This is a genomic window from Vallitalea pronyensis (genome assembly GCF_018141445.1).
Classification (GTDB): Bacteria; Bacillota; Clostridia; order Lachnospirales; family Vallitaleaceae; genus Vallitalea; species Vallitalea pronyensis.
In genome coordinates this window covers 4126658-4184328 of sequence record NZ_CP058649.1, presented here as the reverse complement: position 1 = coordinate 4184328, position 57671 = coordinate 4126658, and the positions used below count along the sequence as shown (strand labels likewise).

Genomic DNA, 57671 nt, shown 5'->3' with positions numbered 1-57671 from the left:
CTGCGCTTTACGCTTAACCTCTTATAGTTGCCTACGATATTGACGTTATTTTGCTTTTTTGAGACCCCATTCCATAAAAGGAGGTTCTATGAACGTCAACGGAACACTTATATGGTATTATCATATCTGTAAACGAGAAGTTTGGCTTATGTATAACCATATTGTACCTGATCAAAATGATGAAAACATTGCATTAGGTCGTTTTATGCACGAGATAACCTATCAACGACAAGAGAAAGAGATCAGCTTTGGCCATGTGAAGTTTGACATCATGATGCAGACAAAAGATCATATTGTCATAGGAGAAACCAAAAAAAGTGATCGCTATGAAGAAGCTTCTCGCTATCAACTGCTCTATTATCTTAGCGTATTAAAAGAAGCAGGTATAAGTGCATCAGGTTTGTTGCTATATCCTAGTCAAAAGAAAAGGGTGAAGGTAGAACTTGCATTAAATGAAGAGAAAAAGCTAAAAGAGATAATCCGTAATATCGACATAATATGTAGCCAAACAGAACCACCAGAAGTAGAAAAAAATAGATTTTGCAAAAGGTGCGGCTATAGAGAATACTGCTATGCATAGAGGTGATGTATGAAAAAGGATATTTTTATATTCAAGGATGGGGAACTTAAGCGTAAAGATAACACAATATTATTTTTAGGAGAAGAACAACAGAAGTACCTACCAATTGAACAGGTAGATGCTATATGGGTGTTTGGCGAAGTAACCCTTAATAAACGGTTTCTAGAAATCATTTCAACAAAGGAGATATGTATACACTTCTTTAATCACTATGGTTATTATCTTGGCACTTATTATCCAAGAGAACATCTTAATTCAGGGTTGGTTATTCTTAAACAAGTAAATCTTTATAGTCAAGACAGCATGCGTATGCCGGTAGCAAAAGAAATCATTAAAACGGCTGTAAAAAATATCTTAATTGTTCTTAAATATTATCGTTCAAGAAGTAAGCTTGTCTCTTCAGGTATAGAAACAATTGAAAGTATGGCAACACAAATAGAAAAATGTCAAGATATTAATGAGCTCATGGCATATGAAGGAAATATTAGAGGTGTATATTATCAAAATTTTAATGATATCATTGACAATGATAACTTCCAATTTATCAAGCGCTCCAAACGTCCACCCTTAGATGGAATAAATGCACTTATAAGTTTTGGGAATTCACTCATGTATACATCTGTATTAAGTGAAATATATAAGACACACCTTGATCCAAGAATAGGTATCTTACACGCTACTAATGGACGCAAGTTTTCACTGAATCTTGATATAGCCGAAGTTTTTAAGCCTATCGTTGTTGATAGGATTATATTTAATCTTATTAATCGAAAAGTGATTACAGAAAAAGATTTCAAAAAGCAAACACATGGTACCATGCTTACTGAGAAAGGAAAGAAAAAGTTTCTTAAAGAATATACAGATAAAATGATGAGTACCATTAAACACCCAAGACTTAATCAGTATGTTACATATAAACGTCTTATACGACTAGAACTGTATAAGATACAGCGACATATTGTAGAGGGTGACAATTATAAGGGTTTTGTCGCAAGGTGGTGATAGGATGTTTGTTATATTGGTTTATGACTTTGGTGAAAGAAGAGTAGCCAAAGCACTTAAAATATGCAGAAAATACCTGACATGGATACAAAATTCCGTATTTGAAGGTGATATAACAGAAGGAAAGTTCAAGATGTTAACGTTGGAACTAGAAAGAGTAATGGACAAGGATAATGATTCACTTATTATTTTTCAATTTCGCAGCAAACGTTATTCAGATAGACTGGTTATCGGTTTAGAAAAGAACTCACTTAATCACATTATTTAGTAAAAAGAATATTAGATATCTATTATTAGAATACCTATAAGGAATAGTATTATATGGAGAAGTCATACACAAATCAATGGATTAGATTATTGTTTATCATTAAGAGTATTGGATTACTATAATTAAAAAAAGGTGTTTAAGAATCAACACTTGTGCTATTAAGCAAAGGGTTAATTCTTGCTACAAAATTATGTGTATGATTCTGTGACATGTATAATAAAGTCAGGTACAATATATTATGCATGTTACATGATTATAGGATCAGACGATATGATTATAATGGAGGTGAGGACGTGGAAGATACCATTTGTTTTCTTGAGTACTATGCATCTCAATTAATGGACAATGCTAAGGAGAGATATGCAAGAACAAATTTAGAATATCAAGAAGTAGAATGCTTCCTCTTACAACATAAGAAACGATTAGACTATATTATTAGTGATTTAAATCTATCAGATAAAGATTTTGTAAAAGAGTATATGCAACAACATTATTATCAAGAAACTTGTATGAATGAATATCTATATATACAAGGTTATAAAGATTGTATTAGATTATTAAAAGAAATTGAAATCATAGCATAATGTAAGTCATCGACCCCCAATAACGCTCAAAACCTAGGGGGTCGATTGCATAAGTTAGATACATATAGAGTACTAAATATCTAGATTTACTGGTATATTATCTTATATGGTGGTATAATTAACTTAATGTTGAGGTTTTTATGGGTTTATAGAATACCTAAGAGGAATTGAAACTCTAATAATACAAATCATTTAGCACGTGGTAGCGATAGTTTATAGAATACCTAAGAGGAATTGAAACTTAATTTTCTTGAGGGTTTCTTGTTGAGTTTCCTCGTTTATAGAATACCTAAGAGGAATTGAAACAGGTCCGGTGATTGTTGGACCATTTTATAACATTCGGTTTATAGAATACCTAAGAGGAATTGAAACGGGCTATCCAGAGAAGGTTTTCAAGAGTGGGATTTGTTTATAGAATACCTAAGAGGAATTGAAACTATATTGACCAAGGGTTAATTGTCAACACCTTTTTTGTTTATAGAATACCTAAGAGGAATTGAAACTAACAAAATGTCCCTACGCCTTTGGCTTTAGTTTGCGTTTATAGAATACCTAAGAGGAATTGAAACATGAATCCTTTTGAAAATCTTCTACGGATACTGTAAAGTTTATAGAATACCTAAGAGGAATTGAAACTCGCTATCCAACTCATGTAATCACTCCTTATATTCTAGTTTATAGAATACCTAAGAGGAATTGAAACTTACGATCATCCAGCAAGCGCATAAAGCATGTCTTGTTTATAGAATACCTAAGAGGAATTGAAACTCATATTGTGGTAGAAGATGGGGAAATAACACAAGTTTATAGAATACCTAAGAGGAATTGAAACTGATATAGCGATAGAAAACTATGATAAGATCGAAAGTTTATAGAATACCTAAGAGGAATTGAAACGCAAGGAAGCCAATTATGAGTACATGGGAAGTTCCCAGGTTTATAGAATACCTAAGAGGAATTGAAACTTCATCATTCACCGTCCTTTACTAAACCGAACTTTTGTTTATAGAATACCTAAGAGGAATTGAAACCTCTATATCAAGAGCACCTTTTAATTGTTCAGTTAAGTTTATAGAATACCTAAGAGGAATTGAAACTTAGTACCGTTCACATTAACAAACAAAGCTTCGTTGTTTATAGAATACCTAAGAGGAATTGAAACAATCGTATCCCGTTCCACCTTTTACTATCTTCTTGGTTTATAGAATACCTAAGAGGAATTGAAACCATCTACTCGGCTTATTGCTGATAATAGCTTGCTTGTTTATAGAATACCTAAGAGGAATTGAAACCGGAACTATAACACCTGTTTGCGTGGAGTAAACTCTCGTTTATAGAATACCTAAGAGGAATTGAAACTCATTAATAATCTTCATCACGCCTGCAAGCAAGACGGTTTATAGAATACCTAAGAGGAATTGAAACTGGGAAGCAAGTATAATAGGTCTTATTTAGAATACCTGTTTATAGAATACCTAAGAGGAATTGAAACTCCAGCCACTTATAATCAGTCTCAGACGCCCCACTAGTTTATAGAATACCTAAGAGGAATTGAAACACAGTACTTGGTAGTATTATGGACTTGCCATCTGCCGGTTTATAGAATACCTAAGAGGAATTGAAACCTAACTCCTGACACTTTTCTATGGTAACATGATTATGTTTATAGAATACCTAAGAGGAATTGAAACAAAGAACAAGAGTGTCCCCCTTTTGGACGTAGATTAACGTTTATAGAATACCTAAGAGGAATTGAAACCACAACAACAGCAACAAAAAATACTTTCTCTCGCAAAGTTTATAGAATACCTAAGAGGAATTGAAACTATCTATAATAGTTACTATAGCAATCAGCATAATGAGTTTATAGAATACCTAAGAGGAATTGAAACGTGTAATTGGGTATGGGATGCTTTTACCCATTCGTAGTTTATAGAATACCTAAGAGGAATTGAAACTTGTTTAATGCAACCGGAACAAAGAAACTGGTGCCTGGTTTATAGAATACCTAAGAGGAATTGAAACAGGCATGGTGAACAATTATATATTGTGGCTTGTTAGTTTATAGAATACCTAAGAGGAATTGAAACTCAGCCGAAAACCTTACTTCCCTAATCTCTCGGATGGTTTATAGAATACCTAAGAGGAATTGAAACCCAGAAAGGAACGAGGGTTTGGCAACAAAATTATTTGTTTATAGAATACCTAAGAGGAATTGAAACGATAAATCAAAGCTTGGTTCTGATCCACTAGCAGATAGTTTATAGAATACCTAAGAGGAATTGAAACTAGGCAAGGTGAGCTGGCTTAATGCCTTCAATGGCATCGTTTATAGAATACCTAAGAGGAATTGAAACCCGTTCCCGCACCATTGGCCAATGGAAATGGTCTAGGTTTATAGAATACCTAAGAGGAATTGAAACTTATTACAGCACTCGTAAAGACAGATACAGAAATACAGTTTATAGAATACCTAAGAGGAATTGAAACAGTATTTAACCTAGAAACTTGGATAACTGCTAGTAGGTTTATAGAATACCTAAGAGGAATTGAAACCGGAAGAATCCATTATGTATAAGGTGTCTAGACAAAGTTTATAGAATACCTAAGAGGAATTGAAACATACATTATTTCCGCCATAGAATTTAACATAACTAGTTTATAGAATACCTAAGAGGAATTGAAACTCACCTCACTTATACAATGTCCTCTAACATGGTTTGGTTTATAGAATACCTAAGAGGAATTGAAACCCGATAAACATTCATCTTCGACAAACTCAATCACGTGTTTATAGAATACCTAAGAGGAATTGAAACAGGGAAGACAGGGGCGTTTATCAGCGCGACCTAGCAGTTTATAGAATACCTAAGAGGAATTGAAACTATGTCGGATTACTCGGTAATAATTGGTAAATCCCACGTTTATAGAATACCTAAGAGGAATTGAAACAATAATGTTCGGATTAAACTAAACAGTACATACTGGTTTATAGAATACCTAAGAGGAATTGAAACTCCCGATTGGTGAGTTGATTGCATCTTGATTGTCAACGTTTATAGAATACCTAAGAGGAATTGAAACTATGTTACGTTGGGTGGACTGTTTGGGAGCAGTCTAGTTTATAGAATACCTAAGAGGAATTGAAACTCTCTTTCAGGTAGCCATAACTTATATAAAGGCAAGGTTTATAGAATACCTAAGAGGAATTGAAACTGCGAAGCGCTGACCTTCAATATTCACCTAATATGCAGTTTATAGAATACCTAAGAGGAATTGAAACTCAACTCCTATTGATGTGTGCTGGTTAGTGGGTTACGTTTATAGAATACCTAAGAGGAATTGAAACTTATATATCCTACTTGAACACTGTCACCATGCGAAAAGTTTATAGAATACCTAAGAGGAATTGAAACCAGCGTGCATAATCTCTAAAAGCATTTCCTCATATTGTTTATAGAATACCTAAGAGGAATTGAAACCAGCTAAAGTTCTTGACAAATCACTGCAAATAATCTGTTTATAGAATACCTAAGAGGAATTGAAACAAGTATTTAAATCAGCTCTAGGTAAAAAGAAACACTGTTTATAGAATACCTAAGAGGAATTGAAACCGTTTACAGTAAATATTAATGGTCTATATGGTTTGAGTTTATAGAATACCTAAGAGGAATTGAAACATAATTTTACAATACCAAAAGCACAAAGTGCTAGTAGTTTATAGAATACCTAAGAGGAATTGAAACAGTATTGCCAGTCTAATCATTTCGCTAAGGACAATGGTTTATAGAATACCTAAGAGGAATTGAAACAGGAAAGATGCATGCATAATATACCCAAAATTGGTTGTTTATAGAATACCTAAGAGGAATTGAAACGCGGTCCTCATGACGTCACCTAGAGCATTGGTATTTGTTTATAGAATACCTAAGAGGAATTGAAACACGGGACAGCAGAAAGCGTTGAAGCATTGAAGAAAGTTTATAGAATACCTAAGAGGAATTGAAACTATTTTGTACAAACGCCACAAGCACGTGTTTAACTCATGTTTATAGAATACCTAAGAGGAATTGAAACTCACATACTTTTCATAGAGTTCATAAAACCATTTTGAGTTTATAGAATACCTAAGAGGAATTGAAACTGGTATTCAATGATGTATTACTCAATAGCGAGTTTAAGTTTATAGAATACCTAAGAGGAATTGAAACAAAGCAGAAAGTATTCTTTTAACTAGAACCCATCCAGTTTATAGAATACCTAAGAGGAATTGAAACCCCTTGCATGAACTTTGTTGATTCTTGGTGTATGGGTTTATAGAATACCTAAGAGGAATTGAAACTCATGCTAGCCGATGATAACGAAGCATTGGACATAAGTTTATAGAATACCTAAGAGGAATTGAAACACATATGTTCACAATGACGATGTGTACACCTTGATTGTTTATAGAATACCTAAGAGGAATTGAAACTTATTGAGGTCAAGACTCCACTCTAAAGCCTTTTTAGTTTATAGAATACCTAAGAGGAATTGAAACTTATTGAGGTCAAGACTCCACTCTAAAGCCTTTTTAGTTTATAGAATACCTAAGAGGAATTGAAACTCACTAGAAAGGATAAATAGTGGTTGAACAGGTTCGGGTTTATAGAATACCTAAGAGGAATTGAAACCTGGTATTTTCAACGCACCTGTAAAAGTGATCCCTACGTTTATAGAATACCTAAGAGGAATTGAAACACTCTAGTGCCTACAATGCAACTTCAATCTGCATGGTTTATAGAATACCTAAGAGGAATTGAAACACCGGATCTACTTCCCAAACACTTTCACAGTAGTGTGTTTATAGAATACCTAAGAGGAATTGAAACTACTTATTTAGGAATGTATCAACGCCTATCTTATGTGTTTATAGAATACCTAAGAGGAATTGAAACATGTATACATTAACGCTCTTAGGGTATGTTTGAGCGTTTATAGAATACCTAAGAGGAATTGAAACTTTTGTGTTGCTGTTGAGTCCATAATACAACATTGGGTTTATAGAATACCTAAGAGGAATTGAAACCTATTAGGCACATTATATGCTGGTCCCCAGCATACGGTTTATAGAATACCTAAGAGGAATTGAAACTATGCAGAGAATCATGAACTGAAAGAAAACATCAAAGTTTATAGAATACCTAAGAGGAATTGAAACCACCAATGATTTGATAAAAGACAAAATAGCAGAACGTTTATAGAATACCTAAGAGGAATTGAAACAAGGTATTGCAAAAAGTGTCGCAGGATTAGCAGGTGTTTATAGAATACCTAAGAGGAATTGAAACAAAGTTTTTCGTATTAAAAATGTAATTTGATCATTAGTTTATAGAATACCTAAGAGGAATTGAAACTTTCTTTAGTCAAGTGAAGTTTATAATCCACAAGGGTTTATAGAATACCTAAGAGGAATTGAAACAATGAAACTGCGCTGTGATTTCCAGATCCGCCTTGGTTTATAGAATACCTAAGAGGAATTGAAACGCCAGTGCATGATGTACAATGATGTGCTGGGGTTTATGTTTATAGAATACCTAAGAGGAATTGAAACAGGTCCCATACCTATATGCAAAACCAGACATTCCGCGTTTATAGAATACCTAAGAGGAATTGAAACTTCATTTAGTATCCTCCAATCTGGATTAAACCAAGCGTTTATAGAATACCTAAGAGGAATTGAAACGTTGTAGCATTTGTTCCATTCCATGGATAAGAGACTGTTTATAGAATACCTAAGAGGAATTGAAACTATTATAAAAGGTGTTAATGGAGAGATATATCCATGTTTATAGAATACCTAAGAGGAATTGAAACTATTGTCACTGTCGCACTTTGGACATTTCATGTATGTTTATAGAATACCTAAGAGGAATTGAAACTATGTTCCTCTCTCTGATACAGTCTATCTTCTGAGCAAGTTTATAGAATACCTAAGAGGAATTGAAACGTATTTATGGACAGGAGGGGAACAAGTGAACATAATAGTTTATAGAATACCTAAGAGGAATTGAAACTCAAGCAGTTCATCCGGTTCATACTTGAGATTGTTTGTTTATAGAATACCTAAGAGGAATTGAAACTCATCCTAATTTGATATAATATAGGAGTTCCATAAAGTTTATAGAATACCTAAGAGGAATTGAAACATGGGTTGTCTAGCTCTGTCCTGAGAACTGTTGGCTTGTTTATAGAATACCTAAGAGGAATTTAAACTTGCCTTGACCTACCATTTTTTGATACTTCTTCCATGTTTATAGAATACCTAAGAGGAATTGAAACCACTTTTCGCACTTAGTAGTCACAGTCTTCGTAACGTTTATAGAATACCTAAGAGGAATTGAAACTAGCCTAATGCTTTCATGAATTTCTCTGTCTCTGGGTTTATAGAATACCTAAGAGGAATTGAAACTCACCTACTCTTCAAAAGGCAATTTGCCATTGTTCCAGTTTATAGAATACCTAAGAGGAATTGAAACTCAAAAATGGAGAATGGGACTATATCATCTGATCTAGTTTATAGAATACCTAAGAGGAATTGAAACTTGTGACTATCCGTAGCAATGAAATAGACTGCTAACAGTTTATAGAATACCTAAGAGGAATTGAAACTTATTCGCTTTAGTAAGCCATACCCCGTTATCCCCGGTTTATAGAATACCTAAGAGGAATTGAAACTCATATTCATTTGGGTTACTTATATAACATCTTTCGTTTATAGAATACCTAAGAGGAATTGAAACTGGACTATGTTGTATTTCATAATCTTACATGCTTCGAGTTTATAGAATACCTAAGAGGAATTGAAACTCAAATACACTTTGATTTTTTAAGCTTTTCACATAGTTTATAGAATACCTAAGAGGAATTGAAACATGTAATCATATTGGTCTTGTGTTAAAGCTCCAGGGTTTATAGAATACCTAAGAGGAATTGAAACAAGATTGCAAATTCATTACATTCTTTTACATATATTGTTTATAGAATACCTAAGAGGAATTGAAACCGCAATGGTGAGATTGATTGGGATACATGGGAGGAGGGTTTATAGAATACCTAAGAGGAATTGAAACTCTGCTTCAACTTCTCCATATATTGTCGTAACCAAAGTTTATAGAATACCTAAGAGGAATTGAAACTGAAGTCCGGTTGTTTCAATATCAAAAACAATATGGTTTATAGAATACCTAAGAGGAATTGAAACTGTTAAAAGTGTTATTCTAGAAGGTATTGCACCTTAGTTTATAGAATACCTAAGAGGAATTGAAACCAGACATATAGGGAATGGTGTATCACCAATAGTCAGTTTATAGAATACCTAAGAGGAATTGAAACGCGGTGAATAAGATTCCTTTTTCACCTGTGAATTTGTTTATAGAATACCTAAGAGGAATTGAAACTAGTCCAGAGTTGAGCAAGAAACAGCAGATGAACAGGTTTATAGAATACCTAAGAGGAATTGAAACTACATATACTACTTGCATATGTACATGTATTAACAGTTTATAGAATACCTAAGAGGAATTGAAACAGGAAAGACAGATACGTTTCTTCAATATGCAGATCAGTTTATAGAATACCTAAGAGGAATTGAAACTCTGACTCACTCATGTCAATAGGAACTCTAAACTGGTTTATAGAATACCTAAGAGGAGTTGAAACGTTGATAAATCTCTGATAATCTACAACCCGATGAAAGTTTATAGAATACCTAAGAGGAATTGAAACTCAAGATGACGGTTACAGCTCTAGGTCATACAAACGTTTATAGAATACCTAAGAGGAATTGAAACTTATATAGGTGTATGTATGGGTCTAAAGGACACAAAAGTTTATAGAATACCTAAAAGGAATTGAAACTGAGATTATGCAATAGTTTGTAATCTATATTAGATTGGTTTATAGAGTACCTAAAAGGAATTGAAACGCTTGATCTATTGTAATATACCTGCTTACCCTTGCGTTTATAGAATACCTAAAAGGAATTGAAACGTATTTCTTCGTTGTCCATATAAGGTATATTAGATAGTTTATAGAATACCTAAAAGGAATTGAAACTATATCTGGTACATGGACATTTGCCCCCAAGAACAAGTTTATAGAATACCTAAAAGGAATTGAAACCTAAATTCTTCTTCATTTTCCAGTGTCCCACATCTAGTTTATAGAATACCTAAGAGGAATTGAAACATGTTACGCTCGGATTTGTATCATCGCAGGCTATTTGTTTATAGAATACCTAAGAGGAATTGAAACAAGCACGATTAGAAGCTATTGAGAAAGATGTGGAAGTTTATAGAATACCTAATAGGAATTGAAACTTTTTTTAAGCTTTGCTGAATGCTATTGCCGTAGCATGTTTATAGAATACCTAATAGGAATTGAAACCAAATAAAATTTGCACATAAATCACCAGCATTTACAGTTTATAGAATACCTAAGAGGAATTGAAACATACATTTCCTATACAATAATCAACAGGGCTTTCAAGCGCTTATAGATTACCTATGAGGATTGAAAGCAAAACTATAAATACTTTTGTTTAATCATCGTTAATATACATTGCATTCAGAACTTCATCCATAGCAATATTAATAACACAAACATGACATATAGTAGTCATGTTTGTTGTGTTATGATAAACTTATCAATAGTTTGGAGGTAAGTATATGAAATTACATGAATTACTAAAGAAGACAAACGATATATTATTAGCAAGTGAAATTGGTTATGTAGGCTACATGAAAAGTGATGGTTTTCCAAGTGTCGCACCACGGTCTTTTTGCACTGCTCCTAATATGATTCATAGTTATTTAAGTACAGGGAGTAATGGCAATCTAGCAAAAGCAATAGTGGAAAATAATAAAATGAGCATTTGTGTGCATAGCGAAGGTAACAATATCACAATGATAGGAACGGCTCATATCATAACAGATATGAAAATGAAAGAAACAATGTGGTTAGATTGGTTTATTGAACATTTTCCGCAAGGTGTTCAAGACCCAAATTATTGCCTAATTGAATTTAAAACACAACGCTTATCTTTATGGGTTGATGGAGAATCAGTAGAAGTACTGATGAACGATATAATGAAAGTACAGTCTAATTGTGGCTTATTGTGTGATACCTGTGAATATCAAGAGAGTCATCAATGTAAAGGTTGCATTGCAATTAAAGGACAACCTTTCTGGGGCACATGTCCAGTTTCATCTTGTTGCCAAGACAAAGGTTATGACCATTGTGGGCAATGTCCAGACATGCCATGTGATCTTCTTAGTGGTTTTTCATGTGGTGATGATGCAGAGTGTGACAAGCCAAAAGGTTCAAGGTTGGAAATCTTAAAAATGTGGAAGTAGTATTGTTTGTATGTTGCATCAGGTAATGTATCTATTGTATTTACAAGTTGGGAGATAGAATAAAGTAGCATATTAATTCATGTATTAATAAAAATTTTATAGAATAAAATATTGAAGGTTGCTATAACAGCTTATACGCTGTATATATGGGTAAAGCGATTACCTGTATGTGTCAAAAAAGTGATGGGACACTTTTGGATGATAGCAACCTTTTTATTTATAGTAAAACAGCCAGTAGAGTTCATATTTTACATAAAATAGTGCCAATATTTAATCATTATAATTATTCATAATAAAATTCAAAAATAAAGTAATATTACTCAAAAAACAGCAATAGACATATAAGGATAATCATTTTTAGTTATTCAAAAAGAATATCAGTAAAGGAGCTAATCTATTATGAAAAAATTATTGGCATTTTTATTGTCAGCATTGCTTGCCTTAACCGTTATTGGATGTGGTGCTAAGGAGACATTAAGTGAAGAAGAGAAGAAAGAACTAGGATATAAGAAGTATAATGACATGGGTGTTGAATTTAAAGTTGATGGCGTATGGAAAGATTACGATGATAATATCAGCAGAAGTTTAATAGGTGATTTAGAAAATGAAGATGAACCCATATTCAATGGTTTAGATTATAGTGTTTTATCCAACGAACTTCTTGAAGAGTACTATGACGTTAAAGATAATGTGAAAGATGAAAAGGAAAGAAGAAAAAGATATGAAGCGATATTTTCTAAAATAAAACCTTTATTTAGCTATGTTATATTTAGAGCGGACAAAATGCCAGAAGAAGATAAGATCGCGGAGCATACTGAGAAAAAACATAATGAAAAGCTTGCAGAATATGATAAGTATGTCATTTACTTCTGCTACGATGAATATGATGATAATGACTTATCCGATGAATCCAAGACCATGTACAAAGCTTTATATGATGATATTGAAAATGTTAAGAAATCAACGACTACTTTCGAACCCATTACACCACAAGAAGCTATTAGCAGCTTAAAAAAACTTAAGTTCACATTAAAGAATTTAGAGGATGAAGAGATCGATAGTAGTGAGGTTTTCAAAGAGAATAAAGTAACAATGGTCAATATATGGGCAACATTTTGTGGACCATGTATAAGGGAAATGCCTGATCTTCAAAAACTTCATGAAGAGCTTAATGAACAAGGATTTGGTGTTTTTGGCATAATAGGGGATACCCCTGATGAGGATAATGAAGCAGCAGCTAAAAAAATCATTGAAACCAAAGGTGTAAAGTTTATTAATGTTATTCCTGATGAAACAATAAAAAGCAGCTTGATTGGAAGCATAGCAGGATACCCTACATCATTATTTGTTGATAGTGAAGGTAAGATTGTTGGTAAGATTGTTACAGGTTCAAGAACCAAAGAAGAATATCAAGAGATCATAATGGAGCTTATGGAATCATTGGAATAAAGTACGGAGAGTTTAAAAGCTAGGCAAGAGGAGAGAAGAACATGAAAGAAAAAATAATGAGGTATGGAATTTTGGGTTTAAGCATTAGCTTCATAGTTCTAGGGTATATAAGGGGAGAAGTAAGAACAGTGCTTAAAAAGGCTATTAACATTTGTTTGGAGTGTATAGGTATTGGTTAGTCATCATAAATTAAGGCATTCGGTACAATTTATATGGGCTTTCGTTACAAATGCATATTTAAAAGGTTTTACTGGTGGCAAGATATATACAGGAAGTTTGAAGAAGTTGTGTGTACCAGGATTAAACTGTTATTCTTGTCCAGGAGCGTTAGGGTCGTGTCCCATAGGAGCCATGCAATCAGTCATAGGGAGCATCAGGTATAGTTTTTCAATGTATGTGATGGGATTCGTGCTTTTAATTGGTGTTGTATTTGGTCGGTTTATTTGTGGGTGGCTGTGTCCTTTCGGATTATTACAGGATTTACTATATAAAATACCAATCTTTAAAATATCAGTTAGTAAGCGGGTAAATAGCATTTTAAAATATCTTAAGTATGCTATACTCATTATTTTTGTATTATTACTACCCTTTATTTTTCAAGACGAACTGGGGATAAGTGATCCTTATTTTTGTAAATACATATGTCCGGCAGGAACGCTAGAAGGAGGAGTGCCTTTAGTCATTTTTAATGAAACTCTAAGAGAAGGATTAGGGTTTTTATTTGGGTGGAAATTAGCGATACTTATCATCTTTCTTATAGTTTCAGTGTTGATATTTAGGCCATTTTGCAGATATGTATGTCCATTAGGAGCACTTTATTCCTTATTTAACCCCATCAGTTTCTATAAGCTTAAAGTAAATCTCAGTAAGTGTACCCATTGTAATATTTGTACTAGAAGCTGTAAAATAAATATTGAAGTGCATAAAACACCAAATAACCCTGAATGCATAAGGTGTCAGGATTGTATTGAGGCATGTCCACAAAAAGCTATCAGTAAAGAATTGATTAAAATACAGTCAAAGAATAGAACGGAAGAACATTTAGCTTAACTATCATTTGAACTGGAATTATATTAAATGTATAAGCATGGAATTTTTATGTTAACGAGGTATCATATCCTATTGGATATGGTACCTTTTTTAGGATAGTTATTATAGATGTATAAACTATTTTAAAAAGAGAATAACTGATGAGATGACCTAGATTGAGTTCGTATTATGTTAAAAGATATTTTGGGAGACTTAATAAATGATAAAACCAAAAATACATTGACTTTTTGTCATGACAAATATATAATATTATTGTACTGGCATAAAGTGAGGTGAAATAATGTCGCCAAAGAAAATGGGTCGTCCTCCTTCAGAAAAACCTAAGAATATAAAACTACAAATTAGAGTAGATCAAGATACAATGGATATCCTTGACGAATGTGTTAAAAAACTTAAAAGTAACCGTTCGGATGTAGTTCGTAAAGGTATTAAGAAGATTGCTGATGACCTAAAGGCAAACTAAAAGAAGCAGTGCTCATTCGTTAAATATGATCACTGCTTTCTATAAGTTTTTACAAGAAGCAGTTGTAAATATATTATAGAATAGTTTTTAGAAAGGATTGCATACGGGTTAGGGACACATTTTCAAGTCTATAAAACACTTATATGTTCTACACACAAAGATACCAACGAACACCAAATTTATCGATAACATCAGCCATACATTTGCTCCAATCACTTGGACCTACTGGATAAAGGATTTGACCATCTTCTTTTAGAATATCATATGCTTTTTTTAAGGCGTCTTCATTATCATCACCAAATGTTAACCAAAACTGCATATTTTTTCCCGAAATAGCCCATTCATCTGACTCGCTTATGGATATAATAGTTTGTCCATCTAATGTAATCTCAGCATGCATATAGGTATTATCTTCATTTTTAACATGGTAACCAAGTGTTGCGCTAAAAGCCTTTTGATAATGTTCTACGGCTTCAATACTTCCTTTTAAATATGCTTGTAAATTTATTTTCATCATAGTCCTCCTCAAAATTATATCACTATTTGTTATTAATTGTGTATTACGTTTTATATTTGGAAAATAGCCTATAACACCCCTTTCATTTTAAGTCAATATTCTATTGCATCAGCTAATGTAAATATATTGTAACTCTATAATATAAAGATTTATATAAGTCGTCTTGCAAAAAATCGACATGAAAAGGATGGCTATTCAAACATTATTTTTTTAGCTTGATTAGGTGTAACACCATGATATTTTTTGAATGCGTTGAGTAAGTGAGATTGGTCTGTAAAGCTATATTTGTCTACAAAATCTAGTATATTATAATGTGGCGAAAATGCTATATCTTGCCAAAGGTTTTGATAACGTACTAAATTAGAAACTTTTTTCATTGAAATGCCGATATACTCCAAAAATAACCGCTCTAGTTGTCTTTGACTTATGGCAGTGTAGGCACATACTTCTTTTATATGTTTCGTACCTTTTGAATTTAAGATACAATATGTGGCATTTAAAACATGATCATTTTTCTTATGTATATTAAGTTTTGAAAGAAGAAATCTCTCAGCTATGGGTATTCTTTCTTCTATTAAACTTGTCTGGATAAGCAGATTTTTAAAAAAGCTGTCCCATCCATTAAAATAAACGTTTGAATCCTCAAATGTATTTAAGCTATCCCTCATATGGTAATCACTGAACACATGTATTCCCCAAAAATAAAATCGAATTGCAAAATAAGAAACACGTGTGGTCTCAACTACAGGGCTTGTCATAAACGGCCTATCGTTAATGCCGCTATAGTGACCACTAAAGCTATTCGTTCTATGATCCATGACAAAAATAATATCGACACAAGTATCAGGAATAACCAAAATAGGGGAGCCTTCATTTGGTATATCCGATTCTGGACATTCCGTACCCCAAAATGAAGCAATATAAGGCTTTAATGCATCACACGGCACATATTTATCACCTGGATTAGGGTATTGTGAAGTTATAGGACTGTATATGGAGCTTAAATTAAACATGCTATGTACCCTCCTACTAAATATGCATCATAACGCTATAAGGTATAAGATAGCCAAAAACACTTTAAAAATATTATAGCATAAAAATTATTGAATCAGAAAATAACACACATATTATTTAATAATTAGTAATTCTTTATTGTTGTATAGCCAACAAAGCATTTCGCTATTAACTCTAGCAAGTTCACCAAATTTATTATGGCTATTAAAATATGCTATACAAAGCAATTGAATAGAATAGATAATATAAGGTATTGCAAGTTTTTCTTCCTTAGATAACTTACATATACTATCATATCCCATTATGATATGTTTAAAGATTTTTAGCCATTTTCTAAGCTTTTCATCGTCATTTTCTATAAAACTTTCTGATAGTATTGATGTTGCTGCATAGCAAGGATCAAAAATCCTAATATTTCGTTCTGATAATTCAAAATCAATAAATCCTACCAGTCTACCATCTTTCATCATAATATTACTAGGATTAGGGTCACGATGAATAATATGTCTTGGCAAATAGGGATAGAATTTACTAAAATTTTCAAGATACTCTTCATAAAAGCTATTTGGGAGTCTCGTATATTTTTTTGCTTCTGGTATTGCCCAATTTTTAACGCTTTCATAGAGATTAGGTTCATTGCAAACAAATTCTTTATCATGCTTTTCTAGAATTACATGTAGTTGACCAATTATCTCTCCAATATATCTTGCTGTTAATCGACTATCTTCTTTATAGATTTCATCTGATTTTATACACTCTCCTTGTACTCGATACGTTAAGAAATAATATAAATCACCATCAACAACATACTCTTCATTATCTATTGTAGGTACTGGAATAGCACTTTCTAATCCTTCTTTTTTAAATGATTTTGACAAGGCTATATGCTGTTTTAAACCTATGATGTTAGTACCAACTTTCATAAAATAATCATGATTAACAACCCATGTATTCTCCAATTTATGTCCACTTGATTCATTATAAAAGCTGTGAATAGTTACAGGTTCTTTTATATCCCAATTTTTTAATATCTTTTTTATTTTTCTATGTGATATCATAATGCATTCCTCCCGAATTAAGTTGATTTTATACGGTTTAACCGCTTTATAAGTTTTAAGATATTCCGTTGGAGAACAGTTATACTCACGTTTAAAAGCTTTGAAAAAACCGGAATGCGTTTCAAATCCATAGCTGAGAGCAACATCAATCATTTTCTGACCAAGACTAATGTCATAAATGGCATGAGTAAGCTTTCTTTTTAATATATAATGCATAACAGGTATGCCTGTTACACTCTGAAACAAACGATAATAATGGAATAAAGAAAATCCAGTAGCCCGTGCTAACTCACTCGCTGATAATTCTGTTTTTAGATTAATCTCGATATAGTTAATGCTGTTCTGAATCATGTCTAAATAGTTCATAACTACACTCCTTCTGCAAAATCATCCATGGAAGCTTTTCTGCTAGTAATAGGATAGCATATAAATAAGAAAAAACATTTCCGATTTTGCTAAGTTGTTATGATGGGTGATTTAGTATGCCCCCAAAAGCCATCCGTTCACCTCTTATAAACAATTAAACCAATAATTTCTACCCCACACAAAACTAATATACATGTATAAAACCATTTATACACTCAAAATATACATCCATTATCCAGAAACAAACCATACCTTATTGTGCAAAAGAATCAATAATAGCTTGTCTAATTGGTGTATTATATAAATATTCACTAGATGGTATAAAAATACAAAAAAACATTTAAATTAACCTTGACATCTATGCTGTATCTTGATATAATACTATCAATTAAAAATTCAATTGTCTGACAAATGCAGTGATGGAGAGAAATGATAGGCATAAGTAGTTTTAGAGAGCTGATGGTTGGTGAAAATCAGTACTGCGGCTATATGATTGATCACTCCTGAGCAGTATCACTGAATAAAGTAAGTGATTATCGGGGAGTCCCGTTATAGGCTAGGGTTTAATAGAACCTGACTTTGAGAGGCCTTTCTTTAAGGCAATTAGGGTGGTAACGCGTGGTATCCTCGTCCCTACAGTTTTTATATCTGTAGGGGCGTTTTTATATATACATTTAAAAATTTAGGTGTTGTCATGAAACAGATACCCCCATAACTTTCATGGAGAAGTGAACTTCTCTAATCTGATAGTTTATCACGTTAATCAAATAAAAAATCAATGAAGTGTATTAGAAAATCGGAAGGAGGAATATTTATGAACAGACACGTATTATCAGTTTTGGTGACTAACCATTCGGGGGTTCTTAGCCGAGTCGCTGGATTGTTTAGTCGAAGAGGTTACAATATCGATAGTCTTTCCGTAGGTGTGACAGAGAATCCTCAGTATTCACGTATGACCATTGTGACAAGAGGTGATGACCTTATTATTGAACAGATAACAAAACAACTGAATAAACTAGTTGATGTCATACATATAAAGGAGTTGGCACCAGAATCTTCAGTATATCGTGAGTTGGCATTGGTTAAGATTAATACAGGTGATCAAAGGGCTTCCATCATTGAAATTGCAGATATATTTAGAGCTAAGATTATTGATGTATCCAGCGAAACATTAGGTGTAGAAATAACAGGCGATCAAACAAAAGTTGAAGCATTTTTAGATTTGGTGAAACCTTATGGGGTCAAAGAGATTGTTCGTACGGGGCTAACGGCTCTTGAACGAGGTAATGTAGAACTATAATCAGCATATTATAGGAAAATGAAATAGGTAATAAGCAGTTATGTATAGAATATGAAAAATAATAAGTTGTAGAAAATGAATTTAGGAGGATAATGAAATGGCAAAAATGTTTTATGAAAGTGATTGTAACTTAGCTTTATTAGAAGGAAAAACAGTAGCAGTAATTGGATACGGTAGTCAAGGTCATGCACATGCCCTTAATTTACATGAATCAGGTGTCAACGTTATCGTTGGTTTATATGAAGGAAGTAAATCATGGAAGTTAGCAGAAGATGCAGGCTTAAAAGTAGCAGTAGCAGCCGATGCAGCTAAAGCAGCAGATATCATCATGATTCTCGTTAATGATGAGAAGCAAGCTAATCTCTACAAAGAAAGTATTGAGCCAAACTTAGAAGCAGGTAATTCCCTTGTGTTTGCACATGGTTTTAACATACATTATGGACAGATTGTACCACCAGCAGATGTAAACGTGTTTATGGTAGCGCCAAAAGGACCAGGACATACCGTTAGAACACAGTATGAAGAAGGTAAAGGCGTGCCATGTCTAATTGCGGTATACCAAGATGCTACAGGTGCAGAAGCGTTAGCCCTTGCTTATGCGGCAGGTATTGGCGGTGCAAGAGCTGGTATTCTAGAAACTACTTTTAAAGAAGAAACAGAAACAGACTTATTTGGTGAGCAAGCGGTATTATGTGGTGGTGTATCCGAATTAATTAAAGCTGGTTTTGAAACCCTTGTTGAAGCAGGATATCAACCAGAAAGTGCATATTTTGAGTGTCTCCATGAGATGAAGTTAATCGTTGACTTAATCAACCAAGGTGGTTTGTCTTACATGCGTTATTCCATCAGTGATACAGCAGAGTACGGTGACTATTCTATCGGTAAGCGTATTATCACAGATGACACAAAAGCTGAAATGAAGAAAGTATTATCAGAGATTCAAGATGGAACCTTTGCAAGAAACTGGATCTTAGAGAATAAAGCTAATCGTCCAGCATTCGGTGCAAGAAGAAGAATGGAATCAGAGCATCAAATCGAGAAGGTTGGAAAAGAACTGCGTAAAATGATGAGCTGGATGAAGTAATTGGCATTTTAGTTCATGATGATGCTAGGATTATGGAGAATATAGTAGTTAGCTTAGCCTATTATATTCTCCTATTCAATAGATAGCCTAATCCAGATATGCCATGCATATAAATAAAGCATTAAGGATTGAATGAGGCTTAGCTAAGAGTAAGGTAAGGAGGGAACATCAGTGGGTAATAATGTGTATATATACGATTCCACTCTAAGGGATGGTGCTCAAGCTGAAGGTATTTCATTTTCCGTGGAGGATAAAATAAAGATTGTAAAAGCCTTAGATGAATTAGGGGTTTCTTATATAGAAGCAGGTAACCCTGGTTCCAATCCAAAGGACTTAGAATTTTTTGATCGTGTCCAAACATTAACGTTAAAACATGCCAAATTAACAGCATTTGGAAGTACAAGAAGACGTGACATCGCACCTGAAGACGATGCAAATGTGAAATCGCTGTTACTTGCTAGAACACCAGTTGTTGCAATCTTCGGTAAAAGCTGGGACTTTCATGTAACAGATATTATCCATACCAGTTTAGAAGAAAATCTTAAAATGATTGAGGAGACGATTCAGTTCTTCAAAAGTCATAACAAGGAAGTTGTATTCGATGCAGAGCATTTCTTTGATGGTTACAAGGCCAATCCAGACTATGCCCTAAAAAGCTTGCAAGCAGCAGTGGATGGCGGTGCAGATAGCTTGGTGCTATGTGATACCAATGGAGGCTGTATGCCAGGGGATATGGAAGAGATTACGAAAGTTGTTATGAGCGAATTTCAACAAGATATCGGTATCCATTGCCATAATGATGGTGGCATGGCGGTAGCCAATTCCATTATATCTGTCATAGCAGGTGTCAAACAAGTTCAAGGTACGTATATAGGTTTTGGAGAACGATGTGGTAATGCCAATCTAACAACCATTATTGCCAATCTGCAAATCAAAAACGACTATACATGTATTCCAGATGAGAATCTAGAGCTATTAACAAGTACGGCCAGACAAGTAGCCGAAATTGCCAATGTGCCTCTGGATGATAAAGAACCTTATGTAGGCAGGGCGGCATTTACCCATAAAGGCGGTATGCACATCGATGGCGTGAATAAGTCTTCCAAGTCTTTTGAACACATTGATCCTGAACGTGTAGGTAATGAAAGACGATTCCTTATGTCAGAGGTTGCTGGTCGAAGTACGATCTTAAAGAAAATACAGAAGGTAGCGCCTCATGTTCAGAAGGATTCACAAGAAACCATTCAGATCATGGATCGATTAAAAGAACTGGAACACGAAGGTTACCAATTCGAAGGTGCTGAGAGTACATTTGAGTTGATTATTCGTAAGAATCTTGGTAAGTATAAACCATTCTTTGAATTGGAGAATTTTAAAATTATAGGCGAAAAACCTAATTTAGATGAAGAGTTTAGTGCTTATGCCATGGTGAAGGTTAAAGTGGATGGTAATGTGAAGATGACAGCAGCAGAGGGAGACGGACCAGTCAATGCACTGGACAAAGCCCTTAGAGAGGCTTTGGAGATGTTTTACCCTGAACTGGCAGCAGTGCATCTTACAGATTATAAGGTCCGTGTATTAGATACGAAAGAAGCAACAGCAGCCAAGGTACGTGTGCTCATTACATCAACAGATGGTAAAGACCAGTGGAGTACCGTGGGTGTATCAACGGATATTATTGATGCAAGTCTCATTGCATTAATTGATGCTATAGAGGTTAAGTTAATAAGAGAGTTAGAGAAGAAAATAAAAGCATTTATTTAGGTAGTAAGAGTTAGGAGGACTTAGCATGGGAATGACGATGACCCAAAAGATATTAGCTGCACATGCAGGGCTTGAAGAAGTAAAGGCAGGGCAGTTAATTCAAGCGGATCTTGATTTAGTTTTAGGTAATGATATTACAACACCTGTTGCCATCAATGAGTTTAAGAAAATAGGTGTGGATAAAGTGTTTGATAAGAGTAAAGTGGCCATTGTTCCGGACCACTTTACACCTAATAAGGATATTAAAGCTGCGGAGCAGTGTAAGTGTGTAAGAGAGTTTGCCCTTGAAAAAGAAGTTGAAAATTATTTTGAAGTGGGCGAGATGGGTATTGAACATGCCCTCATTCCAGAAAAAGGATTGGTTGTACCAGGTCATGTGGTTATCGGTGCGGATTCCCACACCTGTACTTATGGGGCATTAGGAGCCTTTTCTACAGGTATTGGCAGTACAGATATGGCGGCTGGTATGGCTACTGGCAAATGCTGGTTCAAAGTACCATCAGCACTTAAATTCGTTTTAACAGGTAAACCGGCTAAATGGGTAAGTGGTAAGGATATTATCTTACATATTATCGGTTTAATAGGTGTAGACGGTGCATTGTATAAGTCCATGGAATTTGTTGGTGATGGTCTTGACCATCTATCCATGGATGATCGTTTCTCTATGGCAAACATGGCCATTGAGGCTGGTGGAAAAAACGGTATATTCCCTGTGGATGATAAGACACTTGCTTACGTAAAAGAACATTCAGAGAAGCCATATACCCTATATGAAGCAGGTGAAGATGCGGAATATGATCAGGTATATGAGATCAAATTAGATGAACTTCGACCAACAGTGGCATTCCCACATCTTCCAGATAACACACGTACCATTGATGAAGTGGGTGATGTGAAGATTGATCAAGTGGTTATTGGTTCATGTACCAATGGTCGAATTGAAGATTTACGTGCAGCAGCCGCTCTATTAAAAGGAAGAAAAGTTAAGAAGGGTATTCGAACCATCGTATTCCCAGCTACTCAAAAAATATATCTCCAAGCCATGGATGAAGGCTTACTGCGCATATTCATTGAAGCAGGTGCTCTTGTCAGTACACCAACGTGTGGACCATGTCTAGGAGGACATATGGGTATTCTTGCTGCTGGTGAAAGAGCCGTTGCTACAACAAATCGTAACTTTGTAGGTCGTATGGGCCATGTAGAATCGGAAGTGTATCTTGCAAGCCCAGTTGTTGCTGCTGCGTCAGCTATACTTGGACGCATTGCAGGACCTGAAGAATTATAGAATATTGGACGTGAGGTGATAGAATGAAAGCAAATGGTAAGGTTTTTAAATATGGCGATAACGTGGATACAGATGTTATCATTCCAGCAAGGTATCTCAATACATCTGACCCTAAGGAATTAGCGGCTCATTGTATGGAAGATATTGACGGAGATTTTGTGAAGAACGTAAAAGACGGTGATATTATCGTTGCCAATAAGAATTTTGGTTGTGGTTCATCAAGAGAGCATGCACCATTATCCATTAAGACCGCAGGGGTATCATGTGTAATCGCAAGTACCTTCGCTAGAATTTTTTATAGAAATGCCATTAATATTGGTCTACCTATTTTAGAATGTGATGAAGCGGTAAAAGGCATCGATGCTGGGGATCAAGTGGAAGTGGACTTTGATACAGGCATGATTACCAATGTCACGAAAGGAAAGAGCTATCAAGGTGAGGCTTTCCCAGGTTTTATGCAAGACATTATAAAAGCAGATGGTTTAATTAATTATATTAAAAACCAATAGAATAGATAAAATGTACTTGAAGATATACTGATTCAGGATTGGTATATCTTCAAAAGATATACACCTTAGAGTGTGGTCATACCTGGCCATCCTCTAACTTCATACAGTAAGAAAGGAATGAAGATTCATGAACTATACTATAGCGGTAATTCCAGGCGATGGAATCGGACCAGATATTGTAGAACAAGCTAAGTTGGTGCTTGATAAAATTGGTGAAAAGTACGGACATACATTTGACTATACAGAAGTATTAGCAGGTGGTGCTGCTATTGATGCAGTTGGCGAACCCTTACCAGAAGCCACAATAAAAGTGTGTAAAGAAAGTGATTCGGTACTTCTAGGTGCTGTTGGTGGACCCAAATGGGATCATTTAGGCGGTGATCAGAGACCTGAAAAGGCCCTATTAGGACTTAGAAGTGCTTTGGGATTATTTGCAAATATTAGACCGGCTACCATGTTCAAGCAGCTTCGTGATGCATGTCCATTAAAAGAAGAAATTATCGGTGATGATGGTCTTGATTTGGTAGTTGTAAGAGAGCTTACAGGTGGGATCTATTTTGGTAAGCGGGGTAGAGATCATGGCCCTAATGGTGAAGAAGCCTATGATACCATGATGTATAGCGTTGATGAAGTTAAGCGTATAGCTAAGGTTGCTTTTGACATTGCTATGAAGCGAAATAAAAAAGTAACCAGTATTGATAAAGCCAATGTCCTTGAAAATTCAAGGTTATGGCGAGCCGTTGTTGAAGAAGTGGCTAAGGATTATAAGGAAGTAACGGTGGAACATCTGTATGTGGATAATGGTGCAATGCAGTTAGTCATTAATCCTAAACAATTTGATGTGATTCTTACAGGTAATATGTTTGGTGATATTTTATCCGATGAAGCAAGTATGATTACAGGATCAATTGGTATGCTGCCATCTGCCAGCCTTGGGGAGTCCAAACTTGGCATGTATGAACCTATTCATGGCTCAGCTCCAGACATTGCAGGTATGGATAAAGCCAATCCTATTGCAACCATCACATCCCTTGCCATGATGTTGCGATATTCTTTTGATCTTGAGGAAGAAGCCCTAGCAATTGAAAAGGCAGTGGAAGAAGTATTAGAAGATGGTTACCGTACTGGCGACATTATGAGTAAAGGCATGACATTAGTTGGGACAAAAGAAATGGGTCGTTTAATTGTAGGTAAATTATAAAAGTAGGTGATAGATATGAGAAGTGATCGTGTAAAGAAAGGTATTGAAAGAGCGCCACATCGTTCCTTATTTAAAGCAATGGGGTATACCGATGAAGAAATTAAACAACCGTTAATAGGTATTGTGAATTCGCAAAATGATGTTGTACCGGGTCATGTACATCTTGACACCATTGTGGATGCAGTCAAGACGGGCGTCCTCATGTCAGGAGGAACCCCTATAACATTTCCAGCTATTGGTGTATGTGATGGTATTGCCATGGGGCATGTGGGCATGCACTACTCATTAGTCACAAGAGAACTGATCGCTGATTCCATTGAAGCTATGGCAATGGCTCATGGTTTTGATGCATTAGTCATGGTGCCCAACTGTGATAAGATTGTGCCGGGTATGCTCATGGCCGCAGCTCGGTTGAACTTACCAACGGTTGTTGTCAGTGGTGGACCTATGTTGTCCATTAATAAGAACGGAACAGACCTAGATCTTAACAGCGTCTTTGAAGCAGTTGGTTCCCACAAGGTAGGAAAAATGACTGAGGAACAAGTGAGTGAATGTGAAAATAATGCTTGTCCAAGTTGTGGTTCTTGTTCTGGGATGTTTACTGCCAATAGTATGAACTGCTTAACAGAAGTATTGGGTCTTGGTCTTCCTGGAAACGGCACCATACCAGCCGTATTCTCTGAACGGATTCGACTGGCAAAATATGCAGGTATGGCAGTTATGAAAATGTTGGAAAAGGATATTAAACCTAGAGATATTATGAATGATAAGGCATTTCATAATGCCCTTACAGTAGATATGGCATTAGGATGCAGTACCAATAGTATGCTTCATTTACCAGCGATTGCTCATGAAGCAGAAGTTGAGCTGAACTTAGATATTGCCAATGATATAAGTGGTAAGACACCTAACCTATGTAAATTAAGTCCTGCTGGACCTTATCATGTTCAAGATTTGTATTTTGCAGGTGGTGTGCAAGCTGTCATGAAGGAACTTGGTAAGGAAGATTTACTCTATACAGATCTCATGACTGTAACAGGTAAAACAGTAGGAGAAAACATTGCAAAAGCTGTTAATAAAAATGAGCAAGTTATTCGGCCAGTCCATGAACCTTATAGTCCTACAGGTGGTATTGCTGTGTTAAAAGGTAACATTGCACCTGACGGCTGTGTTGTGAAAAAATCTGCTGTAGCAAAAGAGATGTTACAGCATAGTGGACCAGCGAGAGTATTTGACTCAGAAGACGATGCCATTAAAGCCATCTACCAAGGGGATATTCATAGTGGAGATGTGGTAGTCATTCGCTATGAAGGGCCTAAGGGTGGACCAGGTATGCGTGAGATGTTATCACCTACATCAGCTCTTGCAGGTATGGGACTTGACAAAGAAGTTGCTCTCATAACCGATGGACGATTCAGTGGAGCGACACGAGGTGCAGCTATCGGCCACGTCTCACCAGAAGCAGCAAATGGCGGTAATATTGGTCTTGTTGAAGAAGGCGATACCATTGCCATTGATATCAGCTCAGGAAAAATAGAATTAGATGTATCCGACGAGACACTAGAAGCACGTCGACAGGTTTTTGTGCCAAAAGAACCTAAGATTAAGAAAGGCTATCTAGCACGATATGCTAAATTGGTCACATCAGCTAGTACAGGAGCTGTTTTAGAATAGAAAGGAGATGACATACATGATATTATCAGGAGCAGAAATTGTCATTGAATGTTTAAAAGAGCACCAAGTGGATACGGTATTTGGTTATCCAGGTGGAGCTGTTCTCAATATATATGATGAAATTTATAAGAATGCGGATAGCATTACCCATATACTCACCTCCCATGAACAAGGTGCGGCTCATGCAGCAGATGGTTATGCCCGTTCAACAGGCAAAGTAGGTGTTGTGATTGCCACATCAGGACCAGGTGCAACGAATTTGGTAACAGGTATAGCCACAGCCTATATGGATTCTGTGCCTATGGTTGCCATAACAGGGAATGTACCCGTATCCTTATTAGGAAGAGATAGTTTCCAAGAGGTGGATATTACAGGCGTGACCATGCCCATAACGAAGCACAATTACATTGTAAAAGATGTCAATGAATTAGCGGATATTATGCGAGAGGCTTTTTATATCGCTAAGGAAGGTCGACCCGGACCTGTACTCATTGATATCCCAAAAGATGTGACCATTAATAAAGTTGATTATGAGGCTGCAGTACCAAAAGAAGTAAAAAGATGTTCTAAGCACATTACAGAGGATTCTATAAAAGAGGCCATAGCACGTATTAAAGCATCTAAAAAACCCTATATCTATGCAGGTGGTGGCGTTGTCATTTCAGATGCTGCTACAGAGTTAGAAAGCTTTGCTAAAAAGGTGCATGCACCTGTCACATGTAGTTTAATGGGGATAGGCGGCTATCCTGGAAGAGATGAGCTCTATACAGGTATGGTTGGTATGCACGGTTCCAAAGCAAGTAATATCGGTGTAACGAATTGTGACTTGCTGATTGTTGTAGGTGCGAGGTTCAGTGACCGTGTTATTGGTAAAGCAGATAAGTTTGCCAATGGGGCTACAGTGCTTCAGATAGACGTTGACCCAGCTGAGGTTAACAAAAATATAATAAGTCATCATGCTGTCATTGGTGATATTAAAAAGGTATTACGCGTTCTGAATGAACGTCTTGATCAACAAGACCATAAGGAGTGGTTAGCAGAAATAGGTGAGATCAAAGACAAATACCCTCTTAAATATTCAGGTGACGGATTAAGCGCACAATACGCTATAGAAAAGATTGATGAATTGACAAAAGGCGAAGCAATTATCACCACAGAAGTTGGTCAGCATCAGATGTGGGCTGGACAGTTTTATAAGTTTAGTGAGCCAAAAAAATTCTTAACATCTGGCGGACTTGGAACAATGGGTTATGGCTTTGGAGCTTGTATTGGTGCAAAAGTAGGTAATCCAGATACCACAGTTATTAACATTGCTGGGGATGGAAGTTTTCGTATGAACTTCAATGAATTATTGACAGCTGTACGCCATAACATTAAAGTTATCGTATTTGTTATTAACAATGGTGTATTAGGGATGGTTAGACAATGGCAGACATTATTCTATGATGAAAGATATTCTTTTACAACACTTAATCAAGACCTTGATTATGTCAAACTTGCGGAATCCATGGGAGCTGTTGGTTTTGACATTACAACAAAAGATGAAGTGGAAGAAGTCCTCAAAAAAGCCTTAGATGAAATCAGACCTGTTATCATCAATTGTATGATTGATAAAGATGACAAGGTATTTCCAATGGTTGCACCAGGAAAACCCATTGATAACGTTATGGTAGAATAGCTTATAATCTCTCTTCTCATGGATAGACCGTTAAACTTAAGCAGAATATTTATGTGGTAATAACATATGTTAGACACTATATTTCATGGACAGAAGATATGCATGATTAAGCTTTGTAATAGACATACTTAATAGCTGTATATCTTCTTTCAATTATAAAAAGCATGCATTCTTTTACTATAGTTTGAAAGAATGTAAACATGAACTTTCTTTTCTTTTTTTAATAAAATGGGAATGATTAATTAACAATGCAAAGAAATTCTACTTATGATTATTTTTATAGTTGACGGGTGTTGCTATTTGTAATATAGTATATTTAACGATTTAACATACTAAATTAAAGTGTATGACCTATATTGGATAACTATTTTTTAGGCTAACTTGTGATAGATGGGCTTTTTATTTGAGGCTGCATATGCAAAAACACTTGTTATGCTGAATTATATGAATATTTTGTTGAAAGTAAGAAAAAAGTGTCTGTCTTGCAAAGACATGAATAAGCATATGATTTTCCATAGCTAACAAGCTAGGCTTTTAGATGGTGGAAAGTTCATATAAAAAAATGAGTCTGGAGTGATGAGATAATGAAGAGAGTTTATAATTTTTCAGCAGGACCATCTATGTTACCTTTAGAAGTACTGGAACAAGCATCAAAAGAAATGACAAGCTACGGTGATACAGGCATGTCCGTTATGGAGATGAGCCATCGCTCAAAGGCTTATCAAGAGATTATTGATACCACAGAAGCCACTCTAAGAGAAATCATGGCCATTCCTGATAACTACAAGGTGCTATTCCTACAAGGTGGAGCATCAACCCAATTTGCTATGATACCACTTAATTTAATGAATGGCTCCAATAAAGCAGATTTCGTTAACACAGGTGCATGGACTAAGAAAGCCATTGCTGAAGCTAAAAAATATGGTCAAGTAAATGTATTGGCATCATCAGAAGATCAGACATATAATTATATTCCAAAGCTTGATAAAAGTACATTTACACCAGATGCTGATTATTTTTACATTGCAAGTAACAATACGATTTATGGCACGAAAATGAATGCATTACCAGACACAGGCGACGTACCGATTGTAGCAGATATGTCTTCTAATATTTTATCAGAAGAGATGGATGTATCCAAGTACGGTGTCATATTCGCAGGTGCTCAGAAAAACATGGGACCAGCAGGTGTAACCATCGTGATCATTCGTGAAGACTTAATTGGAAACGCTATGGACATAACACCAACCATGTTAAACTACAAAACACATGCAGACAAAGGTTCTATGTTTAATACACCACCTACTTATAGTATCTATATAGCAGGTCTTGTATTCAAGTGGATTAAAGATATGGGTGGCGTAAAAGCTATCCAAGCAAGAAATGAAGAAAAAGCTTCACTTCTATATGACTATTTCGATAGCAGCAAACTGTTCAAAGGTACAGTTGTGAAAGAAGACCGTTCTCTTATGAACATCCCTTTCGTACTACCTACAGATGAACTCAATGCAAAGTTTATTGCAGAAGCTGCTAAGCGTGATTTTGTTAACTTAAAAGGTCACCGTTCAGTTGGTGGCATGCGTGCAAGTATCTATAACGCTATGCCAGTTGAAGGTGTTAAAAAGTTAGTAGAATTTATGAAGGAATTTGAAGCGGAGCATGCCGAATAACTAAAGGTACCCTAAGAACAGAAGTGTTATTGTTGATCATCAATTCTAAGCGGTATCTTTAGCAACAGTTTCAGAAAGGATGAGTCAAGTTGTTTAAGATAAAGACGCTAAACAAAATTGCTGCAGAGGGTCTTAACTTAATGGAGGATAATTATCAACTAGTCGATGAAGAGAACGTAGACGGTATACTGCTTAGAAGTTATAAGATGCATGATATGGATTTACCAGATACATTAGATGCTGTTGGACGTGCAGGTGCAGGTGTCAACAACATACCAATAGACAAATGCTCTGAAAAAGGTGTTGTTGTCTTCAATACGCCAGGTGCTAATGCAAACGGTGTAAAAGAACTGGTTATAGCAGGTTTACTTCTTGCGTCCAGGGATATTGTAGGTGCTGTCAAATGGGCAGATACGTTATGTGAAAAGGGCGATGAAGTACCTAAGATGGTAGAAGCAGGCAAATCAAATTTTGCAGGCCCAGAAATCAAAGGCAAAACACTGGGTGTTATTGGCCTTGGAGCCATTGGTGTATTGGTGGCTAACGTGGCTAAGTCCTTGGGTATGAAAGTATTAGGTTACGACCCATTCATATCCATTGATTCAGCATGGAATCTAAGCCGTTCCATTCGAAAATCAGATAGCCTAGAGGATCTATTGGCTCAGGCAGATTATGTAACATTGCATGTGCCTTTAATCGATGCCACTAAAGGTATGATTAATAAAGAAAAGATTGAATGTATGAAAGATCAAGTACGTATCTTGAACTTTTCTCGAGCAGGACTATGTCATGAGGATGATTTAGCAGAAGCGTTAGCATCAGGTAAAGTTGCAAGATATGTCACGGACTTTCCTAATGAAAAAACACTCCATATGTCTAATGTGATCTGTATCCCTCATTTAGGTGCTTCCACACCTGAATCAGAAGTGAATTGTGCAGTTATGGCTGTTAGGCAATTAATGGATTATATGGACAACGGTAATATAACCAATTCGGTTAACTATCCAGCATGTGATATGGGGGTATGCCATGCTACAGGTAGAATAGCAGTTAACCACAAGAACGTACCTTACATGGTAAGTAACATTACCAAGGCTCTTGCAGATAAGAACATTAATATAGCGGATATGATTAATAAAAGTAAGAAAGATTGGGCTTACACCTTAATTGATGTGGAAAGTACCATTACGGATGATATTGTTAACGAATTAAAAGCTATTGAAGGTGTTGTTAAGGTAAGAGTTATCAAATAAGCTAATATAGCTTAACATAGCATGCTATAGATAGATGTATATGTTACAAGATAATACATAGCCAGCATACAGCAGTATGCTGGCTGTTTTTGTTCAATGGGCATCATCTAATCATAAATATTGTGCAATATGCTAAATTAAATTATTGTTAAAGAGTTTAAACAATGCATTGTGCATAATGGTGTTAAATGGTTTTTGTCAAAAAGATAAATTTAACAGTTTGTTCATAAATAAAAATGGAACTTATGTTATAATATTATCATTTCCATAAAGGAGGGAGCAACATATGAACGATCAATTTAATAATCAAAAACGCGAAGATGTGATAGATGTTAATTTTAATAAGTTCAAAAAAGGAGCTAAGAAATATGTCGTAGTTATCATTATTGTTTTATTAGTAGCATTCATTGGATTGAACAGTTTTTATATGGTTGATAGTAGAGAAAATGCTGTTGTCTTACGTTTTGGTCAAGTATCTAAGGTGGTAACAAGCGCAGGTCTGAATTTTAAAGTGCCTATAGCCGATACTGTCAGAAAAGTACCTACTGAAAAGGTATTTGAGATGGAGTATGGGTTCAAAACCGCTTTACAAGGAACAAGTAATACAAATCCTGAGTATACCACATCCAATGATGAGGCAAAAGTCATCGTTGATGGTGCGAATAACAATGCATCTTTAATTATGTTAAGTCTTATTGTGCAATATAAAATTGATGACCCAAGGGATTACCTTTTTAATGTGGATGATGTAGAAGGAACATTGCGGTTAGCTCTAGAAGATGCTGTTCGTAATAGTTATCAAACATTTACATTAGATGATGCAAGAACAAATAAAGAAATGATAGATAATGCTATCTTACCAGAAATACAGAAAAAGCTTGAAAATTATGGAGCAGGAATACTTATTACCACGGTTAAAACTCAAAATGTTGAGTTGTTACCAGCTGTTGATGAAGCATATCGACAAAAAGAGAATGCAAACCAATACATGAAAGGTAAATTAGAAGAAGCAGAAAAGTATAATAATACCATTATCCCTCAAGCGCAAGCAGAAGCTCAAAAAATTGAACAAGAAGCTTTTGGTTATAGAGCTGAAGTGATTGCAAATGCAAAAGCAGCTGTTGCTCAATATGATGCATTATACGATGAGTATTTAACGAATCCAGAAATCGTTAAAGAAAAATACTATATTGAAGCCATGCAGAATTTTGTTACCCAAAATAACATTGTATTGGATCTTACTAACGAGTCCGATATCTATAAATTCTTTAATCTGGAAAATGAAGATGTCATTAAACAACAAGTCACAGAGAAAGATAATTAGGGGGTGTGGATGATGAAGAAAAAGCATATTGTTATGTTAGTTGTATTATTTTTAGCGATTATCGGTATTAGCTCATCTGCTTATATTATATATGAAGATGAAGTTGCAGTGGTAAAACAGTTAGGAAAAATTAAAACGGTCATCATCAACTCATCAGATAAGACTGATGTAGCCGAAAATCTTAAGCTTAATAAAAATGATTCTGTTACCATTGAGGCATCAAAAGGTTTGCATTTTAAAATACCACTATTCCAAGAAGTAATCAAATATGATGCCAAGTATTTGACCTATAAATCCAGACAAGAAAAAATAAATACCAAAGATAATAGGTCCCTTGATATTCAGATGTATGCACAATATCGTATTATTGACCCTGCAAAGTTTAATCAAGCTGTTATTGCAGTAAGCAGAGCTAATCCCATCATGGATAAAAGACTATATCCTGTTGTTATTCAATCTGCTAACCAACTTGTATTTAACGATTTCTTTCAAAATGAAGTACTTGAACAACACATTGATGAAAAATTACAAGGGTTAAATACGCAGCTATTAAAGGATTTTGGAATCTATGTAACAGACGTTGGGGTAAATAGAAAGACGTTTCCACAAGATAATGTGCCCAGTATAGAAGCAAAGATGTCTAAGCAGATTGAAAAAGAAAGTGAAAAATACATTGCCGAAGGTGATTCAGCATATCAAAAAGCAAAAGCTTCAACCGATCGTCAAAGAAAAGAAATCATTGCAACGGCTGTTGAAGTAGCGGCCTTAACAAAAGCCGAAGCGGATGCAGAAGCCATTAAGATTTACCAAGAATCACTAAAAAAAGACCTTAGTTTTTACAAGTTTATTCAAAGAATGAACATCTATACAGACATGCGGGATACCACCATTTTCTTAGATAAAGACAATGATTTACTCGAGTATATTAATGGTTATTAATAAATAAGCTATGTGAAAAGCAGTGAGGTAAAACTTGCTGCTTTTTTATTGTATAGAAGTTATACATTGGATAAATTTAGAAACAATACATAACAGGTCACTGGTGATGTCAATCTAAAACCCAATATTACCAATAACATATAAGGAATTTTACAACCTCATTTTGTCAATACTTTAAAGTGTACATTTCTATGAGAGACAAGCTACTAGGGATACATATAATTATAGGTATGTGTAACAAAGCTTCCATTAATCGATGAAAATAATAGGCATAAATTTAAAAAATAATCGTAGAATATAAGAGGTTGTACGAATAGCTACAACCCTATGAGTAGACGATAAAAATTAAAGAAATTTTAATTTTATAAAATGCCTTACTCATGATAAAATATAAAGCAATAGGGTGATTAAGATGAAAGAATATATTCATGTAAAAGAAATGCAAGCTATTATCCATGGAAACCACCAGAACCCACATCATATACTTGGCATACATCCTTATAAAGATTATTATTATATCAATGTATTCTGGCCTTTCGCATCAGAAATCTATGTGGAAGATATCCAAACGGGTGTAAAAACCAAAATGGAAAAAATCCACCATGCAGGTTTTTATACAGTTACAGTTCATGAAAAGATAAGTTATCGCTACTATATGAAGAATTTAGAAGGGCATAAGTGGTATCTGGAAGACCCTTATAACCATGACATTCAATTAGGTGACATTGATTTACACTTGTATGGGCAAGGTACTCATTATGAAATCTATAATAAACTTGGCGCTCATGTAACGAAGATTGACGGTATAGAAGGTGTTTTATTTGCCGTATGGGCTCCCAATGCAGAACGGGTCAGCGTTGTAGGGGACTTTAATCATTGGGATGGACGCGTTAACCCTATGCGTGCCCTTGGTCATTCTGGTATCTATGAGCTATTTATACCTTCTATAGCTGTAGGAGAAATCTACAAGTATGAGATTAAGGCAAAAAATGGTGCTCTGTTAATGAAAGCAGACCCTTATGGTTTTTATGCAGAGGTACGTCCCAATACCGCATCTAGAGTTGTTGATATCGATCATTATCAATGGCATGATGCACCATGGCTTGAAACGAGAAGTGATCACGACCCATTAAAAAGCCCTATATCTGTCTATGAAGTGCATCTGGGTTCTTGGAAGAGGGACGAAAATGGAGACTTCCTTAATTACAGGGAGCTGGCTCATCAATTAGTGGCCTATGTGAAAGAAATGGGTTATACACATATCGAACTACTACCCATTGCAGAACATCCCTATGATGGTTCGTGGGGTTATCAAGTAGTAGGCTATTATGCAGTAACCAGCAGGTATGGCACACCTGATGATTTCATGTACTTTGTGGATTATTGTCACCAACATGGTATAGGTGTTATTCTTGATTGGGTACCTGCGCATTTTCCAAGAGATGAACATGGTTTGTATACTTTTGACGGTACAGCCCTATATGAACACGAAGATGCCCGAAAAGGTGAACACCCCCATTGGGGAACCATGATTTTTAACTATGGACGGCATGAAGTCAGTAATTTTTTAATCGCTAATGCACTCTTTTGGTTTGATAAGTATCACATTGACGGTCTAAGGGTTGATGCGGTTGCATCCATGCTGTATTTAGATTATGGCAAAGATTATGACGAATGGATACCTAATCATGAAGGCGGTAGAGAAAATATCGAAGCCATGGCATTTCTTAGGCATATGAATGCGGTTGTATATGAGAAGTACCCCCATATTATGATGATTGCAGAGGAATCGACGGCATGGGAAGGTGTATCGCGACCTGTTTATCTTGGTGGACTAGGATTTGGTTTAAAATGGAACATGGGTTGGATGAATGACTTTCTGCGCTACATGGAAAAAGACCCCATTCATCGTCAATATCACCATCATGACTTAACTTTTAGTATGGTATACGCTTATACTGAAAATTTTATGCTGGTCTTATCTCATGATGAAGTCGTTCATGGAAAAGCTTCCATGATTGGTAAAATGCCAGGGGATTATTGGCAAAAATTTGCTAATTTACGAGCAGCCTATGGTTTTATGTTTGCTCACCCAGGTAAGAAACTCTTGTTTATGGGGAATGATATTGCCCAATTTGATGAATGGAGTGAGAAGCAAAGCTTAGATTGGCATTTGTTAGGCTATGATAGCCATCAAAGGATGAAAACATATATCAAAGATCTCAATCACTTATACAGAGATGAAGTTGCATTTTGGTACGATGATTTTACCCCAGAAGGTTTTGAGTGGATTAACTGTTGTGATGCACAAGCATGTATGGTTTCTTTTGTGAGAAAAGGTAAACACATAGAAGATACCCTTGTGATTGTCTGTAACTTTACACCTGTTCCTCGAACCATGCACCGTATTGGTGTTCCCTATTTAGGCACATATAAGGAAATCATGAATAGTGATGCTGTCATATATGGTGGGAGCGGTGTGGTTAATCGAGGTGCATTAGATAGTTTGGATAAAGAATGGGATGATCGACAATACGCATTGGATATACAAGTACCGCCATTAGGCGTGATTATCTTGAAATATCAAGGTATAATAGAAGAATGATAAAAAAAGGGAGAGAATACCAATGAAAAGTAAAATTGAATTATCAAAAGAAAAACAAGACGTTATCAAAGGGTTGATTAAAGAATTTTTCCTTGAGGAAAGAGACGAAGAAATCGGTGATTTAGCTGCCATACTGCTCATGGAGTTTATCCTCCAAGAGGTTGGACCGGTTATTTACAATCAAGCCATAGGGGATTGTATTAAGTCCATGACAGAAAAAGTAGATGAGTTATATGGGTTAGAAATATAAGATGAATGGTCACCTAATAATAAAAAAATAAGAAACATGCAAAAAGAAAAATAACTATTTGACATAACGTTCCAATAGATTTAAAATAATGATTAGGTAAAAATGAAGGAAGGGGAAAAGAAAATTTCATAGAAACGAGAGGAGTAATGTATGCAGACCCAGTTATTTTTTCTAATACTATTAGTAGGTGGTTCTAGTTTCTTTTCAGCATCAGAGATATCTTTGTTTGGTATCACCAATTCTAAGTTAAAAGTCATGATGGAGAACAAGAATAAGAACGTGGATATTATTGCTAAGCTGTTAAGTAGCCGTGAGCGACTACTTGCCGTTATTCTACTTGGTAATAACATTGTGAACATATCAGCCGCATCACTGGCAACTGCTTTTTTTGCACAATTATTAAAACCTGTTAACATGGATAATTATGGTCCCATTTTAGCAACAGTTGTTATGACAATTGTTATCCTTGTTTTTGGGGCAGTATTACCCAAAACCATGGCAAGTCAAAATCCAGAAAAGGTGGCTCAATTTATTGCCAAACCTTTATACTTAATTTACAAGGTGTTAAGTCCTATAGCTCAACCTCTTAATAAATTCGTTACACGTATCACCACAAAAGCTCACGATGAAGAGGAAGAAAAGAAAGTGGTTAACTTGGTAACCAAAGAGGAATTACAAGCCATGGCTGACATATCACTTGAAACAGGCGGGGTTAATAAAGAACAAAATGAATTTATTAAAGGTGTGCTTAATCTATCCTCTTTAAAAGTAAAAGATGTCATGACCCATAAGATGGACCTCTGTTACATAGATGAAACATCCACCATTGAACATATTCGCTGCTATATGGATAAGGGATACTCTCACTTACCTGTATGTGCATCGGATAATAAACAGAAAATTATTGGTATCCTTCATGTCAGAAACATTGCCTACATTGACCGAGTTGAAGATATCAATATACTAGAAATAATGTCTGAACCATTCTTTATCAGCAATACCATGATTGTGGAAAATCTGCTAAGTGTTTTTAAAGAAAACCATAGACAAGTAGCTGTCGTAACTGATGAGTTTGGTGAGGTTGCAGGTATTGTAACCATTGAAGACGTGTTAGAAGAAATTGTAGGCGATATAGCCGATGAATATGATGTGAAAGAAGAGAAGACATTTGCCATAGATGATGGTAAAACTGTTGTATTTGGTAACATGAAGTTATCGGAATTCAACAAACAATTCCAAACAAAATACCAATCACAACATTCTACAACAATAGGTGGCTTTATCCAAGAGCAAATACCGACGATTCCATACATCAATGAAACCATTGAAATAGATGACTATGTGCTTAAAATAATTGGTGTAGAGAATAACTGCGTCATGAAAGTAGAAGTCAGTCAGGTTGATGAAGTAGAAGAAGAGAAAATTTCTTGATGAAAAAGTATGGAAAATAATAGGCAATTGACATAAAACTTATTTAGTGTATCAATAATAAAAATAGCAGTGACGTATGCTTAGCAGCATAAATTGCTGCTATTTTTCTATTCAACGTATTCCTTTGTATTCCCCTTTATCATCGGTAATAGAATACATACCAATAGAGAATAATAAATTAAACGTTTAACAAAAATATTATATTATTAAGAAAAGTATTGCGGTAAATTAATTATTAATATATAATATATATATAAATTGTTTGGATAAAGGCATTAAATACACTAATAAATAAATTTTTTTTTGAAAATAATTGTTAAACGTTTAAATAAATTATTTTAGTATGTTATATGCATATCAACTATTTTCTACAGATATTAATAGGATAGTATGACCTAGTACAATACTATGCCTTTGAAATATATGCTTTAGTAAAGTGTCCAATTTGACACGACAATAAATAAGGAGGATTTGAAATGAAAAAAAAGCTCAAGAGAAATGCAATTGCTGTTATCATGTGTCTTACTTTCATGTTGACTTTTAATGGACTACATATACAGGCTGATACAACCCATGTTCAGTTGTTTTCTTCAAAACTCATGACTACTTATACCAACCAAGGACAAATTACTGGTTATTATACAACAGGGTATATCTATATTAATAATCTAGATTATAACAAAAATGTTATTGTCCATTATACCTATGATGGTATGAATTGGATGGATCAAACGGCAACGTATATGAAAACGTTAGCGGACGGGTCGGAAGTATGGTCTTATTCAACGCCACATCAAGCCTACTCACCTGCACATCAATATACATATAACTGTCAATTTGCAATAAAATATGAGGTGAATGGTCATACATATTGGGATAATAATGGTGGTAATGATTATTTCCTTCAAAACAGCAGTACCAGTTCAAATGCAACAAACATCTTATCTAAAAGTGTTGTGAAGCTAAATAGGGCAGGGAGATCTTCCAATTCTATTTATGGTTCCATCATTTTGAAAGACTTAGGGTATGATAAAGTGGTTAAAGTACGCTATACCACAGATGGCTGGCAAACATTCCATGAAACAGATGCTTATTATCAACCTTCCTCTGAAACCGGTGTAGAAGTATGGGAATTTAATACGATTAAAAACAGTTATATTCCTTGGAGTAGTGGTGGACAATATGTGATTAGGTATATTGTAAACGGTGTCACTTATTGGGACAATAATTTTGGTGATAATTACAGTTTTTCGCCAACACAAGACCCTAATATACCTTAAAACCTTATAGTAAAGGCTCATGTAAGCAGATAAAGATTGAGTTAATCTTTATCTGCTTTTTATGATGTAAGATAATAGAATATAGCGGTGCATTTATCATGTACGAATAGCACGAATGTCAGGATAAAAATTTGGGGAAAACTAAACATGTCATCTCTGATATATCTTCGGGTTTATGTAAAAATATAAATAAGTTACAAAAATATTCTACTATTTTAGATAAACGTACAAAAATAAATAATATTATAGAAATAACTTGCGTAATATGGTATGATAACATCATGAACCTCTACATTTTATTGATAGTGCATCAGGTGCGGTTCTACAATTAAAGACAAAAGGGTGATCATATGAAGAAAAAAGGAATTGTTTGTTTACTAGTAACAATGCTATTACTAACAGTTGGACTTCATGATGCAACTTTTGCTAAAATGTCTACCAATGGTACAATGACTAATGTACTTACACAAGAGTCGGGAACGGTGCAAGTTGAACCCCAGTCTACAGCTTTTGTAGGGGATGATGATTGGCTCCATGTAGAAGGCAATCAAATAGTGGATAAGCACGGTAATCCTGTTTGGTTAACTGGAACAAATTGGTTTGGGTTTAATACGGGAACCAATTGTTTTGACGGTATTTGGACCTGTAACATGAAAGAAGCTTTAGACGAGATGGCTAATCGGGGCATCAATATTCTAAGAGTGCCCATATCCACAGAAATTTTACATCAATGGTCCAATGGCATATATCCAAGACCAAATGTGAATACATATACAAATCCAGAGTTAGAGGGTAAAAATAGCCTGGAAATATTCGATGCTTTTCTTCAAATTTGTAAAACAAATGGTATGAAAGTCATGTTAGATGTACACAGTGCAAAAACAGACGCTATGGGACACTTTCATCCGCTTTGGTACCACGACCATATCACAACAGAAATATTTTATGAAACATGGGAATGGGTAGCCAATCGCTATAAAAATGATGATACCATCCTGGCATTTGATTTACAAAATGAGCCTCATGGAAAGGCTTATCAAAGTGGAGCGTCAGCTATCTGGAATGACTCCAACTCTGTTAATAATTGGAAAAAGGTAGCAGAAATCTGTGCTAAGAGAATTCTAGCCATTAACCCTAATGTACTCATTATTGTTGAAGGTATTGAAACGTATCCTAAGGAAGGGTTTGATTATACCAGCAATCAAGAAAAAGACTATTATGGTTATTGGTGGGGTGGTAACCTAAGAGGTGTAAAAGATTATCCCATAGATCTTGGAACAGGACAAAAACAACTGGTTTATTCACCTCATGATTATGGACCAGATGTGCATCAACAAAGCTGGTTTTATCCTGGATTTAATCAAAATACTTTATACCAGGATGTTTGGAAAGACAATTGGGCTTACATTATGGAAGATCAAATAGCACCTTTATTTGTTGGCGAATGGGGTGGCAGTTTGAATGGCGACAACGGTATTTGGATGCACGCCATTAGAGATTATATGATTCAAAACAAAATTCATCATACTTTCTGGTGTTACAATGCTAATTCAGGTGATACAGGTGGATTAGTGGATTATTCCTTTATTAAGTGGGACGAAGAGAAATATAATTTCTTAAAATCCGCTCTATGGCAAAATAGCCAAGGTCAATTCATTGGATTAGACCATAAGCAGCCATTAGGTAATAACGGTATAACCATAACAGCATTTTATAATCAATGATGTTAGCTGTATCACATGCTATATCCAGTCATTTTTAAAAACAAACCTCTTTGGTAAACTTTATACCAGAGAGGTTTGTTAATGTCTAAAAACCAGTACTATATCAATGCTAGAGCTTGTTCTAAATCAACAATTAAATCATGGGCATCTTCAATACCCACTGAAATCCTCACCATATCCTTGGTAATGCCTGCTTCTTGTTGTTGTTCATCGCTTAATTGCTGGTGGGTTGTTGTTGCAGGGTGTATGATTAAGGATTTAGCATCTGCTACATTAGCCAGGTGTGAGAAGATTTCTAAATGATTTATCAATGTCTTTGCGGATTCAATACCACCTTTTATACCAAAGGTAAAGATTGCTCCAGCACCTTTTGGCAAGTACTTCTGGGCTAAATCATAATAGGTATTATTCTGAAGGCTGGGGTAATTCACCCATTCAATCTTGGGATGTTTTTTAAGAAACTGGGCAACTGCCTTAGCATTTTCCACATGTTTAGCCATTCTTAAGGATAATGTCTCTAATCCCTGTAAAAACAAGAAGGCATTAAAAGGGCTAATGGCTGCGCCTGTATCCCGAAGTAAGGTAACTCTTGCTTTAACAATGTATGCAAGATTCTTAAGAGCTTCTGAGTACACAATACCGTGGTAACTTGGGTCAGGTGTGGTGAAGGTTGGAAATTTGCCGCTTGCAGCCCAATCAAAATTGCCTGAATCCACAATAACTCCGCCAATAGAGGTACCATGACCACCAATAAATTTAGTAGCTGAATGAACAACTATATCGGCACCATAATCAATAGGTCGAACCAAATACGGGGTAGCAAAGGTATTATCAATAATTAATGGAATATGATGATCGTGAGCCACTTTTGCCACAGCTTCAATATCTATAACATTAATGCGCGGATTACCAATGGTTTCCACATAGATTGCTTTGGTGTTAGGTGTAATAGCCTTCGTAAAATTTTGCACATGATCTGGGTCCACAAAATGGGTAGTAATACCAAAACGAGGTAACGTGTTGGCAAGTAGATTATACGTACCGCCATAGAGTGTATTAGCAGCCACTATATCATCACCTGTTCCAGCAATATTGGTAATGGCATAGGTGATAGCCGCTGAACCGGAGGCTACAGCTAGAGCGCCCACACCACCTTCTAAGGCAGCAATACGTTGTTCAAACACATCTGTTGTAGGGTTCATGATACGTGTGTAGATATTACCAGACTCACTTAGATTAAAGAGATTAGCCCCATGGTCAAAATCTTGAAATGCATAAGATGTTGTCTGATAAATGGGTACTGCTCGAGCACCTGTTGTGGGATCTGCTTGTTGTCCTCCATGCACTTGAATGGTGTCAAAACGATATGTTTTACTCATATTCATCTCTCCTTTTTTACTGTAAAGCATTAAAGCGATGTTTGTAAAGTAACAAAAGATACAATACCCTATCATCTATAGCTTTTTATCTACATAATTATAATATTCCTGTAGTAGCTAACTCCATGATAGTGGTATCCAAAAAATAATACATTTAATCCAGTTATAGAGAAAAAAATGAACCAGTGAGACAGATATTTATCTAAGTAAAATAGCATACATATTTCAGTATGAATCATGACGATAAAGGCTCACTGTCTAATTAAAGGTGGATAAAAGAAAAACTCCTATAAATGAATAGGAGTATAAGATATCGTCTTTATCTCCTCTTATCTTTCAGCTATTGCTGATGGAATTAGCACCTTGTACCTTGGTACAGGTTGCCGGGCTTCACAGGGCCAGTCCCTCTGCCACTCTCTATAAGAGATTAATTTCAGATATCATAACACAGATATTTTAGTCTGTCAAATAAAATTATAAAAAATTTGGAGTAAACATCATAACTATAATTTGGGGTTAGAAAAAAAGATAGGGAGATGAAAGGATGCAAGTAAAGTTATCGGATAATTTAAACCGGCATATGCAGCTCATGAAAAGATTGGTGGATATGCTGGATAAGGATTTTGACTATGTATCAATACTTGGTACAGATGTGTCCAGTAGAGTTTACAGTGTAAGGACAACAGGTGAATCCGTACAGGATTTTCAGTACTTTCTAGAGTGTGGTTATGTGGTTCGCGTATACAATGGAAGGAACTATTCTGAACACTCCTTCAATGAATTTTCTGAGGCATTATTAAAAGGGATCTATGAAGACATCTTAGCAGTCGGTCAAGCTAAGTTTCAGCGACTTAAAAAAGAGGGTATGCCCATTAATGGCTATGCTAAGTTGGAAGAAGCATTTGTCCAGAAAGCATTTCACAGTGAACTAGAAATTGAACCTGCTACAGTGACAGCACAAGAGAAATTGGAGAAATTAACAGCTATTATGCATAAAGGCTTGAAGATGTCTAATGAACTTGTTGATGTACGTGTTTCTTATCACGAGACACAGGTATCCAAGGTGTTCATATCCAAAAACAAAGAATTAAGTCAAAGTTATACTTACACCAATGGTTTAATTGTACCATTAGCTAAGCGAGGGAATAATGTGCAATATTCTTTTGATACCATATCCGGTCTAAAAGGTGTTGAATTACTGGATGAATTAGAAGAAAAGTGCCAAGGTGTGGTTGACGAAGCCATTGCTTTATTAGATGCAGAACGTGTTGAGCCTGGTGAATATGATATTATTTGTAATCCAAAAGTGACAGGGGTTATTGCTCATGAAGCATTTGGTCACGGTGTAGAAACAGACATGTTTGTGAAAGACCGTGCAAAAGCTCCAGAATACATGAATAAGCAAGTAGCAGCACCTATGGTTACCATGAAAGACGGGGTAAAATCATATCCATGCCCATCCAGTTATTTCTTTGATGATGAAGGGACCATTGGCAATGATACCGTTATTATTCAAGATGGTATGCTTAAGTCGGGTATATCCGATATATTATCAGCAAATGTTTTGGAAACCAAACCTACTGGAAATGGTAGAAGAGAAAGCTTCGAACGAAAAGCTTATGCAAGAATGACCAATACATACTTTGAAAGTGGTAAGGATGAGCTAAGTGACATGATTGCATCCATTAAACATGGGTATTTATTAGAAAATATACGTAGTGGTATGGAAGACCCAAAAAATTGGGGAATTCAGGTTGTTGTTCATCTGGGTCGAGAAATCAAAGATGGAAAGTTAACAGGAAAAATTATATCACCTGTATTTTTAACAGGCTATGTGCCCGAACTTCTACAGTCCATTACCATGATGTCCAAGGACTTTGAATTATCAGGGTCTGGGGCATGTGGGAAAGGGCATAAAGAAGTTATTAAGACCACAGATGGTGGACCTTATATAAAAGCCAAAGGGAGGTTAGCGTAATGATAGATGTGATTAAGGGATTACTAGAGAACAATGCCCATCTATCCGATTGGAGTATTCATGAAACCCATACCATTTCGGAAGAATTATTTTTTATTAAAAAAGCCTTGGATATGAATCGTACGAAGGATGTTAGGCACTACCGTATTACGGTATATGTAGATATAAATGAGGATGATAAAACATATACAGGTATGGCATCTTACCGTCTTCACCCAACAATGAATAAAGAAGAAATTGCTCAAGTCATTGAGAATGCCGCCTTTTCAGCTAGATTTGCTAAAAATAAAGCTTTTCAACTGGTAGACCCATCGGATATGCAAGTGACAACATCTGATCAACTATCGAAATCAGAGCTTACAGATGGTATACTTGCTATAAGAGATCAGTTATACAAATCGGACCATTATGATAAGGGCTTTATTAACTCATCTGAAATATTTGTTAATCATGCCTATCATCGTATAATGAATTCAAGAGGTGTTGATGTATCGTACCAAAATCAGTCATGTGCTTTAGAAGTACTGACCCAGTGGAAGGAAGCAAAGGAAGATGTGGAAATCTATGAAGAGTATAACTATACGGATTATCACACAGCCATTGAAGAACGTATTGAAGAGCAGTTGATGCGGGCAAAAGATAAAGCCATAGCCAGGCCCATGCCTCTTTTAAAAGACATACCCATTATTATGAGGGCTACAGAAGTCAGAGAGATCCTTAACTATTATGTGAGGCACGCTAATGCCATGAGTGTGTATGAAGGAGTCTCCCAATTCAAGACAGGCACCTCCATTCAAGGAGATGTAAAAGGGGATTATGTGAATATAACCCTTAATCCAATGATGGAAAACTCAACAAAATCGTCTCCAGTTGATAGTGATGGCATGATATTATCAACGTTTAATCTTATTACAGATGGCATTCTCAATGATTATCATGGGAGCAATCAATATGCCCAATATTTAGGTATCGAGCCCACTGGCCACATACAAAATATGGAAGTTGGCTCAGGTTCAAAATCTTATGGACAGATAATAAAAGAACCTCATATTGAAATCCTTTCCTTTTCATCTTTCGATATGGAAAGTGTTTCAGGTAGTTTTGGTGGAGAGATACGATTAGCGCGTTATTTTGATGGTGAAAACCATGCTGTGTTTACAGGCGGTTCATTATCAGCTAACATCAAGGAAGTACAAGAAAAGATGTATTTTACAAAGGAAATGGAACAAGTTGATTATTATCGAGGTCCAAAAGCGCTAACATATGTGGGTTATATAGCTTCTGCTTAATGGGTATCTTTTGGAAATAATGAAAAAGACTTTGTATAAAGGCGGAAAATCGTTTATAATAGGGGTAGGAGGTGGAAGCCATGAGGAAAAACTTGCGCTTACTATCCAACATTGCATTCTATAGTGCCATTGCCGTATCTGTCTTTGCACTAGGAAAAACTTATTATGACCGAAGTCAATTACCAGCAGGTACATGCCCAGTTGATAGTAATAATCATTTGTTAACGATTGGGATTGTTCTCATCATCGTTTACCTATTAATCAGCGGCATCGAGTGGTGGTTAAAGAAAAAAGAACAATAAAAGATTCATATTACCTGGCTTGGCAATATGAATCTTTTTTAGTGTATTTATTGAGTAGAGTAAGTACAACACCTAACAAAGATGCAAGGATTAGTAATTTTTTCACCATATAACCTCCTCAGTTCATTAAGCTGATAAGTACATTATAGAGCTTGTTTATTAAGTGGATGTAAAAGAATGATTAAAGATACATTAAATTACGGATAGAAGCTTGCTTTTCTAATATAATAGAATAGGTCATACTCTTACCCCTTTCATAATATACTTTTTAAGAAAGAGGTGAGATGATGGGAAATGCGTTTTCTTTTATAGTCAGTTTAAGTACAGGTGCTATTGGTTTAACACTTGGCGTTTTTTTGACTTATTCGTTATCCAGTAAAGGCAAAAGATTTGAAGGCATGATGCTTGCTTTTACTGCAGGGCTTATGTTATCCATTGTGTGTTTTGAACTTCTACCAAAAGCATTTGAGGTAGGGGGATTAGAGATTGGTTTGTTGGGTATATGCATAGGTATTGGTATGGTCATTTTGATTGAACAGTATCTGGACCATCACAAACATGAGCGTATGCGTTATGACAATATGTACATAAGGCGAGCTATTTTATTAGCCATTGCTTTTTCCATTCATAATATACCAGAAGGTATAGCTATTGGGTCCATGCTCTCACTTTCTCCAGAAGAAGGGTTGTACTTTGCATTTGCTATATTGGTGCATAATGTTCCAGAAGGTATGATCATTGCATTACCATTAAAAAAAAGTAAGGTTAGCCTATGGTATGCCATCATTATCATCGCTATAATTAGTTTATTTATGGGTCTTGGCGCTATGGTTGGTGTTTCTCTAAGCAATATATCACAGATGTATATATCCCTGTCTTTAGCTATAGCAAGTGGTATCATGCTCTATGTGACAACTGGGGAAATTATTGTCAAATCCATGAATCAGTGGAAAGGTCGCTCTATTTCGTTAACCATCATATTAGGTATTTTACTGGGTGTAATCCTTTCTCGCCATTAAAAAAATAATCATCGTAAATTCTAGCCATTAGTCCAATACATTTATGCTATAGACGAGCATCTAATGATAACCATGTCTTATATTGGGTATAATAAGTCTAAACATGACCTAAGTTTTCAGACAAAGAAGGAAGAGACCATGAAGAAAAGAATTGAAAATTACTATGGACGATTATTAAGGAAATTTCTAAAGTTTGTAAATCCCATTAAAAAGCTATTCATTGATACAGATTGTGAAGTACATGTTTTCAATAATTATCATGCTGTTGAACTACTTAAAAAGCATGGATATAAACAAGAATACCGTTTTTTTACAAGGTATCTAAAAGATATTGATAAAGGTTCTATTTGGGCTGATCAGGATTTTAAAAGCATTACCCATTTTTATAATCCCCATATGAAGCGTGGCTTATTTGGGCACAATAATTCCTTAGACCTTACCATGGACTATTACAATATTGCTCTTAGGTTATGGGAAATAGGTAAAAAGAATGATAGCATGTTTTATCTTGGTGCATGCGTTCATATTATTCAAGACCTTACCATTAGTCAGCATGTGAAAATCAGGCTGCTGAATGGACATCGACAATATGAAAATTATGTAAAATACACCCATGACCTTGTAAAAGAGTATGTAGCCACAAAGGCTCCCATACTTTTGAAATCACCAGAAGCCTATGTAGAGTATAATGCTATGCAAGCTCTACGTATAGAAGGATGGGTAAAAAAGATACCCAATATTAAACATCAATTCTATCATAAAACACTGTACACCTTACCATTAGCACAACGTACAACTGCAGGTTGTTTGCTGCTATTTATCCAAGATAATTTTAAAAAACAATAAATACGCTAATACCAACATGTATTAGATTTAAGATTATATTAAAATTAGAACCAATCAAAAAATAAGCATAATCCATAGGACACCCCCATATAATGTATTAAAGTAAGAATTGAATAGATGTAGCGTGTAACTAATTCGATTAGGCATGAGTTGATGAATAAGATAAGCTTTCTTATGAGTGAACCCATGCTTTTTTTGAACCCACACGATTCACAATTCATGATTTGCTCATGAGTCAAAAACAAGTTGTTTAAAGCTGCTTGTTTTTAAGCGATGCATCAAAGTTTTAAAATGGATTAAAAATGGAGGGGTATCATGAAAAATGCATTTGGTTCGTTGCAAAAAGTAGGAAAGGCATTAATGTTACCTGTAGCGGTTATGCCTATAACTGCGCTGCTTTTGAGATTAGGCGTTCTGTGGAAAATCGATATTATGACACAGGCAGGGGATGCTATTTTTAGTAACCTAGCAATTTTATTTGCAGTTGGTATTGCTTTTGGGTTAGCTAAGAATAACCATGGAGCTGCTGGTTTAGCAGGCCTTGTGGGGTACTTTACCATTACGAAGGTCACACCAGCAGCATCGGTGTTGTTTGGTATTTCAGAAGAAGCCTATCTACTGAATAATAATATTCTTATGGGTATTTTAGCAGGTATTATGGCCGGTTTACTGTACAACAGATTCTACAAAACCAAGTTACCGGATTGGTTAGCTTTCTTTGGGGGCAAACGTTTTGTTCCCATTGTGACATCCATTGTGAGTATTTTTGTTGGTCTGATATTAGGTCTTGTTTGGCCCGCATTTGAATCTGGATTCAATGCTACTGGGGAATGGATTATAGGCGCTGGAACAATAGGGGTATTTTTATACGGTTTATTGAACCGTCTGCTTATTCCATTAGGCCTTCATCATGTGGTTAATACGTTTGTATGGTTTACATTTGGTACATACAATGGAGCTTCTGGTGAAATTAATCGTTTCTTAGCAGGGGACCCAACAGCTGGTACATTTTTAGCAGGCTTCTTCCCTATCATGATGTTTGCACTGCCTGCTGTTGCTTTAGCAATCTATACAACCGCTAAGAAATCCAATCGTAAAGTAATTGGTGGGATGCTGCTATCAGTAGCATTTACATCTTTCTTAACAGGTATCACAGAACCTATTGAATTTATGTTTATGTTCTTAGCGCCAGTGCTTTATATCGCTCATGCTGTATTAACAGGTATTGCTTTAGCCATCTGTGAGTTATTAGGATGTTTACACGGCTTTGCATTCTCAGCAGGTGCTATAGACTATTTCTTGAATTTCAATATCGCCACCAAACCAATCCTATTATTAGGTGTGGGTATTATTATGGCAGTCGTCTATTATTTAATCTTCGTTCTGCTCATTAAGAAACTTAACTTACCAACACCAGGTCGAACGGATGATGAAAGCGGTGATGAGAGCATTATAAAAGCCAAAGGTATCGGAGAGATTGCCAAAGAGTATATTGATGTATTAGGTGGTCGGGACAATATTGTTGAAGTTGATGCCTGTATTACGCGGCTTCGACTTACTTTGAAAAATAATGAACATGTTTCCCTTGAGGCTTGTAAAGCTCTTGGTGCTAGTGGTCTAATTAAACCAAATAACCGTAATATCCAGATTATTGTAGGTACGCAAGCTGAGATTATTGCTGAGCAGATCAAGGAATTACTATAGAATTTCTAGATTAAATCATTTATTTTGGAGTTGTAATCAAGTCAATAATAAGTGCTTAGAACATAAGGATATGGATAGTTATTGGCTTGATATACAACTGAAGGGGGACGCATCATGTTTGGTTTTAAGAGGGAGCGTATACATAATATAACGTTATATGCACCTATAAAAGGAAAGGTTGTACCTCTAGAAGATGTACCCGACCCCGTATTTTCACAGAGAATGATTGGTGATGGTTTTGCTATTGTACCATCAGCAGGTCTTGTATGTAGTCCTTGTAAAGGACATTTGATTCAGATATTTCCTACTAATCATGCCATTATGATTAAGACCAGTCAAGGACTTGACATCATCATCCACCTTGGTATAGATACCGTTAAATTAAAGGGAAAGGGCTTCAAGCGTTTAGTAGAACCAGGATGTTCATTAAAGGTTGGACAGCCATTAGTTGACATGGATCTTCAACACATCATCGACCAAAAAAAAGACATTATTTCACCGATCCTTATTACATCTTTAGACCAAATAAAAAACATGGAAGTGATGTATAAACACTGTCACATAAAAGATAAGATTTGCAGACTGGCACTGCATAATTCTTATAATAAAGGTGATGGATAAATGACTCTTGTAGAAGTAAGAAATGTAACGGGGTTACATACACGACCTGCTAGTCAGCTTTTATAAAGAGCTTCAAAGAATAATAAAAAAGTCATTAGGTGATAGGGATGGCTGATGACTTTTTTAATTGCTCAGATAATAGAGCTATTGATGCGAAACAGTTATCATCTAAATCACCAATATATGGGAATAATTTATTATATACTATAACTTATCTGCTTAGCCTATGTTGATAGATTAAGTAAACTTGTACATAGATGACGTAAATAATTCTCTAAAGATTAATCCTATCTATTAGAACGTTGAGATTTTGTTGAGATTGGGTATGGTATAACTAAAGAAATAGATAATTAGACTATCATCAATATAGATAGATATACCTATTTTGATGTAGAGTGAAAGGATATAAAATAGTTCTATATACCCATAAAATCGAACTTATAAGTATATAAAGAAACGTAATAATGCATTAATATGGGGCATTTTATAATACATATGTTTGCACAACAGCATTGAGCTGGTTCATAAAGTTTGCAAAGATAGGAGGTAATTGTATGAGAAAATTAAATCAAACGTTAAAACGACTATTCATAATACTATTAGCAAGCATAACCATCATTTCAAATATGCCTTCTCATGCGTTTGCTGAAGAGGTTGATACTCACCTAGGACACAATATGTCTGTAGAACATGCAAATGACAAACAAGCGATAATAGAGCAGCAAGAAAATGGACAAGCTAGCGAAAAGATAACAGATAATACTGAGCTAATAGCTAATAATGAGGATAATACTAAGCTACTTCATGAAGAAGATGATAATGATGGGTTAGACAGTGAATCAAATAAGAGTAACGAGGAAGAGGATAGCAGCAATGAAATCCAAGAACATAATGAAGAGGAAGAAAATCTAGGTGACGAGACTGATGAAGACAGTGAAGAGGAAGAAAATCTAAGTGATGAGATTAATGAAATCAATGGAGATGAAGAAAACCTAGGTGATGAGGCTGATGAAAGTAACGAAGAGCAAGAAAACCTAAATGATACAGTTCAAGAAAATACGGATGAGACCCAAGAAAGTAATGAAGAAGAAACTTTACATGATAACGACCTAGAAAATCTCCAAGAAGAAATAAATAACGAGGAAGATATTGAGGATGGTGAGAAACAACCTAAGGTACTTCAAGCTATACAAAGCCTGGGTACAATAAAAGTAGTCACCACATTAAAAAAATATCAACATCAAGGCGCTAACCAATATGATAATAGAGGTGAAATAAAGCCAGGTGACTATGACTATTATGATACAGTTGACAGCTGGTATCAAATAAAAAGCGGTAATCAATTATTCTGGATTAATACCGAGTGGCTCTTGAACCAAGGAGGTTTAAAAACGGATAAAAATCTGATTTGCTATGTGAATACAGATGATCGTCGTTTAGATAAGACACCACAAGGTCAATTGGAAGAGCGTGGTATGGTTCCCAAAGACAAGATGCTATACTATTCAAAAAGGGATGGGTCTTTCTATCTCATTCAACAGCATTTAGGTAGCGTTTGGGTTAATATAGATGATTTGTCCGTTTCTTATGATGCTTTTATGCCAACCCAAGGACATATTGAATTAGAATATGGCAGAAAATACTATGATCATAAATACGATGCAATTTCTTCAGGAATCTTAACCAATAATGATAATCATAATCCAAATATTAATGCAGTATCCTACTATTATTATGAACATGGTAATGGCTGGATGCTAATACATAACTTCAATGGACAAAAATGGATTAAACTTAATGAAACCCCTGTGACATCTACGCCGCCTGATGTAATGGCTGATGATAAACATGATGTGATTGTGGGAAATGATTCAACGAAGACAAACATGGAATATACAACAGATAAAGGCAACAATTGGTCAACATTTGAACCAAGTAATCCTCCTACATTTCATGGAGATGTAACGGTTAATATACGTTTTAAAAGTTCTAACAACAATCCTGCAAGTGACATAACAGAACTGAAATTTAAGTATAATTATCAAGAGAATTTTAGTGGTGATAAGCAAGTATTTGATGACATTATTAGTCATAAAAGAGGTTACTTGAATGTGAAGCATTATGAAATCTCGGAGATATCAAACGGTAACCCAAGTTCTGACCCAGCACTTGATTCAGACGAAAGACACAAAATGTTTGGTGCAGAAAACTACGATGGTTACAAATATCAAAAACCTAGACAATCAAAAAAATATGCAGAGACAGACAAAGGCTCATTATACTTTTATCAAAAGTCAAATGGAAGCCATACACATGATGCATTTCATAATGCAATTAATATGTGGGGATATTTTGTACCAGAAAAAACAGGTTATTATCATTTAATTGCCTATGTGGATGATGGTGTTTATGGTCAAGTTACAGTGAATAATCAGGATGTGGTTTTTGCAGACTCTTGGCGTTATCAGGCACCAAGGGAAGTCAATAATCATGGTCAACTTTTTATGGAAGAAGGTAAAATATATCCTATATATATGGATTACTTTGATAATAAAAAAGACCAAGCTGCCTTTGAATTAAGGATGAAATATAATAATGGAATCACAGAAGAGGTCCCTAGTAGTTACTTATATCCGACAACAAAAGACTTATCCGACAATAAAAAGGTACCTGTAAGCGACATAGATGTTGAACCTAAATCACAAGTCTTAAACATCAATGAAAGTCAAACAGTTCAATTAGTAGCTACAATTATACCCTCAGATGCGACGAATAAGCATGTAACATGGTCTTCAGATAATGAAGCAGTAGCTATAGTTAATGCTAATGGTCTTGTTACAGCATTGAGCATTGGAACGGCCAACATCACAGCTACATCAGAAGATGGAAATCACCAAGATGTATGCACATTAACAGTTACAGATGGTCTAACTGGCGATCCTAATAAATTCTTTTATGCTAATGATAACAGAGGAACGCTAGTTAAATATTATCCATTTAGATCTTCTGACAAGTCGGTTGTCGTTGCAGAGTTTATAGGTAATTACAGAGATATAGCAACTCTACCAGACGGTACCCTTGTAGGTATTACCCAGGGAGGTAGCCTATATAAAGATATCGATATAGATGCAACATTTGATAGGTATTTAGAGAATGGTGTCAATGCATTAACAGCTGATGTTGATGGGAATCTATATTTTGCTAAACAGCATGATGGTATTATTAAGAAGTATGATATGCAGAATAATGACATATTAACCATAATAGACACAGGTTATAAAGCAAAAGGTGATCTTGTTTTTTTAGATAAAAATACACTGTACTACACTGGTTATAAAAGTAATAAAGCCTTTTTAATTAAGGTTGATATAAGTGAAAAACAGGTAACCAATCTCGGAAAACTATCGGGAAAACCCTATGGTATAGCTGTTATTGATAACAACTTATTTGTTGCATTCCTTGATAAAGGGAAAAGTTATGTTGACGTATACGACCCACAAGGGAATAAGCTTTCTATAACATCACAATTAATGCAATATATGAAACAAGTGCACGGTGCTGCTCAAGGGATTAATAAAGTAATAAGCAATGCACCAGTAGCTAAGGATGTAATCATTAATGGTATTGCAAAAGTTGGTGAGACATTAACAGGTGTCTATACATACCATGATGCAGAAGGTGACGAAGAAGGGAACTCTATCTTTCAATGGTACGCCAATACAGGGAAAAATCAATCCTATGAGCTTATAGAAGGTGCATATCATAAAACGTTTGTTATACCTAATAGGTTATTAGGGTATAACATTAAGTTTGAAGTGACACCCATTGCTAAAACAGGTGTAACCCTTCAAGGTAATCCAGTAAAATCACAATTTACGAATAAGGTCTCAGTTGATTTAGTTGGACCATATGATTATGATTATTTCTATTTAAATGCTAAAGATGGAGACCTTGTAAAGTATTACCCCAAAGATGCTTTGACAGAAGATGTCACATATACCAATAAGGTTTATTTAGACATTGCTAATAGTGAAGATACTCTTTTTGGAATAAACAATAAAAAGCTTTTTAAGAACATTCAAACACAGCCAGAAGAAGTTGCCAACTTAGGTTCTAATACAGTTAATGCATTAACGTATAATAATGGCCTATTCTATTATGTCAATAACTTATGGCTAATGGCTTATCATCCCACAGATAAAACCTTTCATTATCTAAAATATTTAGGTTATAACTCTAATGGTGATTTAGTCGCTTATAATGGTGATATGTATTATTTAGCTGCTAATGGCAGTAAGACCAATTTAATTAAAATTGATTTCAGTGATGATTATGCAACCACCATAATTGGTACATATAGCATATCAAATCTCTATGGTGTTGCTGTTGCTAACAACACATTATTTGTTGCATATGGCAAAAACATAGCAAAAGTAAATGTATCAAATGGAAGATTATATGATGAGCAAACTGTAAATATCAGCAACATTGTTTATGGTGCTGCACAAGGTGGTTATTATGACTCCGTACCAAAAACTATAACAATTAATGGAAAATCAGAAATAGATGTACCAACACAGGCAAACAGCCCAATAAATGAAACTTATATTGCTGTTGTAAAAGACCAATATGGAAACATCATGACCAACCAAGATGTGGAATGGTCCCTTCAAGAAGCTATAGAAGGTATCAGTATAGATGCCAATGGAAAAGTAACTGTAACAAATAAGGCGCTAGCAATAGATTTCACAATTATAGCAACAAGTGGAAGTGTTACAGGGAGTAAGGTAGTTAATCTTAATAAAGCATCAGCTATTGTGACAAGCGTGATAGTAAATGGATTAGATGAAATAACCGTACCAACAGAAGTAGATAGTCCAACAACTTCAACATATACAGCAGAAATAAAAGATCAATATGGAAACATCATGACAGGGCAAGAAGTAAATTGGTCATTACAAAAAGCTGTGGAAGGTGTCAGTATAGATGCCAATGGACAAGTAACTGTAACGAATAAGGCACCAGGAACACAATTTACAATCATAGCAACAAGTGGAAGTGTTACAGATAGTAAGTTAGTTAGTCTTAATAAAGCATCATCTATCGTAACAAGCGTAACAATAAATGGTTTAGATGAGATAACTGTACCAGCAGAAGTAGATAGTGCAACAACTTCAACATATACCGCAGAAGTAAAAGACCAATACGGAAACATCATGATAGGTGAAGAAGTAGAATGGTCCATTAAAGAAGCATTAGAGGGTGTCAGTATAGAAGACACTGGAAAAATAACTGTAACAAATAAGGCCCCAGGAACAGAATTCTCAGTCATAGCAACAAGTGGAAGTGTTACAGATAGTAAGGTAGTTAATCTTAATAAAGCAACAGCTATCACAACAAGTGTGACAGTAAATGGTTTAGATGAGATAACTGTACCAACAGAAATAGATAGTCCTACAAATGTGACTTACACAGCAGTAATAAAAGACCAGTACGGAGACATCATGACAGAAGAAGTAACATGGTCATTAAAAGAAGCTGTAGAAGGCGTGAGCATAGATGCTAATGGACAAGTATCTATAACGAATAAAGCGTCAGGAACAGAATTCACAGTCATAGCAACAAACGGAAGTAAAACAGGAAGTAAGGCAGTTAATCTTAAAAAAGCACCAGCTATGGTTGCAAGTGTGACAGTAAATGGTTTAGATGAGATAACTGTACCAACCGAATTAAATAGTCCAATAAGTATAACTTACACAGCAGAAATGAAAGACCAGTACGGAAATATAATGACAGAAGAAGCAACATGGTCATTAAAAGAAGCTATAGAAGGCATCAGCATAGATGAAACTGGAAAAGTATCTGTAACAAATAAAGCCCCAGGAACAGAATTCACAGTTATAGCAACAAGTGGAAGCGTTACAGATAGTAAGTTAGTTAATCTTAAAAAAGCACCAGCTATCGTAACAAGTGTTGTAGTAAATGGATTAGATGAAGTAACCGTACCAATAGAAGTAAATAGTCCAACAACTTCAACATATACCGCAGAAGTAAAAGACCAATATGGAAACATCATGGCAAACCAAGATGTAGAATGGTCCCTTCAAGAAGCTAATGAGGGTGTAAGTGTAGATGACACTGGAAAAGTAACTGTAACAAATAAAGCACCAGGAACAGAATTCACGGTCATAGCAACAGGTGGAAGTGTTACAGATAGTAAGTTAGTTAGTCTTAATAAAGCATCAGCTATCGTAACAAGTGTTGTAGTAAATGGATTAGCTGAAATAAACGTACCAACAGAATTAGATAGTCCAACAACTTCAACATATACAACAGAAATAAAAGATCAATATGGAAACATCATGACAAACCAAGATGTGGAATGGTCCCTTCAAGAAGCTATAGAGGGTGTAAATGTAGATGCCACTGGAAAAGTAACTGTAACAAATAAAGCGCTAGGGACAGAATTCACAATTATAGCTACAAGTGGAAGTGAAACAGGAAGTAAAGTAGTTAATCTTAAAAAAGCACCAGCTATCGTAACAAGTGTTGTAGTAAACGGATTAGATGAAATAACCGTACCAACAGAATTAAATAGTCCTACAAATGTGGCTTACACAGCAATAATAAAAGACCAGTACGGAAATATCATGACAGAAGAAGTAACATGGTCATTAAAAGAAGCTGTAGAAGGCGTCAGTATAGATGCCACTGGACAAGTAACGGTAACAAATAAAGTGCCAGGAACACAATTCACAGTCATAGCAACAAGCGGAAGTAAAACAGGAAGTAAGTCAGTTAATGTTAATAAAGCCCCAGCTATAATAACAAGTGTTGTAGTAAACGGATTAGATGAAATAACCGTACCAACAGAATTAAGTAGTCCTACAAATATAACTTACACAGCAGAAATAAAGGACCAATACGGAGACATTATGACAGAAGAAGTAACATGGTCATTAATAGAAGCTGTAGAAGGCGTCAGTATAGATGCCACTGGACAAGTAACGATAACAAATAAAGTGCCAGGAACACAATTCACAATCATAGCAACAAGCGGAAGTAAAACAGGAAGTAAGTCAGTTAATCTTAATAAAGCCCCAGCTATAATAACAAGTGTTGTAGTAAACGGATTAGATGAAGTAACCGTACCAATAGAATTAGAAAGTCCAACAACTTCAACATATACAGCAGAAATAAAAGACCAATATGGAAACATCATGACAAACCAAGATGTGAAATGGTCCCTTCAAGAAGCTATAGAGGGTGTAAATGTAGATGACACTGGAAAAGTAACTGTAACAAATAAAGCGCCAGGGGCAGAATTCACAATTATAGCTACAAGTGGAAGTGAAACAGGAAGTAAAGTAGTTAATCTTAAAAAAGCACCAGCAATCGTAACAAGTGTTGTAGTAAACGGATTAGATGAAATAACCGTACCAACACAATTAAATAGTCCTACAAATGTGACTTACACAGCAATAATAAAAGACCAGTACGGAAATATCATGACAGAAGAAGTAACATGGTCATTAAAAGAAGCTGTAGAAGGCGTCAGTATAGATGCCAATGGAAAAGTATCTGTAACGAATAAGGCCCCAGGAACAGAATTTACAGTCAGAGCAACAAGTGGAAGTGTTACAGATAGTAAGCTAGTTAATCTTAATAAAGCACCAGCTATCGTAACAAGCGTAACAGTAAATGGTTTGGATAAGATAACTGTACCAACAGAAGTAGGCAGTCCTTCAAATGTTACTTACACAGCAATAATAAAAGACCAGTATGGAAACATCATGACAGGGCAAGAAGTAAATTG

At 35.3% G+C, this 57671-nt stretch carries 38 protein-coding genes, 1 CRISPR repeat array, 1 riboswitch and 1 other annotated feature (1 of these 41 cut by a window edge); of the genes, 34 read left to right on the top strand and 4 right to left on the bottom strand.

All coding sequences use genetic code 11. The features are described from left to right. Positions 1-88 precede the first annotated feature (88 nt). From cas4 to HZI73_RS17455, 9 genes are all read left to right on the top strand, one after another. Complete coding sequence (gene cas4 / locus HZI73_RS17495) at positions 89-580, top strand: CRISPR-associated protein Cas4 (RefSeq protein WP_212694665.1); 492 nt, start codon at positions 89-91, stop codon at positions 578-580. 9 nt (positions 581-589) lie between these two features. Beyond that, positions 590-1582: a type I-B CRISPR-associated endonuclease Cas1b gene (gene cas1b / locus HZI73_RS17490; protein WP_212694664.1), complete on the top strand. Its 993-nt coding sequence runs from the start codon at positions 590-592 to the stop codon at positions 1580-1582. A 4-nt stretch (positions 1583-1586) separates the two neighbouring features. Continuing rightward, positions 1587-1850: a CRISPR-associated endonuclease Cas2 gene (cas2, locus tag HZI73_RS17485; protein ID WP_212694663.1), complete on the top strand. Its 264-nt coding sequence runs from the start codon at positions 1587-1589 to the stop codon at positions 1848-1850. A gap of 293 nt (positions 1851-2143) precedes the next feature. Next, complete coding sequence (locus tag HZI73_RS17480; protein WP_212694662.1) at positions 2144-2434, top strand: hypothetical protein; 291 nt, start codon at positions 2144-2146, stop codon at positions 2432-2434. A 144-nt stretch (positions 2435-2578) separates the two neighbouring features. Next, a CRISPR array of direct repeats spans positions 2579-10927; the repeat unit is 30 nt; unit sequence GTTTATAGAATACCTAAGAGGAATTGAAAC. A 215-nt stretch (positions 10928-11142) separates the two neighbouring features. Beyond that, entirely contained in the window at positions 11143-11829 is a 687-nt protein-coding gene (locus tag HZI73_RS17475) for a pyridoxamine 5'-phosphate oxidase family protein (RefSeq protein ID WP_212694661.1), read from the top strand. Positions 11830-12228: 399 nt separating this feature from the next. Next, positions 12229-13278, top strand: a complete 1050-nt coding sequence (locus HZI73_RS17470) for a TlpA family protein disulfide reductase (protein WP_212694660.1) — start codon at positions 12229-12231, stop codon at positions 13276-13278. Between the two features lie 41 nt (positions 13279-13319). Further along, complete coding sequence (locus tag HZI73_RS17465; protein ID WP_212694659.1) at positions 13320-13457, top strand: CD1871A family CXXC motif-containing protein; 138 nt, start codon at positions 13320-13322, stop codon at positions 13455-13457. Between the two features lie 172 nt (positions 13458-13629). Further along, complete coding sequence (locus tag HZI73_RS17460; protein WP_330619572.1) at positions 13630-14328, top strand: 4Fe-4S binding protein; 699 nt, start codon at positions 13630-13632, stop codon at positions 14326-14328. A gap of 280 nt (positions 14329-14608) precedes the next feature. After that, complete coding sequence (locus HZI73_RS17455) at positions 14609-14791, top strand: ribbon-helix-helix protein, CopG family (RefSeq protein ID WP_212694657.1); 183 nt, start codon at positions 14609-14611, stop codon at positions 14789-14791. Between the two features lie 148 nt (positions 14792-14939). Here HZI73_RS17455 and HZI73_RS17450 read toward each other — a convergent pair whose 3' ends face one another. The 3 genes from HZI73_RS17450 to HZI73_RS17440 form a co-directional block, all read right to left on the bottom strand. Continuing rightward, the gene (locus HZI73_RS17450) at positions 14940-15308 is read right to left on the bottom strand and encodes a VOC family protein (protein ID WP_246552198.1); all 369 of its coding nucleotides are present in this window, start codon (positions 15306-15308) and stop codon (positions 14940-14942) included. Between the two features lie 191 nt (positions 15309-15499). Further along, positions 15500-16321 carry a helix-turn-helix domain-containing protein gene (locus HZI73_RS17445; protein ID WP_212694655.1) on the bottom strand — a complete coding sequence of 274 codons (822 nt, stop codon included), beginning with the start codon at positions 16319-16321 and terminating at the stop codon, positions 15500-15502. 114 nt (positions 16322-16435) lie between these two features. Beyond that, complete coding sequence (locus HZI73_RS17440; RefSeq protein WP_212694654.1) at positions 16436-17746, bottom strand: helix-turn-helix domain-containing protein; 1311 nt, start codon at positions 17744-17746, stop codon at positions 16436-16438. 407 nt (positions 17747-18153) lie between these two features. Further along, positions 18154-18384, top strand: a binding site (T-box leader). A gap of 176 nt (positions 18385-18560) precedes the next feature. Here HZI73_RS17440 and ilvN point away from each other — a divergent pair. The 17 genes from ilvN to HZI73_RS17355 all read left to right on the top strand — a co-directional run bounded on the left by ilvN (position 18561) and on the right by HZI73_RS17355 (position 40717). Continuing rightward, positions 18561-19046: an acetolactate synthase small subunit gene (gene ilvN, locus HZI73_RS17435; protein ID WP_212694653.1), complete on the top strand. Its 486-nt coding sequence runs from the start codon at positions 18561-18563 to the stop codon at positions 19044-19046. A 97-nt stretch (positions 19047-19143) separates the two neighbouring features. Then, positions 19144-20130 carry a ketol-acid reductoisomerase gene (gene ilvC / locus HZI73_RS17430; protein WP_212694652.1) on the top strand — a complete coding sequence of 329 codons (987 nt, stop codon included), beginning with the start codon at positions 19144-19146 and terminating at the stop codon, positions 20128-20130. A 171-nt stretch (positions 20131-20301) separates the two neighbouring features. Further along, positions 20302-21894 carry a citramalate synthase gene (gene cimA, locus HZI73_RS17425; RefSeq protein ID WP_212694651.1) on the top strand — a complete coding sequence of 531 codons (1593 nt, stop codon included), beginning with the start codon at positions 20302-20304 and terminating at the stop codon, positions 21892-21894. 25 nt (positions 21895-21919) lie between these two features. Then, positions 21920-23179 (top strand): 3-isopropylmalate dehydratase large subunit, encoded by a 1260-nt coding sequence (leuC, locus tag HZI73_RS17420; RefSeq protein WP_212694650.1) that lies wholly within the window; start codon positions 21920-21922, stop codon positions 23177-23179. Between the two features lie 23 nt (positions 23180-23202). Beyond that, on the top strand, positions 23203-23688 hold the full coding sequence (leuD, locus tag HZI73_RS17415; protein ID WP_212694649.1) for a 3-isopropylmalate dehydratase small subunit: 486 nt from the start codon (positions 23203-23205) through the stop codon (positions 23686-23688). Between the two features lie 127 nt (positions 23689-23815). Then, positions 23816-24889, top strand: coding sequence for a 3-isopropylmalate dehydrogenase (gene leuB, locus HZI73_RS17410; protein WP_212694648.1), 1074 nt, complete (start codon positions 23816-23818; stop codon positions 24887-24889). A 15-nt stretch (positions 24890-24904) separates the two neighbouring features. After that, on the top strand, positions 24905-26563 hold the full coding sequence (gene ilvD, locus HZI73_RS17405; protein WP_212694647.1) for a dihydroxy-acid dehydratase: 1659 nt from the start codon (positions 24905-24907) through the stop codon (positions 26561-26563). A 16-nt stretch (positions 26564-26579) separates the two neighbouring features. Further along, the gene (gene ilvB, locus HZI73_RS17400; RefSeq protein ID WP_212694646.1) at positions 26580-28241 is read left to right on the top strand and encodes a biosynthetic-type acetolactate synthase large subunit; all 1662 of its coding nucleotides are present in this window, start codon (positions 26580-26582) and stop codon (positions 28239-28241) included. A 584-nt stretch (positions 28242-28825) separates the two neighbouring features. Next, entirely contained in the window at positions 28826-29911 is a 1086-nt protein-coding gene (serC, locus tag HZI73_RS17395) for a 3-phosphoserine/phosphohydroxythreonine transaminase (protein ID WP_212694645.1), read from the top strand. Between the two features lie 89 nt (positions 29912-30000). After that, the gene (locus HZI73_RS17390) at positions 30001-31164 is read left to right on the top strand and encodes a phosphoglycerate dehydrogenase (RefSeq protein ID WP_212694644.1); all 1164 of its coding nucleotides are present in this window, start codon (positions 30001-30003) and stop codon (positions 31162-31164) included. Between the two features lie 286 nt (positions 31165-31450). Beyond that, on the top strand, positions 31451-32488 hold the full coding sequence (gene hflK, locus HZI73_RS17385) for an FtsH protease activity modulator HflK (protein ID WP_212694643.1): 1038 nt from the start codon (positions 31451-31453) through the stop codon (positions 32486-32488). Positions 32489-32497: 9 nt separating this feature from the next. Then, positions 32498-33427, top strand: a complete 930-nt coding sequence (locus HZI73_RS17380) for an SPFH domain-containing protein (protein ID WP_212694642.1) — start codon at positions 32498-32500, stop codon at positions 33425-33427. A gap of 412 nt (positions 33428-33839) precedes the next feature. Continuing rightward, the gene (glgB, locus tag HZI73_RS17375) at positions 33840-36032 is read left to right on the top strand and encodes a 1,4-alpha-glucan branching protein GlgB (protein WP_212694641.1); all 2193 of its coding nucleotides are present in this window, start codon (positions 33840-33842) and stop codon (positions 36030-36032) included. 22 nt (positions 36033-36054) lie between these two features. Next, positions 36055-36282 (top strand): DUF2164 domain-containing protein, encoded by a 228-nt coding sequence (locus HZI73_RS17370; protein ID WP_212694640.1) that lies wholly within the window; start codon positions 36055-36057, stop codon positions 36280-36282. A gap of 150 nt (positions 36283-36432) precedes the next feature. Continuing rightward, entirely contained in the window at positions 36433-37713 is a 1281-nt protein-coding gene (locus tag HZI73_RS17365; RefSeq protein WP_212694639.1) for a hemolysin family protein, read from the top strand. 476 nt (positions 37714-38189) lie between these two features. Then, positions 38190-38993: a carbohydrate-binding protein gene (locus HZI73_RS17360; RefSeq protein ID WP_212694638.1), complete on the top strand. Its 804-nt coding sequence runs from the start codon at positions 38190-38192 to the stop codon at positions 38991-38993. A gap of 350 nt (positions 38994-39343) precedes the next feature. Continuing rightward, positions 39344-40717: a glycoside hydrolase family 5 protein gene (locus tag HZI73_RS17355; protein WP_246552197.1), complete on the top strand. Its 1374-nt coding sequence runs from the start codon at positions 39344-39346 to the stop codon at positions 40715-40717. Positions 40718-40815: 98 nt separating this feature from the next. On the opposite strand, the gene HZI73_RS17350 is transcribed toward HZI73_RS17355, so the two are convergent. Next, complete coding sequence (locus HZI73_RS17350; RefSeq protein WP_334300209.1) at positions 40816-42102, bottom strand: homocysteine synthase; 1287 nt, start codon at positions 42100-42102, stop codon at positions 40816-40818. Between the two features lie 320 nt (positions 42103-42422). Then, positions 42423-42522: riboswitch (SAM riboswitch) on the bottom strand. A gap of 118 nt (positions 42523-42640) precedes the next feature. Between HZI73_RS17350 and HZI73_RS17345 the strand changes: the two genes are divergently transcribed. The 8 genes from HZI73_RS17345 to HZI73_RS17310 all read left to right on the top strand — a co-directional run. Continuing rightward, positions 42641-44074 (top strand): TldD/PmbA family protein, encoded by a 1434-nt coding sequence (locus HZI73_RS17345; protein ID WP_212694636.1) that lies wholly within the window; start codon positions 42641-42643, stop codon positions 44072-44074. Further along, entirely contained in the window at positions 44074-45363 is a 1290-nt protein-coding gene (locus tag HZI73_RS17340) for a metallopeptidase TldD-related protein (RefSeq protein WP_212694635.1), read from the top strand. Before HZI73_RS17345 ends, HZI73_RS17340 begins: the two co-directional genes overlap by 1 nt. 80 nt (positions 45364-45443) lie before the next feature. Continuing rightward, entirely contained in the window at positions 45444-45665 is a 222-nt protein-coding gene (locus HZI73_RS17335; protein ID WP_212694634.1) for a hypothetical protein, read from the top strand. Positions 45666-45949: 284 nt separating this feature from the next. Beyond that, positions 45950-46684: a ZIP family metal transporter gene (locus HZI73_RS17330; RefSeq protein WP_212694633.1), complete on the top strand. Its 735-nt coding sequence runs from the start codon at positions 45950-45952 to the stop codon at positions 46682-46684. A 138-nt stretch (positions 46685-46822) separates the two neighbouring features. Then, the gene (locus tag HZI73_RS17325; protein ID WP_212694632.1) at positions 46823-47530 is read left to right on the top strand and encodes a zinc dependent phospholipase C family protein; all 708 of its coding nucleotides are present in this window, start codon (positions 46823-46825) and stop codon (positions 47528-47530) included. A gap of 315 nt (positions 47531-47845) precedes the next feature. Further along, on the top strand, positions 47846-49234 hold the full coding sequence (nagE, locus tag HZI73_RS17320) for an N-acetylglucosamine-specific PTS transporter subunit IIBC (protein ID WP_212694631.1): 1389 nt from the start codon (positions 47846-47848) through the stop codon (positions 49232-49234). A gap of 114 nt (positions 49235-49348) precedes the next feature. Next, on the top strand, positions 49349-49855 hold the full coding sequence (locus HZI73_RS17315; protein ID WP_212694630.1) for a PTS sugar transporter subunit IIA: 507 nt from the start codon (positions 49349-49351) through the stop codon (positions 49853-49855). Positions 49856-50409: 554 nt separating this feature from the next. Continuing rightward, positions 50410-57671, top strand: the beginning of a protein-coding gene (locus HZI73_RS17310) for a DUF4073 domain-containing protein (RefSeq protein ID WP_212694629.1). The gene runs 7951 nt beyond the window's last position; 7262 of the gene's 15213 nt are visible here — the first part of the coding sequence; it begins with the start codon at positions 50410-50412; its stop codon lies beyond the right edge, outside the window.

Excerpts from the sequence above, each read along its gene's own strand:
- hflK (WP_212694643.1), top strand. The coding sequence starts at position 31,451 with ATGAACGATCAATTTAATAATCAAAAACGCGAAGATGTGATAGATGTT.
- HZI73_RS17325 (WP_212694632.1), top strand. The coding sequence starts at position 46,823 with ATGAAGAAAAGAATTGAAAATTACTATGGACGATTATTAAGGAAATTT.
- cas4 (WP_212694665.1), top strand. The coding sequence starts at position 89 with ATGAACGTCAACGGAACACTTATATGGTATTATCATATCTGTAAACGA.
- serC (WP_212694645.1), top strand. The coding sequence starts at position 28,826 with ATGAAGAGAGTTTATAATTTTTCAGCAGGACCATCTATGTTACCTTTA.
- HZI73_RS17350 (WP_334300209.1), bottom strand. The coding sequence starts at position 42,102 with ATGAATATGAGTAAAACATATCGTTTTGACACCATTCAAGTGCATGGA.
- cas2 (WP_212694663.1), top strand. The coding sequence starts at position 1,587 with ATGTTTGTTATATTGGTTTATGACTTTGGTGAAAGAAGAGTAGCCAAA.
- leuD (WP_212694649.1), top strand. The coding sequence starts at position 23,203 with ATGAAAGCAAATGGTAAGGTTTTTAAATATGGCGATAACGTGGATACA.
- HZI73_RS17470 (WP_212694660.1), top strand. The coding sequence starts at position 12,229 with ATGAAAAAATTATTGGCATTTTTATTGTCAGCATTGCTTGCCTTAACC.
- HZI73_RS17445 (WP_212694655.1), bottom strand. The coding sequence starts at position 16,321 with ATGTTTAATTTAAGCTCCATATACAGTCCTATAACTTCACAATACCCT.
- cas1b (WP_212694664.1), top strand. The coding sequence starts at position 590 with ATGAAAAAGGATATTTTTATATTCAAGGATGGGGAACTTAAGCGTAAA.
- HZI73_RS17345 (WP_212694636.1), top strand. The coding sequence starts at position 42,641 with ATGCAAGTAAAGTTATCGGATAATTTAAACCGGCATATGCAGCTCATG.
- HZI73_RS17360 (WP_212694638.1), top strand. The coding sequence starts at position 38,190 with ATGAAAAAAAAGCTCAAGAGAAATGCAATTGCTGTTATCATGTGTCTT.
- HZI73_RS17380 (WP_212694642.1), top strand. The coding sequence starts at position 32,498 with ATGATGAAGAAAAAGCATATTGTTATGTTAGTTGTATTATTTTTAGCG.
- HZI73_RS17460 (WP_330619572.1), top strand. The coding sequence starts at position 13,630 with ATGCAATCAGTCATAGGGAGCATCAGGTATAGTTTTTCAATGTATGTG.
- nagE (WP_212694631.1), top strand. The coding sequence starts at position 47,846 with ATGAAAAATGCATTTGGTTCGTTGCAAAAAGTAGGAAAGGCATTAATG.
- ilvN (WP_212694653.1), top strand. The coding sequence starts at position 18,561 with ATGAACAGACACGTATTATCAGTTTTGGTGACTAACCATTCGGGGGTT.
- HZI73_RS17450 (WP_246552198.1), bottom strand. The coding sequence starts at position 15,308 with ATGATGAAAATAAATTTACAAGCATATTTAAAAGGAAGTATTGAAGCC.
- HZI73_RS17315 (WP_212694630.1), top strand. The coding sequence starts at position 49,349 with ATGTTTGGTTTTAAGAGGGAGCGTATACATAATATAACGTTATATGCA.
- ilvB (WP_212694646.1), top strand. The coding sequence starts at position 26,580 with ATGATATTATCAGGAGCAGAAATTGTCATTGAATGTTTAAAAGAGCAC.
- glgB (WP_212694641.1), top strand. The coding sequence starts at position 33,840 with ATGAAAGAATATATTCATGTAAAAGAAATGCAAGCTATTATCCATGGA.
- ilvC (WP_212694652.1), top strand. The coding sequence starts at position 19,144 with ATGGCAAAAATGTTTTATGAAAGTGATTGTAACTTAGCTTTATTAGAA.
- HZI73_RS17330 (WP_212694633.1), top strand. The coding sequence starts at position 45,950 with ATGATGGGAAATGCGTTTTCTTTTATAGTCAGTTTAAGTACAGGTGCT.
- HZI73_RS17365 (WP_212694639.1), top strand. The coding sequence starts at position 36,433 with ATGCAGACCCAGTTATTTTTTCTAATACTATTAGTAGGTGGTTCTAGT.
- HZI73_RS17355 (WP_246552197.1), top strand. The coding sequence starts at position 39,344 with ATGAAGAAAAAAGGAATTGTTTGTTTACTAGTAACAATGCTATTACTA.
- HZI73_RS17465 (WP_212694659.1), top strand. The coding sequence starts at position 13,320 with ATGAAAGAAAAAATAATGAGGTATGGAATTTTGGGTTTAAGCATTAGC.
- leuB (WP_212694648.1), top strand. The coding sequence starts at position 23,816 with ATGAACTATACTATAGCGGTAATTCCAGGCGATGGAATCGGACCAGAT.
- HZI73_RS17440 (WP_212694654.1), bottom strand. The coding sequence starts at position 17,746 with ATGAACTATTTAGACATGATTCAGAACAGCATTAACTATATCGAGATT.
- ilvD (WP_212694647.1), top strand. The coding sequence starts at position 24,905 with ATGAGAAGTGATCGTGTAAAGAAAGGTATTGAAAGAGCGCCACATCGT.
- leuC (WP_212694650.1), top strand. The coding sequence starts at position 21,920 with ATGGGAATGACGATGACCCAAAAGATATTAGCTGCACATGCAGGGCTT.
- HZI73_RS17335 (WP_212694634.1), top strand. The coding sequence starts at position 45,444 with ATGAGGAAAAACTTGCGCTTACTATCCAACATTGCATTCTATAGTGCC.
- HZI73_RS17340 (WP_212694635.1), top strand. The coding sequence starts at position 44,074 with ATGATAGATGTGATTAAGGGATTACTAGAGAACAATGCCCATCTATCC.
- HZI73_RS17475 (WP_212694661.1), top strand. The coding sequence starts at position 11,143 with ATGAAATTACATGAATTACTAAAGAAGACAAACGATATATTATTAGCA.
- HZI73_RS17370 (WP_212694640.1), top strand. The coding sequence starts at position 36,055 with ATGAAAAGTAAAATTGAATTATCAAAAGAAAAACAAGACGTTATCAAA.
- HZI73_RS17455 (WP_212694657.1), top strand. The coding sequence starts at position 14,609 with ATGTCGCCAAAGAAAATGGGTCGTCCTCCTTCAGAAAAACCTAAGAAT.